The 49377-nt window shown below is 61.6% G+C and carries 47 protein-coding genes; 17 read left to right on the top strand and 30 right to left on the bottom strand.

The window, feature by feature from the left end:
* The 5 genes from R3217_03560 to prmB form a co-directional block, all read right to left on the bottom strand.
* Positions 1 to 1349 (bottom strand): FimV/HubP family polar landmark protein (locus tag R3217_03560; GenBank protein MDX1454511.1); only part of this gene is annotated, 1349 nt, incomplete at its 3' end.
* A 104-nt stretch (positions 1350 to 1453) separates the two neighbouring features.
* Positions 1454 to 2473: an aspartate-semialdehyde dehydrogenase gene (locus R3217_03555; GenBank protein ID MDX1454510.1), complete on the bottom strand. Its 1020-nt coding sequence runs from the start codon at positions 2471 to 2473 to the stop codon at positions 1454 to 1456.
* Positions 2474 to 2493: 20 nt separating this feature from the next.
* A complete protein-coding gene (locus R3217_03550) occupies positions 2494 to 3687 on the bottom strand; it encodes an MFS transporter (GenBank protein MDX1454509.1) in 1194 nt (397 codons plus the stop codon).
* 22 nt (positions 3688 to 3709) lie between these two features.
* A complete protein-coding gene (gene aroC, locus R3217_03545) occupies positions 3710 to 4774 on the bottom strand; it encodes a chorismate synthase (protein ID MDX1454508.1) in 1065 nt (354 codons plus the stop codon).
* A gap of 3 nt (positions 4775 to 4777) precedes the next feature.
* Positions 4778 to 5716, bottom strand: a complete 939-nt coding sequence (gene prmB, locus R3217_03540) for a 50S ribosomal protein L3 N(5)-glutamine methyltransferase (protein MDX1454507.1) — start codon at positions 5714 to 5716, stop codon at positions 4778 to 4780.
* A gap of 91 nt (positions 5717 to 5807) precedes the next feature.
* On the opposite strand from prmB, the gene R3217_03535 reads away from it, so the two are divergent.
* The 3 genes from R3217_03535 to asd are packed head-to-tail and all read left to right on the top strand — an operon-like array spanning position 5808 to position 7744.
* Positions 5808 to 6419 carry an SCO family protein gene (locus R3217_03535; GenBank protein MDX1454506.1) on the top strand — a complete coding sequence of 204 codons (612 nt, stop codon included), beginning with the start codon at positions 5808 to 5810 and terminating at the stop codon, positions 6417 to 6419.
* Positions 6416 to 6856: a copper chaperone PCu(A)C gene (locus R3217_03530; protein MDX1454505.1), complete on the top strand. Its 441-nt coding sequence runs from the start codon at positions 6416 to 6418 to the stop codon at positions 6854 to 6856. The genes R3217_03535 and R3217_03530 overlap by 4 nt, the downstream gene beginning before the upstream one ends.
* Before the next feature lie 15 nt (positions 6857 to 6871).
* Positions 6872 to 7744 carry an archaetidylserine decarboxylase gene (asd, locus tag R3217_03525; protein MDX1454504.1) on the top strand — a complete coding sequence of 291 codons (873 nt, stop codon included), beginning with the start codon at positions 6872 to 6874 and terminating at the stop codon, positions 7742 to 7744.
* 3 nt (positions 7745 to 7747) lie between these two features.
* On the opposite strand, the gene R3217_03520 is transcribed toward asd, so the two are convergent.
* Genes R3217_03520 through efp form a run of 3 tightly spaced genes read right to left on the bottom strand, consistent with a single transcriptional unit; the run spans position 7748 to position 9818 of the window.
* Positions 7748 to 8254, bottom strand: a complete 507-nt coding sequence (locus R3217_03520; protein ID MDX1454503.1) for a GAF domain-containing protein — start codon at positions 8252 to 8254, stop codon at positions 7748 to 7750.
* A 21-nt stretch (positions 8255 to 8275) separates the two neighbouring features.
* The gene (gene epmA, locus R3217_03515) at positions 8276 to 9229 is read right to left on the bottom strand and encodes an EF-P lysine aminoacylase EpmA (GenBank protein MDX1454502.1); all 954 of its coding nucleotides are present in this window, start codon (positions 9227 to 9229) and stop codon (positions 8276 to 8278) included.
* Positions 9230 to 9248: 19 nt separating this feature from the next.
* Positions 9249 to 9818: an elongation factor P gene (gene efp, locus R3217_03510; protein MDX1454501.1), complete on the bottom strand. Its 570-nt coding sequence runs from the start codon at positions 9816 to 9818 to the stop codon at positions 9249 to 9251.
* A 63-nt stretch (positions 9819 to 9881) separates the two neighbouring features.
* On the opposite strand from efp, the gene epmB reads away from it, so the two are divergent.
* On the top strand, positions 9882 to 10913 hold the full coding sequence (gene epmB, locus R3217_03505; protein ID MDX1454500.1) for an EF-P beta-lysylation protein EpmB: 1032 nt from the start codon (positions 9882 to 9884) through the stop codon (positions 10911 to 10913).
* A 98-nt stretch (positions 10914 to 11011) separates the two neighbouring features.
* Entirely contained in the window at positions 11012 to 13093 is a 2082-nt protein-coding gene (locus R3217_03500; GenBank protein MDX1454499.1) for an EAL domain-containing protein, read from the top strand.
* Between the two features lie 69 nt (positions 13094 to 13162).
* On the opposite strand, the gene parC is transcribed toward R3217_03500, so the two are convergent.
* The 4 genes from parC to R3217_03480 all read right to left on the bottom strand — a co-directional run bounded on the left by parC (position 13163) and on the right by R3217_03480 (position 18386).
* Positions 13163 to 15439, bottom strand: coding sequence for a DNA topoisomerase IV subunit A (gene parC, locus R3217_03495; protein MDX1454498.1), 2277 nt, complete (start codon positions 15437 to 15439; stop codon positions 13163 to 13165).
* Between the two features lie 27 nt (positions 15440 to 15466).
* The gene (gene parE / locus R3217_03490; GenBank protein MDX1454497.1) at positions 15467 to 17368 is read right to left on the bottom strand and encodes a DNA topoisomerase IV subunit B; all 1902 of its coding nucleotides are present in this window, start codon (positions 17366 to 17368) and stop codon (positions 15467 to 15469) included.
* Between the two features lie 245 nt (positions 17369 to 17613).
* Entirely contained in the window at positions 17614 to 17919 is a 306-nt protein-coding gene (locus R3217_03485; GenBank protein MDX1454496.1) for a ferritin-like domain-containing protein, read from the bottom strand.
* 50 nt (positions 17920 to 17969) lie between these two features.
* Positions 17970 to 18386, bottom strand: a complete 417-nt coding sequence (locus tag R3217_03480) for a rubrerythrin (GenBank protein MDX1454495.1) — start codon at positions 18384 to 18386, stop codon at positions 17970 to 17972.
* Positions 18387 to 18534: 148 nt separating this feature from the next.
* Between R3217_03480 and R3217_03475 the strand changes: the two genes are divergently transcribed.
* Both R3217_03475 and folE2 read left to right on the top strand, forming a co-directional pair.
* The gene (locus R3217_03475; GenBank protein MDX1454494.1) at positions 18535 to 18798 is read left to right on the top strand and encodes an exodeoxyribonuclease VII small subunit; all 264 of its coding nucleotides are present in this window, start codon (positions 18535 to 18537) and stop codon (positions 18796 to 18798) included.
* Positions 18799 to 18946: 148 nt separating this feature from the next.
* A complete protein-coding gene (gene folE2, locus R3217_03470; GenBank protein MDX1454493.1) occupies positions 18947 to 19759 on the top strand; it encodes a GTP cyclohydrolase FolE2 in 813 nt (270 codons plus the stop codon).
* Between the two features lie 69 nt (positions 19760 to 19828).
* On the opposite strand, the gene R3217_03465 is transcribed toward folE2, so the two are convergent.
* From R3217_03465 to R3217_03410, 12 genes are all read right to left on the bottom strand, one after another.
* Complete coding sequence (locus R3217_03465; GenBank protein ID MDX1454492.1) at positions 19829 to 21229, bottom strand: serine/threonine-protein kinase; 1401 nt, start codon at positions 21227 to 21229, stop codon at positions 19829 to 19831.
* Positions 21229 to 22557, bottom strand: coding sequence for a serine/threonine-protein kinase (locus tag R3217_03460; protein MDX1454491.1), 1329 nt, complete (start codon positions 22555 to 22557; stop codon positions 21229 to 21231). Before R3217_03460 ends, R3217_03465 begins: the two co-directional genes overlap by 1 nt.
* Positions 22554 to 23063 (bottom strand): phosphatidylglycerophosphatase A, encoded by a 510-nt coding sequence (locus R3217_03455; GenBank protein MDX1454490.1) that lies wholly within the window; start codon positions 23061 to 23063, stop codon positions 22554 to 22556. The genes R3217_03460 and R3217_03455 overlap by 4 nt, the downstream gene beginning before the upstream one ends.
* A gap of 10 nt (positions 23064 to 23073) precedes the next feature.
* Entirely contained in the window at positions 23074 to 24015 is a 942-nt protein-coding gene (gene thiL, locus R3217_03450) for a thiamine-phosphate kinase (GenBank protein MDX1454489.1), read from the bottom strand.
* Positions 24016 to 24032: 17 nt separating this feature from the next.
* Entirely contained in the window at positions 24033 to 24518 is a 486-nt protein-coding gene (gene nusB, locus R3217_03445) for a transcription antitermination factor NusB (protein MDX1454488.1), read from the bottom strand.
* 2 nt (positions 24519 to 24520) lie between these two features.
* The gene (ribE, locus tag R3217_03440; protein ID MDX1454487.1) at positions 24521 to 24994 is read right to left on the bottom strand and encodes a 6,7-dimethyl-8-ribityllumazine synthase; all 474 of its coding nucleotides are present in this window, start codon (positions 24992 to 24994) and stop codon (positions 24521 to 24523) included.
* Between the two features lie 103 nt (positions 24995 to 25097).
* On the bottom strand, positions 25098 to 26201 hold the full coding sequence (gene ribBA / locus R3217_03435) for a bifunctional 3,4-dihydroxy-2-butanone-4-phosphate synthase/GTP cyclohydrolase II (protein ID MDX1454486.1): 1104 nt from the start codon (positions 26199 to 26201) through the stop codon (positions 25098 to 25100).
* Positions 26202 to 26259: 58 nt separating this feature from the next.
* Complete coding sequence (locus R3217_03430; protein ID MDX1454485.1) at positions 26260 to 26913, bottom strand: riboflavin synthase; 654 nt, start codon at positions 26911 to 26913, stop codon at positions 26260 to 26262.
* 3 nt (positions 26914 to 26916) lie between these two features.
* The gene (gene ribD / locus R3217_03425) at positions 26917 to 28041 is read right to left on the bottom strand and encodes a bifunctional diaminohydroxyphosphoribosylaminopyrimidine deaminase/5-amino-6-(5-phosphoribosylamino)uracil reductase RibD (protein MDX1454484.1); all 1125 of its coding nucleotides are present in this window, start codon (positions 28039 to 28041) and stop codon (positions 26917 to 26919) included.
* A 30-nt stretch (positions 28042 to 28071) separates the two neighbouring features.
* Complete coding sequence (gene nrdR / locus R3217_03420; protein MDX1454483.1) at positions 28072 to 28578, bottom strand: transcriptional regulator NrdR; 507 nt, start codon at positions 28576 to 28578, stop codon at positions 28072 to 28074.
* Positions 28579 to 28592: 14 nt separating this feature from the next.
* On the bottom strand, positions 28593 to 29867 hold the full coding sequence (gene glyA, locus R3217_03415; GenBank protein ID MDX1454482.1) for a serine hydroxymethyltransferase: 1275 nt from the start codon (positions 29865 to 29867) through the stop codon (positions 28593 to 28595).
* Between the two features lie 205 nt (positions 29868 to 30072).
* Positions 30073 to 31041: an acetoin utilization protein AcuC gene (locus R3217_03410; protein MDX1454481.1), complete on the bottom strand. Its 969-nt coding sequence runs from the start codon at positions 31039 to 31041 to the stop codon at positions 30073 to 30075.
* A gap of 116 nt (positions 31042 to 31157) precedes the next feature.
* Between R3217_03410 and R3217_03405 the strand changes: the two genes are divergently transcribed.
* The 5 genes from R3217_03405 to R3217_03385 all read left to right on the top strand — a co-directional run bounded on the left by R3217_03405 (position 31158) and on the right by R3217_03385 (position 36680).
* On the top strand, positions 31158 to 31649 hold the full coding sequence (locus R3217_03405) for an ATP-dependent zinc protease (GenBank protein ID MDX1454480.1): 492 nt from the start codon (positions 31158 to 31160) through the stop codon (positions 31647 to 31649).
* A 37-nt stretch (positions 31650 to 31686) separates the two neighbouring features.
* Entirely contained in the window at positions 31687 to 32595 is a 909-nt protein-coding gene (gene rimK / locus R3217_03400) for a 30S ribosomal protein S6--L-glutamate ligase (protein MDX1454479.1), read from the top strand.
* Positions 32595 to 33653 carry a succinylglutamate desuccinylase/aspartoacylase family protein gene (locus R3217_03395; protein ID MDX1454478.1) on the top strand — a complete coding sequence of 353 codons (1059 nt, stop codon included), beginning with the start codon at positions 32595 to 32597 and terminating at the stop codon, positions 33651 to 33653. Before rimK ends, R3217_03395 begins: the two co-directional genes overlap by 1 nt.
* Positions 33654 to 33752: 99 nt before the next feature.
* Positions 33753 to 35423 carry an energy-dependent translational throttle protein EttA gene (gene ettA / locus R3217_03390; protein MDX1454477.1) on the top strand — a complete coding sequence of 557 codons (1671 nt, stop codon included), beginning with the start codon at positions 33753 to 33755 and terminating at the stop codon, positions 35421 to 35423.
* A gap of 159 nt (positions 35424 to 35582) precedes the next feature.
* Positions 35583 to 36680 carry a M23 family metallopeptidase gene (locus R3217_03385; GenBank protein MDX1454476.1) on the top strand — a complete coding sequence of 366 codons (1098 nt, stop codon included), beginning with the start codon at positions 35583 to 35585 and terminating at the stop codon, positions 36678 to 36680.
* A gap of 6 nt (positions 36681 to 36686) precedes the next feature.
* Here the strand turns inward: R3217_03385 and R3217_03380 are convergent, their stop codons facing one another.
* Positions 36687 to 37424 carry an FAD-binding oxidoreductase gene (locus R3217_03380; protein ID MDX1454475.1) on the bottom strand — a complete coding sequence of 246 codons (738 nt, stop codon included), beginning with the start codon at positions 37422 to 37424 and terminating at the stop codon, positions 36687 to 36689.
* 162 nt (positions 37425 to 37586) lie between these two features.
* Here R3217_03380 and R3217_03375 point away from each other — a divergent pair, with 162 nt between their 5' ends.
* Entirely contained in the window at positions 37587 to 38243 is a 657-nt protein-coding gene (locus R3217_03375; GenBank protein MDX1454474.1) for a hypothetical protein, read from the top strand.
* Positions 38244 to 38303: 60 nt separating this feature from the next.
* Here the strand turns inward: R3217_03375 and R3217_03370 are convergent, their stop codons facing one another.
* Positions 38304 to 39107, bottom strand: a complete 804-nt coding sequence (locus R3217_03370) for an N-formylglutamate amidohydrolase (protein ID MDX1454473.1) — start codon at positions 39105 to 39107, stop codon at positions 38304 to 38306.
* A gap of 24 nt (positions 39108 to 39131) precedes the next feature.
* Positions 39132 to 40499, bottom strand: coding sequence for a formimidoylglutamate deiminase (hutF, locus tag R3217_03365; protein MDX1454472.1), 1368 nt, complete (start codon positions 40497 to 40499; stop codon positions 39132 to 39134).
* Positions 40500 to 40565: 66 nt separating this feature from the next.
* Here hutF and hutI point away from each other — a divergent pair, with 66 nt between their 5' ends.
* The 4 genes from hutI to R3217_03345 all read left to right on the top strand — a co-directional run bounded on the left by hutI (position 40566) and on the right by R3217_03345 (position 45210).
* Entirely contained in the window at positions 40566 to 41750 is a 1185-nt protein-coding gene (hutI, locus tag R3217_03360; protein ID MDX1454471.1) for an imidazolonepropionase, read from the top strand.
* Positions 41747 to 43243 carry a histidine ammonia-lyase gene (gene hutH, locus R3217_03355; GenBank protein MDX1454470.1) on the top strand — a complete coding sequence of 499 codons (1497 nt, stop codon included), beginning with the start codon at positions 41747 to 41749 and terminating at the stop codon, positions 43241 to 43243. The genes hutI and hutH overlap by 4 nt, the downstream gene beginning before the upstream one ends.
* On the top strand, positions 43243 to 44193 hold the full coding sequence (locus tag R3217_03350; protein MDX1454469.1) for a rhodanese-related sulfurtransferase: 951 nt from the start codon (positions 43243 to 43245) through the stop codon (positions 44191 to 44193). The genes hutH and R3217_03350 overlap by 1 nt, the downstream gene beginning before the upstream one ends.
* A gap of 138 nt (positions 44194 to 44331) precedes the next feature.
* The gene (locus R3217_03345) at positions 44332 to 45210 is read left to right on the top strand and encodes a DUF4382 domain-containing protein (GenBank protein ID MDX1454468.1); all 879 of its coding nucleotides are present in this window, start codon (positions 44332 to 44334) and stop codon (positions 45208 to 45210) included.
* A gap of 69 nt (positions 45211 to 45279) precedes the next feature.
* Here R3217_03345 and R3217_03340 read toward each other — a convergent pair whose 3' ends face one another.
* The 3 genes from R3217_03340 to purL form a co-directional block, all read right to left on the bottom strand.
* A complete protein-coding gene (locus R3217_03340) occupies positions 45280 to 45546 on the bottom strand; it encodes a DksA/TraR family C4-type zinc finger protein (GenBank protein MDX1454467.1) in 267 nt (88 codons plus the stop codon).
* A 3-nt stretch (positions 45547 to 45549) separates the two neighbouring features.
* Entirely contained in the window at positions 45550 to 47226 is a 1677-nt protein-coding gene (gene hutU, locus R3217_03335; GenBank protein ID MDX1454466.1) for a urocanate hydratase, read from the bottom strand.
* Positions 47227 to 47244: 18 nt separating this feature from the next.
* On the bottom strand, positions 47245 to 49377 hold a 2133-nt coding region (gene purL, locus R3217_03330), incomplete at its 5' end, for a phosphoribosylformylglycinamidine synthase (protein MDX1454465.1).

The raw sequence follows: 49377 nt of genomic DNA, 5'->3' as shown, positions 1-49377 counted from the left end.
TCGATCGCGGCACCCTGGGCATCGCTGTCCTGCATGGCCTGGAACGTCTCTGACTCGACCGTCGCCAGGCGTTCTTCGCCGGACTCTTCGACACCGAGGTCAACGGCACCACTGTCGGCATCATCGCCGGCAGCCAGCGCAGCACTGCTGTCGTCAGCCATGCCAGATGAGGTATCGGCGTAGCTGTCCTGGTATTCATCTTCGTAGGCCGAATCCTCGTCACCAAAACCGGCATCCTCGGAGGACTCATCCGGGGCGACCAGGCTCAGCGACGGCTCTTCTTCAGCCGCGTAGTCATCGCCGCTGTCTTCCGCGGCATACATGGAATCACCGCCGGTCGCACCGAACTGCCATTCCTCGTTCTGCTGCTTGGCTTCCAGGAAGGCCTCGCGCGCGCTCCAGGAAGTGATTTCGTCATATTCGGGAATGCGCAGCACGTAGCCGGCTTTCAGGCGATTGATATTGCCTTCGAAAGCTTCCGGATTGGCCCGGAAGATCGCCAGCATCATCTGGTTCATGGTGATGCTTGAATCCGGCCGCAGGCGCTGGGCAATGCCCCAAAGGGTTTCGTTACGCTGGATCGGCCCGTACTCGCCTCCCAGGTCACCACCACGCTCGGAAGCCACGTAACTGGCAACTTCGGCCGCGGAAGCCTCCTCGGCAGCCTGGTCGGCCAGCGACGCCTGATCGTCTTCCAGCGGCGGGATACTGACGGCATCGCCGCCCTGTTCCATGGATGTATCGTCAGCCGTCTCAGGCAGTGCGTCGTCAACAGCCTCGTCTTCCGAACCGGCTGCCACGACAGCTGCAGCCCCACTGGCCGTTTCGGCAGCCAGCTCGCCACCGGCATCGCCCTGCAGGATGTCGGCCGGCGTGGCTTCCGCCGGAGCCTCCTCGGTAACCGGCGCAGCAGCAGCTTCGGCAGCGGCCTGGGCCGCGGCACGATCAGCCTGGAAAGTCGGGGGGTCCAGCAGCAGCGTGTATTCGCGCAACAGGCGGCCACGCGACCAGTCAGCCTCGATCAGCAGCGTCAGGAAAGGCTCCTTGACGGGCTTGCTGGAGGTGATGTGAACGTAAGCGGTGCCGTTCGGGCGACGCACCACGCGGAACTTGAGATCACTGAGTTCCGGCAGCCTTGGAATGCCCTGCCGCTCGAATGTCTCCCAGTCGGCCAGCCCGACTTCGAGCGTGTTCAGCTCATCAGCGGTGGCGGAAATGAGTTCGATCTCTGCATCCAGGCGCTGGTTCAGATAGGAGTTAAGACGAATTTCTCCCAATCCCAGGGCCAGAACACTGGCAGAGGCAAATGCCAGCACGAGTGCCAGCAGCGTGGCCAGATTGCGTCTCATTGTGACTCCCTTACTTTGAGGGGCCCCGGCCAAGGGGCCCTACTTTGCCGCTAGATGCAACGAACTGTTGATAATTGTCTTTACAAGGTTGGCCTAACTATAGCTTACAAATAGCTTTTCACCAATATTTCAGCAATCTGGACAGAGTTCAAGGCCGCCCCTTTTCGGACGTTATCCGCGACCACCCAAAGGTTCAGGCCATGGTCGTGGGAAATATCTTCCCGAATACGGCCTACCCAGACCGGATCCTCACCTGCCGCCTGGTCCACCGGAGTCGGGTAACCGCCATCAGCTCGCTCGTCCATGACCTTGACGCCAGGGGCTTTTTCCAGCAATTCGCGGGCCTTTTCGGCGGTCAACTTGTCGCGGGTCTCGATGTGGATGGCCTCGGCATGGCCGAAAAACACCGGAATGCGCACTGCCGTCGGATTCACCTTGATCGATTCGTCACCGAAAATCTTGCGGGTTTCCCACACCATCTTCATTTCTTCCCGGGTATAGCCATTGTCCTGGAAGGTATCGATATGCGGGATCGCGTTGAAGGCGATCTGGCGGGTCATCTGCTTGACCTCCGGCTCCTTGCCGTTCAGCAGCGCCGCACTCTGGCCAGCCAGCTCTTCCATGGCGCTCTTGCCGGCGCCGGACACCGCCTGGTACGTCGCGACGTTGATGCGCTCGATGTGGGCGGCATCGTGTAGCGGCTTCAAGGCCACCAGCATCTGGATGGTCGAGCAGTTCGGATTCGCAATGATGCCGCGGCTCTTGTAGTCAGCCACCGCTTCCGGATTCACCTCCGGCACGACCAGCGGAATGTCTTCCTCGCGGCGGAAATGCGAGGTGTTATCCACCACGATACAGCCCGCTTCAGCGGCCTTGGGTGCATATTCCGCGGAAATGCTGCCACCGGCGGAGAACAGGCCGATATGCGCCTTGGAGAAGTCGAACTTGGCGAGGTCCTGGACCACCACGTCCTTGCCGGCATAGCGAATGCGCTTGCCCGCCGAGCGTTCACTGGCCAGCGGGTAGATGTTCTCGACGGGGAAGTTACGCTCCTCGAGAATCTCCAGCATGGTCTCGCCAACCGCACCGGTGGCACCAACAACTGCGACATTAACTTTCTTCATGGTCATTAATTATCCTGTATTCAAGTGAATTCATTGGCCGACGATTCGGCAGGCGCCGAAGCACGCGGCTCGACAACGCCCAGCATGGCCAGCAAGGCAGCAAGCCCGGTCGCGGCAGCGGCAGCGAGGAAGACCGCAGCCGGGGACACGCTGGACCAGATATATCCAGCCATGACGCTGCCGACCGCTCCACCCGCGCCAAAACCCAGGCTGCTGTAGAGCGCTTGCCCTCTGCCCTGCAAGGAACCGGTAAACAGGCGATGAATGAACACCACCGCAACACCGTGGTAAATGCCAAAACTGGCGAGATGCAGGGATTGGGCGAGCAATAAAGCCCACATTTTATCAGCTATGAGACCAATCATCAGCCAGCGCCCGGTTGTGACCAGCAAAGCGCAGAGCAGCAGGCCTTTCAGGGAGAATCGCCGCAACAACCAGGGCATCAGCAGGAATACCCCGATTTCCGCAAACACCCCCAGTGCCCAGAACTGACCCACCTGGCTGCGACTGTAGCCGAGGTCCTCCAGGTAAATGGAAAACAGGCTGTAGTAAGGCCCGTGGCTGGCTTGCATGAGAAAGAACACGACAAACAGCGCCAGGACCCGTGGCTGCTTCAGCACCGGCCAAAGGCGGGCCTTCTCCCCGGGGCCTGGTCGGGTGCTGCCCGCCGGCTCGGGGGTCAGCAAGGTACTGAGCAGCAGACCGACCAGCAGGATCATGACCAGGGTCGGCAGCTGTTCGATGGCGTGGCTGTCGAACCACCAGCCACCGCCGAGCACGGCGGCAATGAACCCGGCGGACCCCCAGACCCTGATCAAGGTATAGCGTGAATGATCACGACCCAGGTGATTCAGCGTGGTGGCTTCGAACTGCGGCAGGATGGCATTCCAGAAGAACCCGAAGCCGGCCATCACCAGCAGGATCATGGCAAAGGTCGGTTGGTTACCCAGGAAGGCAAAGACGAGCAAGGCACCGAGCGCCCCGCCACGGATCAGGGGCAGGCGCCTGCCGAAATGGTCGCCCAGCCAGCCCCAGACATTGGGCGCAATGATCTTGGCACCCAGCAAGGTCGCATACACCAAGCCGATGCCTTTTTCGTCGATACCCAGTTCACGGAGGTACGGCCCCCAGAACGGCATCAACAAACCGAGCGTGGCGAAGTGGAAAAAGTAATAGCCTGACAGGCGGATGAACGGTACCGGCAGTCGCTTCATGCCGCCCGGACCTGCCGACGGTTCAGGATGCGCCACATTGCCCGCGATAGCGCAGCCAGTGATCCATCAGCACCAGAGCCAGCATGGCCTCGGCCACCGGCACACCGCGAATCCCTACGCAGGGATCGTGCCGACCGGTGGTGACCACCTCGACCGGCTGGCCATCCTCGTCGATGCTTTTGCCCGGAATGCGAATGCTCGAGGTCGGTTTGAATGCCAGCTCCACCACCAGGTCCTGGCCCGTGGAAATTCCGCCCAGCGTGCCCCCGGCATGGTTGCTGAGGAACCCGTCCGGCGTGATCTCGTCGCGATGTTCGCTGCCGCGCTGCCCGGCAACCGCAAAGCCATCGCCGATACCCACGGCCTTGACCGCGTTGATGCCCATCATTGCCGAACCGATATCGGCGTCGAGCTTGTCGAACACAGGCTCGCCAAGCCCGACCGGCACGCCCTGTGCCTCGATTCGCACCGCAGCCCCGGCCGAGTCGCCATCGCGACGCAGCTTGTCCATGTATTCCTCGAGCTGCGGCAGGGTTTTCTCGTCGGCAGCAAAGAAGGGGTTGCCTGCCACGGCATTCCAGTCATTGACCGGGATTTCGATGTCGCCAATGCGTGTGACGCAACCACGGATCTGCAGGTTGAACTGCTCTTTCAAGTACTTGCGGGCAATCGCCGCAGCGGCGACGCGCATTACCGTCTCCCGGGCCGAGGAACGACCACCACCGCGGTAATCCCGCCGGCCGTACTTGTGGTGCCAGGTGTAATCGGCATGGCCGGGGCGAAACTGTTTTGCGATCTTGTCGTAATCCCTGCTGCGTGCGTCGACATTGTCGATCAGCAAGGCAATCGATGCACCCGTGGTCTTTCCTTCGAAAACACCAGAGAGGATTTTCACCTGGTCCGGTTCGCGGCGTTGCGAAGTATGGCGCGACGTCCCGCTGCGACGCTTTTCTATGTAGGGCTGGATATCGGCTTCGCTCAATTCGAGTCCCGGGGGGCAGCCATCGACTATCGCGAGCTGCGCCGGGCCGTGACTCTCGCCCGCCGAAGTGACCGTGAACAGTTTTCCGAAGGTATTGCCTGACATCCGTTATTTCTCCGCGATAGCGTGCAGTTGGTCCGAGGTCAGCAGGAATATGCCATCGCCGCCACGTTCGAAATCGAGCCAGGTGAATTCCACCTGTGGATAAGTCGCCTCCAGGGCCGGCGCACTGTTGCCCACTTCCACAATCAAGATGCCCTCGTCGGCGAGGTAACGCGGCGCCTCCGCGAGGATGCGGTGCACGATGTCGAGACCATCGTCACCCGCTGCAAGACCCAGCTCGGGTTCGCGCCGGAACTCTGCCGGCAAGGCGGCCATGTCCTCGGCATCCACATAGGGCGGGTTCGACACGATGATGTCGTAACGCTTGCGCCGCAATGGCGCAAACAGGTCGCCCTCGAACAGGGTGACACGTTGACCCACCTCGTGCAGCGCTACATTCTCCGCCGCCAGTGCCAGCGCCTCGGCCGACAGGTCGACGGCATCGACCTCGGCCTGGGGCAGGGCCAGTGCCGTGGCGATGGCAATCGAGCCACCACCGGTACACAGGTCCAGCACCGCTGTCACCGACTCGGCATCCACCCAGGGTTCATAGCCCTGCTCGACCAGCTCCGCGATCGGCGAGCGTGGCACCAGGGCGCGGGCATCGGCCTTGAACCTGAGTCCGGCAAACCATGCCTCGCCCAGCAGATAGGCCAGCGGCTCGCGATGCTCGATGCGACGACTTGCCAATTCATGAATACGTGCCTTTTCGGCGCTGCTGATGCGCTTATCAAGCAGTTCGTCCGGACAGCCGAACGGCAGCTCCAGCACGTGCATGACCAGCGCCACCGCTTCGTCCAGCGGATTGTCGGTGCCATGACCATAAAAGATGTCACTGCTTTCGAAACAACGGGCTGCCCAATAGATGAATTCCCGTCCGCTGGACAGGTCGGCATCGATTTCCTGCAGGGATTCGATCCCTGATTCAGTGGGCTGCTTGGCCAAGGCGCTCTCCAGCGGATGTCATTAACGAAAAAGCAGGCCACATCATAACCGAGCTGTCGCTGTCAGATAATCGCTGTGGGATAATAAGCGGATGACTCGACGAAATATCATCCTGCTGGTCGCTGTTGCGGCGATGGCTGCCGGCGCCGGCATTGCCATTGCCACGCGCAGCCAGCAATCGACCGAACCCCTGCAGACCGAATCCGCCACCGTACTGTCCAGCCCGCGGGCATTGCCCGAGTTCACGCTGGAGCGAGGTGCGGAGGCAGACTTCACGCGTGCCGATTTCGAAGGCCAGTGGAGCCTGGTGTTCTTTGGCTTTACCAATTGCCCGGACGTCTGCCCCAATACCCTGTTCATGCTGGACCAGGTGACCGACCGGCTCGGCGAATCCGCACCACAAGTGGTATTCGTATCGGTGGACGTGCAGCGTGATGACGCCGAGAAGACCGCTGTGTATGCAAAGTATTTCAACCCGGATTTCATCGGCCTGCGTGGCGATGGCAATGCACTCGCCCCAATCACCGAGGCCATGAGTGTCGCGTGGGAATACCAGCCGGAAGGCGACAGCTACACCGTGATCCACAGCTCGGCGATCCTGGTCGTGAATCCGGCCGGCGACTTGCACGCCCTGTTCACCGCACCGCATTCCGCTGACGCAATTGCCACCGACATGCAAACCATGGTCGACAACTACCGATGACAAGGCTTCTCGTACTCCTGCTGCTGACTGCAAGCGCCCATGCCGGCAACAGCACGCTGCGGCTGGACGAGGCCTGGTTGCGCGAAGCGCCACCCGGCGTTGCCGTCAACGGCGGTTACTTTCTGCTGTGCAACGATGGCAAGCGCGTCGAAACCCTTACCGACGTCAGCAGCGAACGCTTCAGCCGCATCGAAATGCATGAAACCTTCGACGCCGATGGCACGGCGAGCATGCGCAAGACGCCCAGCGTGACGCTCGATCCTGGCAAATGCGTTCGCTTCGAACCGAACGGCCGACATCTCATGCTCTTTGATGCCGAGCCACGGCTCGCCGAGGGCGAATCGGTAGAACTGCGCTTTGCGTTTGCATCCGGCAAGGAGATTGTTGCCATTGCCAAGGTGCACCGCGGAACGCCAGATCGACATCATCATCACTGAACCCGGGAACGCCCAATGAGCGCCAACAACAAGGCCAGCTGGAAATCTCTCATTCAATACCCCCTGCCCCACCATGCGCTGTCGCGGGTGGTGCACTGGCTGACCCGACTGCGTCTTGGTCCACTGACCACGGCAGCCATCAAGCAGTTCGTCAAAGGCTTCAAGGTGGATCTGTCGCTGGCGGTTCGCGAAGAAGCCAGGGACTACGACAGCTTCAACGACTTTTTCACGCGGGCACTGAAAGTGTCAGCCCGGCCGGTCGATGGCAGTGAAAAATCCGTGGTCTCGCCGGTCGACGGCGCGGTCAGCCAGGCCATGGCCATCGAGGACGGCCGCATCTTCCAGGCCAAGGGCCACAGTTACACGGCCGCCGAACTGCTTGGCAGCGAAGAAGATGCCGAGATGTTCAGCAATGGCAGCTTCGCCACCATTTACCTGTCGCCGCGCGATTACCATCGCATCCACATGCCGCTCGATGGCGAATTGTCGATGGTGCGCCACGTTCCGGGAAGACTGTTCAGCGTCAACACGCGGACCACTGCAGAAGTGCCGGGACTGTTTGCGCGCAACGAACGCGTGGTAACCATTTTCGACACGCCGGCCGGCAAGCTGGCGGTTGTGATGGTCGGTGCCATCTTTGTCGGCAGCATCGAAACGGTCTGGGCCGGAGAAATCACGCCACCACGCGGTCGCGATCTGAAGACCTGGCACTACGGCACGGCATCGGGACGCGACGGCATTCGAATTGCCAAGGGCAAGGAACTGGGGCGTTTCAACATGGGCTCGACGGTGATCCTGCTGGCCGAGCAGGGCCGCCTGTCCTGGGATGACATCATGCAGCCGGGGGCTGCCCTGAAGATGGGCCAGCGCATCGGCAAGCTGACCTGAACCTCACAGCAGGGCCAGGCTTTCCTCGGCAATTCGGGCGATACGCTCCAGGCCAGCCTGGTCATCGGCGTCGAAGCGATCAGGCATCGGGCTGTCGATGTCCAGCACTCCGATCACCTCGTCACCCCGCAGCAGCGGCACGACGACTTCCGAGCGAGACGCCGCATCACAGGGGATGTGACCCGGAAAGGCGTCGACATCCGCAACACGCTGCGTTTGCCGGGTCTCGGCAGCAGTACCGCACACACCCTTGCCCAGTGCGATGCGCACGCAGGCCGGCTTGCCGTTGAACGGGCCGACCACCAGCTCCCTGCCACCGTTTTCCAGCGGGCGCATGAAATAGAATCCCGCCCAGTTCACGTCCGGCAACATGTGATAGAGCAGTGCCGCCAGGTTGGCTGCGTTGGCTATGGCATCGGTCTCGCCGTGAACCAGGCCGCGCGCGAAGTCTGCGAGCTGGGCATAGAAATCGGCCTTGTTGTCGGCCTCGATGGCGTCAGTGGAAAACATTCGATCTACTCCGTCAGGCGCTCAGACGCGCTCGAAAGAAAAACTCATGGTTGCGGCAATGTCGGCCTTGCCCAGCGCCAGCATCACCACCCGGTCGAATCCAACCGCCACACCCGCACAATCCGGCAAGCCTGACTCCAGCGCCGCAAGAAAATGCTCGTCGATCGGCATTGCCGCCAGGCCTTGCTGACGCCGTGCCCTGTTCTCCGCCTCGCAGCGCCGGCGTTGCTCGGGCGCGTCGCACAGCTCGTAAAAACCGTTGGCCAGTTCGACACCTTCCACGAAGGCCTCGAAGCGGCGCGCGGTCCGGCCATCTTCGTTCAAGCGCGCCAAGGCCGCCTGGTCGGCCGGGAAGCCGGTGACAAAACAGACGCGCTCCTTGCCGAGGGCGGGATAGATCAAGGTGCTGGCAGCCAGGTCGAGCAACTCGTTGCGTGCCAGCCCGCCCGGCAGGTCCACGCGGCCCTCGAGCGCGGCAGCAATGTCGGAATCGCTGCTCGCCAGCGCATCGACACCCAGGTGCTGGCGAAACAGCTCGGCGTAGCTTGTGAACTCGGGAGGCTGCTGCAAGCGACCGCCAAGCAGCACCGCCAGCAGCTCGGCCACTTCGTCCATCAGCCGGCGGTCATCGAATCCCTGCCGGTACCACTCCAGCAAGGTGAACTCGGGATTGTGCATGCGGCCCTGCTCGGCGCCGCGAAACACCTTGCCCAGCTGCCAGATGTCGCCGGAGCCTGCTGCCAGCAAGCGCTTCATGAAGAATTCCGGCGAGGTGTGCAGGTAAAAAGGTGTCGACTCGCCAGGCAACTCCACCCGGTTGCTGGCCAGCTGCGGATCGGTGGTTGCCGCCCGGCTGAGCATCGGCGTCTCCACCTCGAGCACGCCGCGCTCCGCAAAGAACAGCCGCAGCTTGTCGACCAGCGCCTGGCGCCGTAGCAGGGCGTCGCGGCTCGCGGAAGGCTGCCAGTCGCTCACTGCAGCTCCGGATCCCGCTTTACTTGCTGGCGCGGGAGACGTATTCGCCCGTGCGGGTATCGACCTTGATCACCTCGCCCTCGTTGAGGAACAAGGGCACGCGCACGACGGCACCGGTTTCCAGGGTGGCGGGCTTGTTGCCGCCTCCCGAGGTGTCGCCACGCAGCCCCGGGTCGGTCTCGGTGATCGCCAGCTCGACGTGGTTCGGCGGCGTGATGTCCAGCGGCGTGCCGTTCCAGAGGGTCACCAGGCAGGTATCCTGCTCCTTCAGCCACTTGGCGTTTTCGCCCACCGCGTTCGCGTCAGCGGCATGCTGGACAAACGTGTCCGGCTCCATGAAATGCCACATCTCGCCGTCGTTGTAGAGATACTGCATGTCGGTTTCATGCACATCGGCCGCCTCGACCGACTCGCCGGACTTGAAGGTCTTCTCCACTACCCGGCCGGTCCTGAGGTTGCGGACACGGGTGCGATTGAAGGCCTGGCCCTTGCCTGGCTTGACGAACTCGTTCTCGACAATGGTGTGCGGATCGCCGTCGAGAATGATCTTGAGACCGCCGCGGAATTCGTTGGTGGAATAGCTGGCCATTTTCTTCCTGTGCTCCCGGATGCAAAATGCCGGTTCTTGCCGGCAACCAATTTCAGGGTCCGTATGGTAGCGCCTATCCCCGGTCGAAGTCAGCCCGCGAACAACTCCGAAGGCAGCAACTGGAAAGCCGAACAGGCTGCCGCCATCCGTGATCCGGAGGAACTCTTCCGCCTGCTGTCACTGGACCTGGCCGACCTGCCCGCCGCCCGAACGGCCGCGACGCAATTCCCCTTGCGCCTGCCGCGAGCCCTGCTCGACTGCATCGAGCCGGGCAATCCAGCTGACCCGGTGCTGCGCCAGTTCCTGCCGCTTGGCAAGGAACTGGACACTGTCGCCGGCTACAGCCGGGATCCGCTGGCTGAAACCGCAGCCCAGGCTGGCCCGCAGGCCACGCCGGGCCTGCTGCAGAAGTACTCGGGGCGCGCCCTGCTGACCTTGACCGGTGCTTGCGGCGTTCATTGCCGGTACTGCTTCCGGCGGCATTTCGACTACACCGATGCCAACCCCCTGGCCGACTGGCCAGCCATCCGCCAGGCCATTGCGGCCGACAAGGGCATCGAAGAGGTGATCCTGAGCGGCGGTGACCCGCTGCTGCTCGGGACCGACAAGCTGAGGCGGGTCAGCACGGAGCTGGCCGCCCTGCCGCATCTGCGTCGCCTGCGGATTCACAGCCGGCAGCCGGTCGTGCTGCCCTCCCGGGTGGACGATGAACTGCTGGACTGGTTGACGGGCTTGCCGCTGGATACGGTACTGGTACTGCATGTGAACCACCCTGCCGAACTGGGCACACGGGCCCGCGAAGCCTTGCGAAGGCTGCGCCAGACCGGCATCACCTTGCTCAACCAGTCGGTCTTGCTGGGCGGAGTCAATGACTCGGCCGACACGCTCTGCGAGTTGTCGGAAGCCCTGTTTGCCAACGGTGTGCTGCCGTATTACCTGCACGTCCTCGACAAGGTAGAAGGGGCAGCTCACTTCGACCTCCCGGAGTCGAGAGCCCGCTTGCTGTGGAACCAGGTGCATGCCCGACTGTCGGGATACCTCGTACCCCGCTTGGTCAGAGAAATCCCGGAGGCCTCTGGGAAAATACTGTTGTAAGACCCTGATTTTGGGTGCAAACAACTGGAAACAACGGATGTTATCCTTTACAACGTACGTTCTGTACGGAAGCTGACTATCTATTCAGAGGAACGGTCTTGGTCGAACGCAATTTCCTGCCCATTCTGGTGATCTCGCAATCGCAGAACAATGCCGAGAAACTCAATGGCATTTTGCGAGGCGCAGGCCATGCCGTGCGCTCCAGCTGGGCCTCGTCGCTGGAAGATGCCGAGGAGATCATCCAGGACCAGAAACCCGACCTGATCTTTGCCTTCCTGAGAGTCGAGAAAGCACCGATTCACGAGGTAATCAGCTCCCAGCAGAAGCTCTCGCCAGACTCTGCCGTGCTGGCCGTGGCCAGCAAGCTCGACGAAGACGCGATGGCCGTGGTGATCGAGCGTGGCGCCCATGCGCTGCTGACCCTGGACAACGAGCGCCTCCTGCTGGCGGTTATCAAGCGCGAGCTCGCGGCGGTTCAGTCGCGCCGCGACCTGCGAGAGGCCCAGGCCCTGGTGGGCGAATACCAGTCACGCTTCCAGGAATTCCTGGCCGAATCGGGGGACTCGATCGCCTATGCGCAGGACGGCATCCTGATCCAGGCAAACCCGTCATTTGCCGAGATGTTCGGCTTCACCGACCCGGACGATGTCGAGGGCTACACGATCATGGACCTGTTCGCCAAGGGCGATCAGGACGCCCTTCGCGAAGCGCTGGTTGCCACCAACAAGGGCAAGGAAGTGGGCACGCTGTCTGTGCAGGGCATGAAGAACGGCGAGACCTTCGACACCAAGCTGGAATTCGACCAGACGGAACTTGATGGCGAGCCGTGTATCGAGATTGCCATCCGTGGCGAGGGCGACACCAGCGAGCTCAGGGCCGAGATGCAGGCCGAGATGGACGAAATCGGCAAGCGTGACCCGCTGACGGGACTCTTCCATCGCCACCATTTTGTCGAACTGGTCAACCAGACCATCAAGAACAAGCCTGCCGGTGCCAGCGCCCTGATGTTCCTGAAGCCGGACCATTTCTCGCAGATCGAGGAAAAGGTCGGCCCGCTGGCATCCGACAACGTCCTGAAACTGCTGGCAGCCCACCTGCGGGAGAGCGTCGAAGAGCAGGATCTGCTGGCACGTTTTGGCGGCAACATCTTCACTGCCGTGATCACCCGCAAGAACGATGCGGAACTCGATGCCTTTGCCGAGAAGCTGCAGGCAGACGTGGCCGGCAGGGTATTCGAAGCCGGTGGCCAGTCGACCAGCATGACGGTCAGCATCGGCTACGCCGACTACAAGAACGAATTCAAGAACGCCGGCCAGCTGATCTCGCTGGCGCAGCTTGCCAACAAGGAAGCTCGCGACAAAGGTGGCAACAAGGCCGTGCGTTACGCCCCTGCAGAGGTCGACAAGGAAGGCAAGGTGCTCGACGCCGGCTGGGTCAAGCGCATCACCGGTGCACTCAAGGACAATCGTTTCCAGCTCGTATTCCAGCCCATTGCCAGCCTGGAAGGCGATGTCAGCGAAATGTTCGATATCCTCGTGCGCATGAAGACCGAGGACGGTGAGGAAGTGATGCCGGGTGATTTCATTCCGGCCGCCGAGCGCAACAACCTCATGACCGGTATCGATCGCTGGATCCTGCAGAACTCGATGTCTCGGCTGGTCGAGCGCCACACGGAAGGCAAGAAGGCCCAGTTCTTCATCCGCATTTCGGAGCAAAGCCTGGCAGACAGCAAATTCGTGTCATGGCTGGACGGCGTGCTCGGCAAGTACAAACCGCAAAAGGGGTCGGTGGTGTTCCAGATTGCCGAGTCGACCGCGGAGAAGCGCCTGAACGAATCGAAGGCTGTCGCTGAAACCGCCAAGAAATTCGGTCAGCTCGTCGCCCTGGAACACTTCGGCATCGGTCACAACTCGATGCAGATGTTCCAGCACATCCCCATGGCGTTCGTGAAGATCGACGGCTCTTTCATGCAGGTCATCGGCAGTGACGACGAGAAGCGGGAGAAGGTCCAGGCCATCCTCGAAAAGTCGCGCGAGATGAGCATCGAATCCGTGGCGGAGCGCGTCGAAAACGCCAACACGATGGCCGTGCTGTGGCAGTTGGGCGTCAACTACATCCAGGGCAACTACGTGCAGGAGCCGGAGGTCGTGATGGCCGAAGATGCCAAGCTGCCCGCCTGACCTGAATTCGCTGCAAGGAAAACGAAAAGGCCGCGCATGACGCGGCCTTTTTCATCAAGGACGATCAGGTCACTTCTTTTCCAGGAAGGACTGCGGCAGGATCCTCGCCACCTTGCGATAGCCCTGTGGCAGCTTGCGGCCGCGCTGGCCGCGCTCGCCCTCGTAGTCATCCAGGTCGCGGTACCCCAGGTTCATGTGACGCTGGCCGCTGTAAATGACGATGCCATCCTCGTCAGGCATGGAAGTGATCGCGACCATCTCCTCTTCGCCCTTCTTGAACTTCGGTCCCGGGATATTGATGATCTTGTTGCCCTTGCCCTTGGAAAGCTGCGGCAACTGCTCGATCGGGAAGCACAACAAGTGCCCTTCGCTGCTCGAGGCGACGATCCAGTCCTTGTCCGCTGAAGCCACTGGCGCCAGCGCCAGGGCCCTGCCCCCTTTCGGCACCGACAACGATGCCTTGCCCTTCTTGTTGCGGGTATGCAACTCCTTCAACTGGGTAAAGAACCCGTAGCCGGCATTTGAAGCAAGCAACACGTAGTCCTCCGGATCACCCAGCGCGACACCAACGAAAGTTGCCCCATCCGGCGGATTCAACTTGCCGGAAAGGGGATCCCCCTGGCCACGTGCGCTCGGCAATGAATGAGCCTGGATGCAGTAAGTGCGCCCTGTCGAATCCAGGAATACGGCCAGCTGGTTCGACTTGCCACGTGCCGCAGCTAGGAATTCGTCGCCCTGGCGATACTGCAGCGATGACGGATCGATGTCATGCCCCTTCGCCGCTCGCGCCCAGCCACGCTTCGAAAGCACTACCGTGACCGGTTCGCTCGGTATCAGCGCGGTTTCGTCCATCGCCTGCGCCGCGTCGCGCTTCACGATCGGCGAACGCCTGTCGTCGCCGTACTTCTTCACGTCCTCGGCGATTTCCTTCTTGATCATCGCTTTCAGCAACTTGTCGTTGCCAAGGATCTTCTTGATTCCCGACCGTTCCCGTTCGAGCTGGTCCTGCTCGCCCTGGATCTTCATCTCCTCGAGCTTGGCAAGGTGGCGCAGTTTGAGGTCGAGAATCGCATCAGCCTGGATGTCGCTCAGCTTGAAGCGCTTCATCAGGACCTTCTTGGGCTCGTCCTCGTTGCGAATGATCTCGATGACCTCGTCGATATTGAGGTAGGCGACCATCAGGCCTTCCAGCACGTGCAGTCGCTTCTCGACCTTCTCGAGGCGATGTTCGAGGCGACGCGTCACGGTCTGCTGGCGGAATTCGATCCACTCGGTGAGTATCTGCTTGAGGTTCTTGACCTGCGGCCGGCCATCCAGGCCGATGACATTCAGGTTGACGCGATAGGTCCGCTCGAGATCCGTGGTGGCGAACAGGTGATTCATCAGTTGCTCGAGATCGACGCGATTGGAACGCGGCTCCAGCACCAGGCGCGTCGGATTCTCGTGATCCGACTCGTCACGCAGGTCTTCCACCATCGGCAGCTTCTTGTTGCGCATCTGCTGGGCAATCTGATCAAGCACCTTGGCACCCGACACCTGGTAAGGGAGCGCAGTGACGATCACGTTGCCGCTGCCTTTCTCCTTTTCCCATTTCGCACGCATCCGGATCGAACCGTTGCCGGTTTCATAGACCTGGCGAATTTCCGAAGGCGTGGAAATGATCTCCGCATCGGTCGGGTAATCCGGACCCTGCACGCGCTCCATGAGCTCATCAAGACCGACCCGCGAATTCTCCAGGAGACGCATGCAGGCGTTGCCGACTTCTTTCAGGTTATGTGGCGGAATGTCGGTCGACATGCCGACCGCGATACCCGTCGTGCCGTTCAGCAGCACGTTCGGCAGGCGCGCAGGAAGGACCTTCGGCTCCTCCAGCGTGCCATCGAAATTCGGTTGCCAGTCGACCGTACCCATGCCGACTTCCGACAGCAGGACTTCCGCATAGGGTGCGAGCTTCGACTCGGTGTACCGCATGGCTGCAAAGGATTTCGGATCGTCCGGCGAGCCCCAGTTGCCCTGCCCGTCGACAATCGGGTAGCGGTAGGAGAACGGCTGCGCCATCAGCACCATGGCTTCGTAACAGGCCGAATCACCGTGCGGATGGAACTTGCCGATCACGTCACCGACCGTGCGCGCGGATTTCTTGTACTTCGACTCGGCCTTCAGGCCAAGCTCCGACATCGCGTAGATTATCCGACGCTGTACCGGCTTCAGGCCATCGCCGATGTTCGGCAAGGCGCGATCGAGAATGACGTACATCGAATAATCGAGGTAGGCCTTCTCGGTGAATTCCTTCATCGGCAACGATTCGAAATCGTCGAACATGTTGCGGGTATTCAGATCACTCATTTATGCAATTCCGGTTGTTGAACTGATTCAAAGCGGGATGTCCGCAAGATTGCCCTTTTCTTCCAGCCACTTCTTGCGGTCACCGGCGCGTTTCTTTGCCAGCAACATGTCCATGACTTTCTCCACCGGATCCTTGGGATCGATGGTGAGCTGCACCAGGCGACGGGTATCGGGAGCCATGGTGGTCTCGCGAAGCTGCAGCGGAGACATTTCACCCAGCCCCTTGAAGCGTGTGACCGACACCTTGCCCTTGATCTTTTCGGCTTCGATCCGGTCCAGGATGCCCTTGCGCTCGGCATCATCCAGCGCATAGAACACCTGCTTGCCGACGTCGACCCGGTACAGGGGAGGCATGGCCATGAACACATGACCGCTTTCCACCAGCGGTCGGAAATGGCGCAGGAACAAGGCACACAACAGGGTCGCAATATGCAGGCCGTCGGAATCAGCGTCTGCAAGAATGCAGATCTTCTGGTAACGCAGGCCTTTCAGGTTCGCCGAGCCGGGATCGACACCGATGGCAATGGCGATGTCATGGACTTCCTGCGAACCCAGCACCTCCTCCGGCGAAACCTCCCAGGAATTCAGGATCTTGCCGCGGAGCGGCATGATGGCCTGGAACTCGCGATCACGAGCCTGCTTGGCCGAACCGCCAGCCGAATCACCTTCCACCAGGAACAGCTCGCTGCGATCAGGATCCTGCGAGGAGCAGTCAGCCAGCTTGCCGGGCAACTGCGGACCGGCAACGACCCGCTTGCGTACGACCTTCTTGCCGGCGCGCTGGCGTGCTTGCGCGCTCTGGATGGCCAGTTGCGCAATCGCCTCGCCGGCCTCCGGGTGCTGGTTGAGCCACAGTGCAAAAGCGTCCTTCACGACGCCCGACACGAAGGGCGCACTCTCGCGCGATGACAGGCGCTCCTTGGTCTGGCCAGAGAACTGCGGATCTTCGAGCTTTACCGACAGCACATAGCTGACCCGGTCCCAGACATCCTCCGGAGCAATCTTCACGCCGCGCGGCAACAAGCTGCGGAAATCGCAGAACTCGCGGATGGCTTCGGTCAGGCCGGTGCGCAACCCATTGACGTGCGTACCGCCCTGCATGGTCGGAATGAGGTTGACGTAGGATTCCTGCACCAGCTCGCCACCTTCGGGCAACCACACGACCGCCCAGTCGACGGCCTCGGCATTGCCGGCCATGGAACCGGTGAACGGGGCTTCCGGCAGGGTTTCCTGCCCATCAAGCTCGTGGTTGAGGTAATCGACCAGGCCGTCTTCGTACTGCCACTCGAAGAACTCGTTCTTGCCCTTCTTCTTTTCGATGGTGAGGGTGATGTGCAGGCCCGGGCAGAGCACTGCCTTGGCACGCATCACATGCTGCAGCCTGGGAAGGGAGAAATTCACGGAATCGAAATATTGCCCGTCAGGCCAGAAGCGGATGGTCGTCCCGGTGTTGCGCTGCCCGACCTTGCCGACTTCCTTCAGCTTGGACTTGCGCTTACCCGCCTTGAAGCCGATATGGTATTCCTTGCCACCGCGACGCACATGGACATCGAGTTTTTCGGACAGTGCATTCACGACCGAGACGCCGACGCCGTGCAGGCCGCCGGAGAACTGGTAGTTCTTGTTGGAGAATTTGCCGCCCGCATGCAGCTTGGTGAGGATGACTTCGACGCCCGGAAGTTTTTCCTTCGGATGCTCGTCGATCGGCATGCCGCGACCGTCGTCCTTCACCTCCAGCGAACCATCACTGAATACCGTGACATCGATACGCCTGGCATGGCCCGCGATGGCTTCGTCAACGGAGTTGTCGATGACTTCCTGGGCGAGATGGTTCGGGCGCGTGGTATCGGTGTACATGCCCGGGCGTTTCTTGACCGGATCGAGGCCCGAAAGGACCTCGATGGAAGCGGCATCGTATTTGTTGCTCATAGTGGTTGCTCTTGCACCCTCGTCTTGCTGTCCGGGCAACGAATGGCCCGGCAGGAAATACTGCATCTGGTCGAAGGAGCGACAGACCGACACGATATATTGTGTCCGGCCCGCGCTTCGCACTCCCCGGCATTCTAGCGCCCAAGCCGCACTGGCCGCGAGAGCAGAATGCGGGGATTTTCGGCAAGTGCAAAAAAAAACGCGCCGCAAGGCGGCGCGCGCAGCTGGTCAAAAAACGACCAGTCTCAGTCGTGGTGATGTTTCTCGAGGTCGACGATGGGCTTATCGGTAAACAGGTAATCCTTCAATTCCTTGTCGAACCGTCCGTTTCGACGACGGATCCACTCCAGCACCATGGCAGCATGCTCGATTTCCTCGTCCCGGTTATGGGCCAGGATGGCTGCGAGTTCCTTGTCCTTGCAGGCATCGATGCGCTGCTGGTACCAGTCGACCGCCTCCAGTTCTTCCATCAGCGACTCGATCGCACGGTGGAAGTCCCTGGTTTCATCGCTGAGCTCCTCGACAGGCTCGTGATAACCCTCGTGTGACATGCGGTTGTCTCCTGCTTGATGAATGTCGCGCGGCTCGCTGGCCCGCTGCTTCAGTCCGTTTCCTGGCTTGCCTTGGCCAGTCTTTTTACCTGGTTGTCCGCTGCCTTGGCCAATGCCTCGAACCAATCGGCAATTTCGCCGAACCCTTCTTCGCGGGCAATGATCGCCGCCTCGGGATAGAAACTCTCGGCCGCCTGGCCTTGCGCAGCCGAGGCTGCCCTGAGGTTCTGCGCGGTCGAGCCCATTGGCAAGCCCGACACCGGGTCGGATACCGACTCGAGGTATTCAAGATGGCCGGCAGCCTGGCTGGTGCCCCGTTCGGCAGCGGCTCGAAATGCCGCGCCGGCTTCGTTATTGCCCTCGACATCGGCCTTGGCCGCAAAATACAACAACACGCGATTCAGTTCCGCTTCCAGCCGAAATGCCTGGCGGAGCATGTCAGCGGTTTTCGTTCCCTTGAGCGACATCTTGCTTCCTCGTTCGGCGCCTGCAACGGGACCTTGAAAAAAGCCGCTATCCACCCGATATCCGCGGTTGGCAACGGTCCGACAGTGTGATGTCATACTGACACCGGCCGGGCCATACCGGCAAGACCACCACGCAACAGGAAAGCAGATGCCGACCAAGCGCAGTACCAAAGCATCCAAGCAGTCGGAAGTCGATTTCGAAGCGTCCCTGGAGGCGCTGGAAAAGCTTGTGGAGCGCATGGAATCCGGAGACCAGCCCCTGGAAACGGCCCTGCAGGACTTCGAGAAAGGCATCAAGCTGGTCCGTAGCTGCCAGGCTGCGCTGGAAAGCGCGGAACTGCGCGTCAAGCAGCTGGTGGAGAAGAACGGTGGCAGCTCGCTTGAGGTACTGGACGGCGAAGGCGACGACTGAACCGCGTTTTTGCCTGTCAATCCGGGTTTTTCGCATCTTATCGGCGAATTTCGCCCCCTTAACTCGACGAGCAACTCAGGTATAATACCCATCCCCCACGACTTCGGACCGACCCGAAGTCACCCAGTCCCGATTGGAGACCAGCTAAATGAGTGCAAGCAAGCAGGCAAGCGCTGCGACCATTGCCGATGTCCAAGGCAGCGAAGACACGCGCCGCATCCCCATCAACCAGGTTGGCATCAAGGACATTCGCCATCCGGTTCGGGTCAAGGACCGCAGCGGCGGCGAACAGCACACCATCGCCACTTTCAACATGTACGTGGACCTGCCGCACAATTTCAAAGGCACCCACATGTCCCGCTTCGTGGAGATCCTCGAGAACCACGAACGCGAGATCACGGTGGATTCCTTCAAGGAAATGCTGGCCGAAATGACCGAGCGCCTCGAGGCCGAAAAAGGCCACATCGAGATGCGCTTTCCGTATTTCGTCAGCAAGGCAGCACCCAAGTCGGGCGTCACTTCGTTGATGGATTACGACGTCGCCCTGATCGGCGAGCGCTGCGGCGACAGGACGGAGCTGGAAATCAAGGTCATCGTGCCAGTCACCAGCCTGTGCCCCTGCTCCAAGAAGATTTCGGACTACGGCGCCCACAACCAGCGCTCGCATGTCACCGTGCGTGCCCGGGTTCGCGGCTTTGTCTGGATCGAGGAACTGATCGACCTGGTCGAAGAAGAGGCAAGCTGCGAGCTCTACGGCCTGCTGAAACGTCCGGACGAGAAATATGTGACGGAGCGCGCTTACGACAATCCCAAGTTCGTCGAAGACATGGTGCGTGACGTGGCTGTGCGACTGAACAACGATGACCGCATCGCTTCCTATGTGGTGGAGTCGGAAAACTTCGAATCAATCCACAATCACTCGGCCTACGCCCTCGTGGAAAAGAACAAGGACGCATCGTAATCCCCCGGGCCAGCGGCCTGAAAATGAAAAAGCCCGGCAACTGCCGGGCTTTTTTACATGCGGCGAGAGTCAGCCGCGCTGCGAGAGCTTTTCGTTGGTGCGTGCCAGCCTGTCGATCAGCGTATTGACGAACACCTTGTTGAACTTCAGCTGCGCATCTGGCGAAGCCCGTTCGATCGCCTGCTGGTTCAGGCAGAGCACTGACACGCTACCGCGAGCCCGCACGGTTGCGGTGCGCTCGACGCGACCATTGAAGCCCATCTCGCCGAACACGTCACCTTCGGTCAGCACGCCCAGCTCGGTGTCGTTCTTCCAGACCGATACATCACCGGACACGATGACAAAGAAGCTGTCATCCTCCTCGCCTTCGGTGATGATGTTCTGGCCACTGGCGTACTGTTTCCATTCGCCAGCCCGCAATACATCCTGCAGCTCTTCATCCTCGAACAGCGAGAAGAACTTGAGATCCCTGGTCAGGCGAAAACGTTCCTCTTCCGGCAATTCCTGCGTGGCCTCGCTGATCTCGTCGAAAATGTAGGCCAGGTCACCGGCGATATCGAGACCGGTCTGGTATCGCTTGCGCGGATCCTTGCGCATGCAGCGCATGACGACACGAGACAGGATTTCAGGCAGGTCCGGCCGATACTCGCTGACCGGCACCGGATTGTCCTTGAGGATCTTGTGGGTAAGCTCGTTCAACGTGGATGCGTAATATGGCGACATGCCGGTCAGGAGCTCGTACACACTGACACCCAGTGAATAAAGGTCTGTCTGGTTGCCGACGCTCTCGCCCCGAATCTGTTCGGGCGACATGTAACGCGGCGTCCCGATGGTGCCCAGCAGCTCGACATCCTTGATGCCGGACGACTTGGCTATGCCGAAATCGACAATCAGGGTGTGACCACGGGAGTTCATCAGGATATTGGCCGGCTTGATGTCCCTGTGAACCACGCCATTCGAATGGGCATAATCCAGCGCCTTGGCGGCCGAGAAAAATATCTCCACCACCTTCTCCAGCGGCAGCAGGTTGCTGTTCTTCGCAAAATTCGAAAGGGGCTGGGTGTCCGGGAGGTATTCCATGACCACGTAGCGCTGCCCTTCTTCCTCGCCAGCATCGTGTATCGGCAGGATGTTCGGATGCTTCAGCTGCCCCGCCAGGTGGGCCTCATTGAAGAACAGCTTGGATTGCAGGTTGGCCTGCTGCGGCGAGAGCTCGTCGTCGCCGTAATAGATCTTGATCGCGACCTCGCGGTCCTCGAAGGGGTCCTTGCCCAGGTAGACCATGCCGGAGCTGCCACGCCCGAGCTCCTTCTTGAGGCGGTACTTGCCCAGCTTCTTCGGCATCCTGGTCGGAGCTTTCTTGCCGGCGGCAGCCTGCGGCGCCTGGCCCTCGGGCATGGGCTGGGTTCCGGCCTGCATCGGGCTGGTTTTCTGCGAGGGCTCCATTGGCCGGGTTTTCCTGTCCGCCATTACTTGTCTTCCTTCACCACTCGCTCGCTGGTCCGGGTCAACCGCTCGATCAGGGTCTTGAGAAAGACCTTGTGGAAACGAAGCTGGCATTCCATGGATGCCTGGTCGATCAGGGTCGAGTTGATCCTCATCACCGCCACGCCATTGTCGGATACCACGGTCGCCGTGCGTTCCGTCTTAGAAAGATAGCCCATCTCGCCGAAACAATCGCCTTCCTTCAGGCGACCGAGCATCTTGCCGTCCTTGGTGACGTTGACCTCACCGGACACGATAATGAAGAAGGAGTCGTCGATCTCGCCCTCGACGATGATTGATTCGCCCTTGTCATGGGTTTCCCACTTCGAGGCATTCAGCACCTCCCAGACTTCCGGGTAGGTGAACTCCCTGAAGAATTCGAGCTTGCGAACCATGCTGAAGCGTTCCTGCTCGGTCACTTCCTTGGCCTGCTTGCCCAGGTCGTTGAATGCGCGCGTCAACGCTACCGACATTTCCATTGCCGTCTTGTAGCGCTTGGACCGGTCCTTCGCCATCGCCTTCTCGACTATCGCCTCCAGCGAGGGCGGCGTCTCGGATCGCAAGCGATGCACAGGCAGTGGCGTTGCATACAGCACCTGGTGAACCAGGCGCGACAGGTTCTCTCCATAGTAGGGTCGCTTGCCGGTCAACAATTCGTACATCAGCACGCCGAGCGAATAGACATCGGCCTGGTTGCTGACTTTCTCTTCGCGCAACTGCTCCGGCGCCATGTAGCTGGGCGAGCCGACCAGACCGGACATCGGTGTCAGCTCGATGTTGTCGTTCTGGGCGATGCCGAAATCGACGATCCTGACATCACCTTCGCCCGTCATCATGATATTGCTGGGCTTGATGTCGCGGTGGATCACGCCCTTGCGATGGGCATAATCCAGCGCCTTGGCACACTTGAAGGAGACCTCGACGATCTTCCGTATCGGCAGGAGATTCTGTGGCTCGCAGAATGTCGACAGTGGCTTGGCACCACGCACGTATTCCATGACCACGTAGCACTGACCATCTTCCTCGCCGGCATCGTAGATCGGCAGGATGTTCGGATGGTTCAACAGGCCCGACATGTGCGCTTCGTTGAAGAAGACCTTGCGCCGGCTGCGCGCCTGGTCCTCGGACAGGCCCTCGCCGATGTTGTACAGCTTCAAGGCGACATCGCGCTGATTGTAGGGATCGTGGCAGAGGTAGACCGTACCCGAACCGCCCTTGCCGAGCTCGCGGGTAATGATGTACTTGCCGAGTTTCTCGATCTTCATTGTCGTCCTGATACCCGGCCTGGAACTGGCCGGCTTGCCATGATTCATTGAAAAATCGTCAGTACGTACTGCACGATCCGCAGCAAAGCCGCTGCGTAAACAGCTGCAAGGATATCATCCAGCATGATTCCCAGCCCGCCAGCAACGTCACGATCCAGGCGCTTGATGGGCCAGGGCTTGGCGATATCGAACAGGCGGAAAGCAAGGAATCCGCCAAGCAGCCACGGCCAGTCGCCGCCGAGGCCGGCCGTCGGTGCCAGCAACATCGTCAGCCACAGGCCGACGAATTCGTCCCAGACGATACCACCGTGATCGTGAACACCCAGCATCCCGGCACTGCGACCGCACAGCCAGATACCGACCACCATCGCTGCAACGACCACTCCGACCTGCCACCACGCGGGCAGCATGGCGATGCCGAGCCAGGCAGGCACGGCCGCCAGCGTGCCGACCGTACCGGGCGCTACCGGTGCGAGGCCGCTGCCGAAACCGAAGGCCAGGAAATGCACTGGCGAACGGAAAACCGTGCCTGCGGGAATGCGTTGGCCCTTCATGAAACCACCCTCAAGATCCATCCTGGAAATGATCCCAGCCACCCAGCTCGGCGGCCGCTCGCTGCTCGCCATCCAGCTGCACGCTGACTGCCTCGCCGGCAGCAACAACTTCACCGAACACGGTGTACTCCTGCCCTGCGCCTGTCAGCGCAGCCTCTATCCTGTCGGCATCAGCGGGCGCGAAGGTGAAACACAGCTCGTAATCGTCACCACGGAACAAGGCATCGGTGTCGATGCCATCGCGCGGCAGTGCATCGGCATCCAGCCGCGCCCCGACGTCGCTGGCGGCGGCAATGTGCGCAAAGTCGGCAACCAGCCCATCGGAGACGTCGATGCAGGCTGTCGCCAGCCCGCGCAGCGCGATGCCCGCCTCGACCCGAGGCGTCGGCCACAGCCATGCCTTGTTCAATTCTTCCGGAATGGCCTTGCCCTCACGCCACAGCACCAGGGCGGTTGCCGCACGTCCTGGCCTTCCTGTTACGGCAACCAGGTCGCCGACGCATGCACCGCTGCGCGTCAGGGCGCTGCCCTCGGGCACCTCGCCCAGCAATGTCACGGCAATGTTCAATGGACCTCGCGTGGTATCCCCGCCAGCGAGCGCCACGTGGTGTTCGCGTGCCAGCTCGAAAAAACCGCGCGAGAATTCACCCAGCCAGGCTTCGTCACTTTCCGGCAGGGTCAGGTTCAGGAAAGCATATTTCGGCCGGGCGCCCATCGCCGCCATGTCCGACAGGTTCACCGCCAATGCGCGATGACCGATCGCAGCCGGACCGGCATCGTCGGGAAAATGACGACCGGCCACCAGGGTGTCGGTGACCACGATCTGGGAACAGCCAGGTGTCGGCGCGAAGACCGCACCATCATCACCGATGCCGAGCTGCAAGGACGCATCGGCCGTCGACGCTGCCGGATCGGCAAACCACTTGCGGATGAGTTCGAATTCACCGGGCATGGGAAGAGCCCGCGGCCTCAGCGGCCGGCGGCTTTGACTTCCAGCTTGCGCAGCGAAGCGGCCGCCTTGTCGAGAATGGCGTTGATGAACTTGTGGCTCTCGGCAGCACCGAACTTGCGGGCCAGGTCGACCGATTCATTCAGCACGACCCGGTAAGGCACCTCGATGCGGTGCTTGAGTTCGAACACACCGACCAGCAGCACCGCGCGTTCCACGGGGTCGAGCTGCGCCAGCGGACGATCGAAGAATTCCTCGATGACGGCGAGCAGCTCCTTCTCCTCGGCAATCACCTGTTCCAGCAGTTCACGGAAATATTCGCCATCGACACGGGCGTAATCCTGGTTCTCCTCGAACTGATGGAGAATGACTTCCCAGTCATCGGCACTGATCTGCCACTGGTAGATCGCCTGCATGGCAAGTCGCCGTGCCAGCGAACGGGCGCGGGTTTCCTTGCTCTTTGCAATCTCGGCCTTGCGAGCCGGGTTGTTGGTGTCGCTGCTCACGATCAGGACAGCGCCTGCATCAGGCCGGCCATTTCGATGGCGGTGACCGCAGCTTCAGCGCCCTTGTTGCCGGCCTTGGTGCCGGCGCGCTCGATGGCCTGCTCGATGGTATCGGTGGTCAGGACGCCGAAGGCAACCGGCACACCGGTGTCATTCGCAGCCTGCGAGCAGGACTTGGCGCACTCGCCGGCAACGAAATCGAAATGCGGCGTGGCACCGCGGATGACCGCACCGAGCGCGATGACGGCAACGTAGTCATTCGAGGCACAAAGGCGACGTACCACCGGGCCCATTTCGAACGCACCCGGGACCTGTACCAGGGTGATGTCGGCATCTGCCACACCATGGCGCTGCAGGGTGTCGATTGCGCCGTTGACCAGGCTGTCGACGATGAAGCTGTTGAAGCGACCTGCCACGATGGCGAAACGGCCCTTCACGCCGGTCAGCTTGCCTTCGATTTTCTTGATGCCAGACATCATTCTCTTCCTAAGTGTCTAATCTTTCTGGAATTTCGGACCGCCTATTGTAGGGGCTAGGCCGTCCGAAAACCATCAAATCGTTGAACAGCAGCACCCTGGATCACTCGGAATCCACGTATTCGACCACTTCCAGTCCGAAACCGGAGATACCCTGCATGCGCTTGGGCGCCGACAGCACCCGCATCTTGCGCACGCCCAGGTCGTGCAGGATCTGGGCGCCGACGCCGTAGGTGCGCAACACCTCGTCACCCGAACTGCCGGCGGCGGCATCGTCGCCACTGGACTCGCCGCCGTTGGCGAACAGCTCGGCCAGCTGGCCGGGGTTTTCATCCGGCCGGAGAATGACCAGCACGCCGCCCTCGTCGGCAATGCGCTTCATGGCATCGCGCAACGGCCAGCCCAGCGATTTCCAGTTCAGGCCGAGCACGTCGCCAAGCGTGTCCTGCAGGTGCACGCGCACCAGCGTCGGCTCGTCGGCCTTGATGTCGCCGCGGGTCATCGCGAAATGCACCGTGCGATTGATGTGATCCTCGAAGCAGGCAACCTTGAATTCGCCGAACTCGGTGTTGACCGTCTTCTCCTGGATGCGCTCGACCGTGGTTTCCTTTTCCATGCGGTAGCGAATCAGGTCAGCGATGGTGCCGATCTTGAGATCGTGCTCCTTGGCGAACTTCCGGAGATCCGGCAGGCGCGCCATGGTGCCGTCATCGTTCAGGATCTCGACAATCACGGCAGCAGGCTCGCAATCGGCCAGCCGTGCCAGGTCGCAACCGGCTTCGGTGTGACCGGCGCGGCTGAGCACGCCACCCGGCTGTGCCATCAGCGGGAAAATGTGCCCGGGCTGAACCAGGTCTTCGGCGCGCGCGCCATCGGCAACGGCCGTCAGCACGGTATGCGCACGATCGTGCGCCGAAATGCCGGTGGTCACGCCCTCCGCTGCTTCGATGGATACCGTGAAGTTCGTGCTCTGCTGCTCGTTGGTCGCCGAAACCATCAGTGGCAGGCGCAACTGGCGGCAACGTTCCTGCGTCAGGGTCAGGCAGATCAGGCCGCGACCGTTGCGCGCCATGAAGTTGATGTCTTCCGGACGCACCCTGTCGGCTGCCATGATGAGGTCGCCTTCGTTTTCGCGATCCTCGTCATCCATCATGATGACCATCTTGCCATTGCGGATATCCTCGAGAATGTCCTCAATGCGATCCATAACGTCTTCCTCGTTTCAGTATTTGCTCAAGAGTCGATGACTTGATATCGACAATGGCTCATTCGTCGGCAAAGCCGTGCCGACGCAAAGTATCCAGTGTGATGCCTGCCGGTGCTTCATCACCTGCCTGCAGCAGGCGCTCCAGGTAGCGCGCGATCACGTCGACTTCCAGGTTGACGCGGTCACCCGGCTGCTTCGCATGCAGGTTGGTATGCTCCCAGGTGTGCGGCACGATGTTCACGTCGAAGCGATTGCCATCGACGCCGTTCACCGTGAGGCTGATGCCGTCGATGGTGATGGAGCCCTTCTTCGCGATGTAATGCGCAATGTCATCCGGTGCTTCGAAGACCAGCCGCCAGGAACGGGCTTCCTCGGCCAGCTCCACGAGCCTGCCCATGCCATCGACATGACCGCTGACCATGTGGCCACCGAAGCGATCGCCGACCTGCATGGCCGGCTCGAGGTTGACCCGATCACCGACCTTCAGGTCACCGATGGTGGTCAGGCGCAGGCTTTCCTTCGAGACATCAGCGACAAGTTTCTGCCGCGGATCTTCGATAGCAGTCAGGCAACAACCATTCACGGCAATCGAATCGCCGATCCCGTGCTTATCATTGGCAAGCTCGCCGAGGTCCACCGTCACACGCACGTCTCCGCCGCGCTGTTCGATCGCCTCGACCTTGCCCAGGGCCTGGATGATCCCGGTGAACATGCCCTACTCCTTTTCCTGCATGACGCGTGAAGCCGGACGCATCATCATGCGCAGGTCGCCACCGACCTGGCTGACATCATCCACCGCAAAGCGCAGGCGGTCGGCAAGCGCATCGAGCCCGGGCAGCACCGCCAGCGGCTTCGCCGCATCACCCAGGAACACCGGGGCCTGGTACAACACCACTTCGTCGACGAGGTCGGCCGTCAACAAGGCGCCACCCAGCGTCGCACCCGCTTCGACCCACAGCTCGTTGTGTTCCAGTTCCGCCAGCCGGCTCATCAGCGTCGGCAGGTCGACGCGGCCATTGGCATCCGCCTTGAGGATTTCCACTTCCGCACCGGCCGCTTCCAGCGCACTGCGTTTCTGCGCGTCGTCTTCGACGGCGAAAATGCGCACCTTGGTATCGAGTGCGAGCACTTCCGCATCGACTGGCGTACGCAGGGTCGAATCCAGGATCAGGCGCTCTGGCTGGCGCGGCACGTCGTCGAGGCGCACATTCAGGCGCGGATTGTCGGCCAGAACGGTTTCGACACCCGTCAGGATGCCGCTGGCTGCGGAGCGCCAGTGCTGCACGTCGGCGCGTGCCACCTCGCCGGTGATCCATTTCGATTCACCCGAGGCCATGGCCGTGCGGCCATCGAGACTCGCCGCGATCTTCAACCGCGTCAGCGGACGGCCTTCGGTCATGCGCTTGATGAAGCCCGGGTTCAGCTTGCGTGCCTCGGCTTCCATCAGGCCGACCTCGACTTCCACGCCGGCACCGCGCAGTGCGTCGATGCCCTTGCCGGCCACCTTCGGGTTCGGGTCCTGCATGGCAATGACCACACGCGCCACACCCGCATCCAGCAGGGCCTTGGTACACGGCCCGGTCCTGCCCTGGTGGGCGCAGGGCTCGAGTGTCACGTAAGCAGTCGCACCCCGAGCTGCATCGCGCGCTTCTTCCAGCGCGACGATTTCCGCATGCGGGCCACCGGCCTTTTCATGCCAGCCCTCGGCGACCTGCGCACCATCCTTCGCCAGCACGCAGCCGACGCGAGGATTGGGATGGGTGCTCATGACACCGCGCACGGCCAGGCGAATGGCCTGCACCATGCATTCGTTATCGAATGTGTCGAAACGGTCCGACATGTTGCTCCCGGATTATCTTGAGAATGTGACTCAGCTGTCGTCGCCGAGCAGCGAGATCTGTTTCTTGCGGATGGCTTCCCGCAGCGGCTCGTTCTCCAGTCGCTCGATTTCCTCGCGGAAGGCGTTCACGTCCTGGAAGCTGCGATAGACCGAGGCAAAACGCACGTAGGCCACCTGGTCGAGTTCGCGAAGTTCGTCCATCACCCACTCGCCCACCTGCCGGGATTTCACTTCCCGCTCGCCGGTGGAACGCAGCTTGTGGGTGATGCGTGCCAGCGCCGCTTCCACCGCCTCGGTGCTGACGGGACGTTTTTCCAGCGCCCGCATCAGGCCGGTCTGCAGTTTCTGTTCGTCGTAAGGCTGGCGCGTGCCATCACCCTTGATGATGCGCGGCATGACGAGTTCCGCGGATTCGAAGGTCGTGAAGCGTTCGCCGCAGTCCGTGCATTCACGCCGGCGGCGCACCTGCATGCCCTCGCTGGCCAGCCGCGAGTCGATGACCTTGGTCTCCTCGTGGCTGCAGAAAGGGCAATACATGGATCAGGTTCCGTTCAGACCGAGAACTGCATGTGTTCCGGGTAGACCGGGAACTTCTTGCACAGCGCCTTGACCGCTTCGCGGGTCTCGGCGATGACTTTCTCGTCGCCCTTGCTGTCGATGACATCGGCAATCCAGCTCGAGATCTGCTCGAACTCGGCCTTGCCGAAGCCGCGGGTCGTGCCCGCCGGCGTGCCAATGCGCAGACCGGAGGTGACGAACGGCGATTGCGGGTCGTTCGGCACGGTGTTCTTGTTGACCGTGATGTAGGCATCACCCAACCACGCATCCGCATCCTTGCCGGTGATGCCCTTGTCGACCAGGTCGATCAGGAACAGGTGATTGTCCGTACCGCCACAGACGATCTTGTATCCGCGATCCTGCAAGGTCGCGACCATGGCGCGCGCATTGGCAACCACCTGTTGCTGGTATTCCTTGAAGCCCGGCTCCAGCGCTTCCTTGAACGCCACGGCCTTGGCCGCGATGACGTGCATGAGCGGACCGCCCTGCGTGCCCGGGAATACCAGCGAATTCAGTTTCTTTTCGATCTCGGCGTTCTCGCGCGCCAGGATGATGCCACCGCGCGGACCGCGCAGGGTCTTGTGGGTGGTCGAGGTCACGACATCGGCATGCGGCACCGGGTTCGGGTATTCGCCCGCCGCAATCAGGCCCGACACGTGCGCCATGTCGACAACCAGGTAGGCACCGACTTCCTTGGCAATCGCGGCGAACTTCTCCCAGTCCATGACGCGGGAATAAGCGGAGAAACCGGCCACGATGACTTTCGGCTTGTGCTCGCGAGCGAGCGCGGCAATTTCCTCGTAATCCAGCTCGCCGGTTTCCGGGTTGATGCCGTACTGCACGGCATTGAAAATCTTGCCGGAGAAATTCGGCTTGGCGCCATGGGTCAGGTGACCACCATGGTCCAGGCTCATGCCCATCAGGGTGTCGCCCGGCGACATCAGCGCCAGGAACACCGCGGCATTCGCCTGCGAGCCGGAGTGCGGCTGGACGTTGGCGTAGTGCGCGCCGTAAAGCTGCTTGACGCGCTCGCGCGCCAGTTCTTCGGCAACGTCGACGAATTCACAGCCACCGTAGTAGCGCTTGCCCGGGTAACCCTCGGCGTACTTGTTGGTCATGACCCCGCCCTGGGCTTCCAGCACGCGCGGCGAAGCGTAGTTCTCGGAAGCAATCAGCTCGATGTGCTCTTCCTGGCGCTGGCGCTCGTTCTGCATCGCGCCGAAAAGCTCGTCATCGAATCCCTGGATGGTCATGTCCTGGCTGTACATGCTGGCTGGCTCCCTTGTTGAAGGCCTTGTTGAGAATATGGCGCTGTGGCGCGGCCCGCTGCACCGCACAGGGCTGGCGAGCGAGGCCGAAATTGTAACGTAAGCACGGGGTAAGGCCCACACCAAAGCGGGTCAATTTGCAGCGGAAAGGCGCATGTTTGCTGGCTTTTGCCGCTTTTCGTCGGAGCTGATGCCTGGCCTGCCCTCAGCCGGCGGCAGCGGCCTTTCGGCTGGCGGCCAGCATCGCAGCGACCACCTCGTTCCAGGCCGCGGCGAGATTGGCCCGGTTGTAGCCGCCTCCGCCCAGCCCGAGGATCCGGCCGGGGCAATGTTTCGCCGCCAGTGCCATCAGCTCGCGGGCGGCAAAGCCATGGTCCGCGGGCTCGAAGGCCAGCTGGGTGATCGGATCGCCGGCCACGGAATCCGCCCCGCACTGGAAAATGATGAAATCGGGCGCCGCCTTTTCCATGAATGGCGCGGCTTCGGCCCAGGCCGCCCGAAAGGCTGCCGAGTCGGCCCCGGCCGGTAATGGCAGGTTCAGCTTGGTGCCCTCGGCCTCGCCCGTGCCGCGCTCGTGGGCATGTCCGGTGCCGGGATAGAGCGTGGCCGCTTCCTGGTGGGTATCGACGATCCAGACATCGGGATCGTCTTCATAGGCATAGAAAACACCGTCGCCATGGTGGGCGTCGATGTCGACGTACAGGATGCGCTTCAGGCCGTAGTGGCTACGCAGTTTCTCGATCACCACGCCGATGTCGCTCAGGGCGCAGAAGCCGGCGGCATGGTCACGACCGGCATGGTGCAAGCCACCGATGGGGAGGAAGGCCGCCGCCAGCGAACCTTCGACCAGCATCTCGGCGGCCCGCAAGGCGGCACCGACGACGGCATGGGCCGCAGCCGGGATATGGGAAAGGGCCGGCGTATCGCCCATGTCGAGGTAGCCCCCGTCACGGGCACAACGGTCTCGCAGGAAATCCAGGTAGTCACCACCGTGGAACAGTTCCACGTCCAGCCGATTGGCCGGGTGCGCGGGCAACATCAGGACGTCTCGATCCAGTCCCCGCGCCTTGAACTCGGCCAGGAAGGCATCCTGGCGATCAGGCCCGAAGGGATGATCGTCACCGAAACCATAGGCGGCGGTGTCCTTGCTGCAGAAAATGGCGACATGTTCCATGCCCGTATCCTAATAAGATGTGTTGAAGACAGCCAGCGGGCAGCCCTGTGACAGCACGGTACGGATGGTATGCTGCTTGTTCATGCTTTTCAGAGCGCACCATCTCAGGAGGTCGGGTGAGCAGGAACAAACGGATTGCCGTGGGCTGGCGCGAGTGGCTGGCCCTGCCCGAGCTGGGCATCGACCGCATCAAGGCAAAAATCGACACCGGCGCGAGAACCTCCGCATTGCACGCCTTCGACCTCGAGTTCCTTCCGCCGCGCGACGGCAAGGACTGGGTGCGTTTCGGCATGCACCCCGTGCAAGGCGACACCGACACGGTACTCTACTGCGAAGCCGAGGTGATCGATCGCCGGCAGGTCACCGACTCCGGCGGTCACCAGGAAGAGCGTCCCGTCATCAAGACCTTGCTCAAACTGGGTGATGACGAATGGCCCATCGAGCTGACCCTGACCGGCCGCGACAACATGCGCTTTCGCATGCTGCTGGGCCGTACCGCGATGCGCGGCCGCCTGAATGTGCGGCCTGACAAGTCATTCATGACGCGGCCCTCGCTGAGCGAAGACGATGCCGCCAATGAAGCCGACAACATGCTGGAAGAAGATTAAAACCAAGAACTGAAAGGTATTCACCATGGCCAACGAACTGAAAATCGCGATCCTGTCGCGCAACAAGAAACTCTACTCGACGCGCCGCCTGATCGAAGCCATCGAGTCACGTGGCCACTACGCGCGCGTGATCGATCCGCTGCGCTGCTACATGAACATTGCCGCGCACAAGCCCGAGATCCACTATCGCGGCGAGAAGCTCGAATCCTTCGACGCGGTGATCCCTCGCATTGGCGCGTCCATCACCTTCTACGGTACTGCCGTGCTGCGCCAGTTCGAGATGATGGGCGTGTTCCCGCTGAACGAATCGGTGGCGATTTCCCGCTCGCGCGACAAGCTGCGCTCCATGCAGTTGATGTCGCGCAAGGGCATCGGCCTGCCGGTCTCCGGGTTTGCCCACAGCCCGGACGATACCAAGGACCTGCTGAACCTGGTCGGTGGCAACCCGGTGGTGCTGAAGCTGCTGGAAGGCACCCAGGGCATGGGTGTGGTGCTGGCGGAAACCCGCAAGGCCGCAGAATCCGTCATCGATGCCTTCCGCGCCCTGAAGAGCCACTTCCTGGTGCAGGAATTCATCAAGGAAGCCGGCGGCAGCGACCTGCGCTGCCTCGTCGTCGGTGACAAGGTTGTCGCGGCCATGCAGCGCACCGCCGCTTCTGGCGAGTTTCGTTCCAACCTGCATCGTGGCGGCAGCGCCCAGCTGGTCAAGATCACGCCCGAAGAACGCGCCGTCGCCAAGCGCGCCGCCAAGACCATGGGACTGAATGTCTGTGGTGTCGACCTGATGCGTTCCGCCCACGGTCCGGTGGTGCTGGAAGTGAATTCCTCGCCCGGTCTCGAAGGCATCGAAGGTGCAACCGGCAAGGATGTCGCCGGCCTGATCACCAAGTTCATCGAAGAACACGGCAAGAAAGGCAAGACTCGCACCAAGGGAAGCCGCGGCTAATGGTCAAGCGCCATCGCAACACGACGTTCCAGATCGAAGGCAACAGCATCGCACCGGGCGAGCGCGCCAGTTTCAACCTGCCGCTGTCCACGCACTACACCAACGCACCGGTCGAAGTGCCATTCCGGGTCATCAATGGTCGCCAGGCCGGTCCGACCCTGTTCATCTCGGCAGCCGTGCACGGCGACGAACTGAATGGCATCGAGATCATCCGTCGACTGATGGCGACCCCTGCCCTGCGCCGCATGAAAGGCGCGCTGCTGGCAGCGCCGATGCTCAACGTGCTGGGCGTGATGCACAAATCGCGCTACCTGCCGGACCGTCGCGACCTGAACCGGGCCTTTCCCGGCTCGCCAGAGGGCAGCATGGCATCGCGACTGGCCAATCTCTTTACCGAGCATGTCCTGAGCCGGGCGCAATACGGTATCGACCTGCATACCGCGGCGATTCACCGCGATAACTTTCCGCAGATCCGTGCCGACCTCGATGACGAGGAGACGTTCGAACTCGCCAAGGCCTTTGGCGCACCCGTGATGCTGAACGCCGGCACGCCGCTGGGCTCCTTGCGTGGCGCCGCGGTCGAACGAGGCGTCAAGGTCATGGTGTACGAGGCGGGTGAGGCATTGCGCTACGACGACACGGCGATACGTGCCGGCGTGAACGGCATTCTCGGCGTGATGCGCGCACTGGGCATGCTGCCGCCTTCGCGCTCCAAGAAGAAAAAACACGAACCGATGGTGGCGCGCTCCTCAAGCTGGGTGCGCGCCAATGCTTCCGGCATGCTCCGACCGCTGGCGGCGCTCGGTTCGGCGGTCAAGCGCGGCCAGTTGCTGGGTCGCATCACCACCCCGTTCCGCGATGACGAAATCGACGTCAAGGCGCCATTTGGCGGCATTATCATCGGCCGCACGAACATTCCGCTGATCCACGAGGGCGAGGCCATGTTCCACATCGCCCGCTTCGAAAAGCCGGGCGAGCTCGACGAGCGCCTGGAAAACCTCAAGTCCACCTTCGCCGACGACGACCCGCTGACGACGTCCGAGCCGCCCATCGTCTGACGGCAGTCCAGCCAAGTTGGCTGATCCGCCTTGGAATCCCGGCCCTCAGGCCTGATAATCCGCGGCTTGAACCTCATTTGAAGCCAGACGGAGCATTCCATGGCGCAATACGTCTACACCATGAACCGCGTGGGCAAGGTCGTGCCTCCCAAGAAGCACATCCTGCGCGACATTTCCCTGTCCTTTTTCCCCGGTGCCAAGATCGGCGTGCTGGGCCTGAACGGCGCGGGCAAGTCCACCCTGCTGCGCATCATGGCGGGCATCGACACGGACATCGAAGGCGAAGCCCGTCCGCAGCCCGGCATCAACATCGGTTACCTGCCACAGGAGCCGCAGCTGGACGAAACCAAGGACGTGCGCGGCAATGTCGAAGAAGCCATGTCGGAAATGCTGGACGCGCAAAAGGAACTCGAAGCGGTCTACGCCGCCTATGCCGAACCCGATGCGGATTTCGACGAACTGGCCAAGAAGCAGGCCCAGCTCGAGAACAAGTTGCAGGCCGAGGGCGGCCACAACATCGAGCACCAGCTGGAAGTCGCGGCCGAAGCGCTGCGCCTGCCGCCCTGGGATGCCGATGTGACCAAGCTCTCCGGCGGTGAGCGCCGCCGCGTGGCGCTGTGCAAACTCCTGCTCTCGCGTCCCGACATGTTGCTGCTGGACGAGCCGACCAACCACCTCGACGCCGAGTCCGTCGCCTGGCTGGAACGCTTCCTCGAGGAATACCCGGGCACCGTCGTGGCGGTGACCCATGATCGCTACTTCCTCGACAACGTCGCCGGCTGGATTCTCGAGCTCGACCGCGGCCACGGCATTCCTTACGAAGGCAACTATTCCTCCTGGCTGGAACAGAAGGAAAAGCGCCTGGAACAGGAAGAGAAAGCCGAGACCGCGCATCGCAAGGCCATGAAGGAAGAGCTGGAGTGGGTGCGCCAGAACCCCAAGGGCCGCCAGGCCAAGTCCAAGGCGCGTGTCCAGCGCTACGAGGAACTGGCGTCCAAGGACTTCCAGAAGCGCAACGAAACCCAGGAACTCTACATCCCGCCAGGCCCGCGCCTCGGCGACCTGGTGGTCGAAGCCAAGGGCGTGAAGAAATCCTTTGGCGACCGGCTCCTTTATGAAGACCTGAATTTCTTCCTGCCGCCGGGCGGCATTGTCGGCGTCATCGGCCCCAACGGTGCCGGTAAGACGACCCTGTTCCGCATGATCACTGGCGAGGAAAAGCCGGATGAAGGCGAGCTGCGTATCGGCGAGACCGTCGAGCTGGCCTACGTCGACCAGTCGCGCGACGCGCTGGATGGCAAGAAGACGGTCTGGGAAGAAATCTCCGAAGGCCAGGACATCATCCAGGTCGGCAGTTACGAAACCCCGTCGCGTGCTTACGTGGGTCGCTTCAACTTCAAGGGCCAGGACCAGCAGAAGCGCATCGGCGACCTCTCGGGTGGCGAGCGCAATCGCGTGCATCTCGCCAAGCTGCTGCGTTCCGGCGGCAACCTGTTGCTGCTTGACGAGCCGACCAACGACCTCGACGTGGAAACCCTGCGTGCACTGGAGGAAGCCTTGCTGACCTTCGCCGGGTGTGCCGTGGTCATCTCCCATGACCGCTGGTTCCTGGATCGCACCGCGACCCACATCCTCGCCTTCGAGGGCGATTCGCAGGTGGTCTGGTACGAGGGCAACTACCAGGACTACGAGGAAGACCGCAAGCGTCGCCTCGGCGCCGAGGCCGACCAGCCGCATCGCATCAAGTACCGCAAGTTGAGCACTGGCTGATCAGCGGCTGCGACTCGCGTCAACGAAACCCCTGCTCTTGCAGGGGTTTTTTCTTGCCGCAATCCTTCCCTGCCTTTCGTTCTCAGTGGTTCTCCCGATTCTGCAGGGACCCATTACGTCGAAAATCGGCGCATTACTTCTGCTTACGGAGAACTGCGCATGCGTTTCCTGATTGCCTCGCTGGCCCTGTCACTGCTCGCCTCGATCACAGCCTGCAACTCCGGTGATTCCCGCGCCGACCCTGGCAGCGATCCTGAGAATCCTGGCGGCAGCGCTGTCGATTTCGGCAACACCCTGGTGGCCCCCGGCACCTGGCCGATCAGCGCATCGAGCACCCCGGACTGCATCCAGGATGGCTTCGGTCATCGGGAACTGGGCGGGAAGGACGATTTCCATCCGGGCGTGGACACCTGTGACGACAATCCGACCGACGTCGACGCCATCGCTGGCAATGACAACGATGATGAATCCGGATTTCCCATCCATGCGATCGCCGATGGGGTGATCAGCAAGGTCAGGACCTGGGACCCTCGCTGGGACGTCGACCCGAGCGCGTGCCCGAGCTTCTGCCGCCAGGGCAACTACCTGCTGGTCGAGCACCCGGTGCTGTCGGATGCATTCGGCGGGACCGTACAGACGCTCTACATGCACCTGTCCCAGGGGAGCATGGGATTTTCGGAAGCCGATGTCGGCAGCGCCATCACACGGGGTACCGTGCTGGGTCATGTCGGTCGCAGCGGCCAGGGTATCAACACGACCCACCTGCATTTCGGCCTGCTGGTCGGCAGCCACGCCGGGCAACAGAACAGGGAGAACTTTGCCAACCCCCTGCACCTGCTGCCCTATCCGAAATCCTCGGCAGCGGCCGTCGTGCTGTCCCGCGAAACCGATGCCAGCGTGTTCGATACCGGCGAGTGTCCGGCAAGCGAATCGGCAAACGACTTCCCGGTGCTGCGTGTCGCGCTGTCCATGGAATCGCCCGCGCTGGATCTAGGTCGACTGGAAGTCACGCCGAGCGGCTCCGACGAGACGATCGTCGTCGATCTCGTGGAACGCATCGGGGTGGGATCGGGGAATGTCGATGACTTTCAGCAGGGCTGCGTGGCAGTCGAAGTCGAGCCGTTCAACGAATCCATCCAGACCTACAACATCGCCTTCTTGCTGGGCGGCAACTGGGACAGGCAGACAGCCTTCGATGTCACCGTGATCGACATCCGTGGCAACGCCGTCAGGCAGGCACTGTCAAGCGGAAACTGACCACGATCAATTGGACGAGACGTACTTCTCCCGCCTCACATTGGCAATCGGAAAATCGAGTTCGCCACAAAATTCCGCAGCGGCATCGATCATGCCGGGATTGCCGCAGAGATAGACGACATCATGCCCCGGATCCAGCTGGATCTCTTCCAGGTGTTCCTGCACGTAACCCTTCCGATCGTTCGCGCCGGGCGCCTCCGGCATCGCCCGGCTGTAACAGGGGAAAAAGCGGAAGTTGTCGAATTCGGACTGCATGGCCGCGAAGTCTTCGCCATACAGCAGCTCCGCCGGGTTGCGCACACCCAGGTACAGGTCGACGGAAACCTTCGGGTCCGTGAGACGACGTCGCAGTTCCGGCAGGAAAGCGCGGTACGGCGTGACACCGGTACCGGTCGCCAGCAATACATAACGGCAATGCCCATCATCCTTCAACACGAACCGACCCGCCGGCCCGATCGCTTCCACGGCATCGCCGGGTTCCATCGCGAACAATCGCGTCGTTGCACGCCCGCCTTCGACGTGGGAAATGGCCAGCCTTGTCGTGTCATCGCCGCTCTCGGGGACCGTCGCTATGCTGTACGAACGTCGCAACAGCTTCTCGTCGGTCGGCAGCATGAGGGAGACAAACTGGCCAGGCTCGAACGGCAGGGGCTCGCCATCACGGCGCACGAAGGCCAGCTCTTTTACGCGAGGAGTGATCATCCTGGCGCTTTGCAGGACAAGTTCGAACTTCTTAACGGCCATGTTTCATCCCGGAATGTGGATTGCCAGCGGGGTCGCCAATTCTGCCACAGTCCGATGAGCTGTTCGATCGAGCGGTGCGAACGGCAGGAGAATTGCCTGCATGCGGGGCGCCTGAGGCCGTATACTGCGAAGTGACGAATCCACATCCAGACGGGGGTTAGCATGAAGTTCAGCAATCTCATCATGATAACGGGCCTGGCCGCATTGGCGCTGCCTGCCCAGGCAGCAGACATCGGCGTCGGCGCACGGGTCAGCACGCTGGGCATGACCTATGAAGCCAAGTTCGCCCTGACCGACCATTTCGCCTTGCGTGGTGGCATCAACCAGTACGATACGGATTACGAGGAAACCCAGGACGACATCACCTACGATTTCGATGCCGAATTCGACAGCACCCACCTGTTCCTTGATTACCACCCGTTTGCCGGGATGTTCCGCATCACGGGTGGCATCGTCGACAACGACTCGACGTTTATCGGCACGGGCACGTCGTCCGGCACCTACACCCTGAACGGCGTGTCCTACACCGGCGCGGAAGTCGGTACGCTGTCGGCTGGCTTCGGGCTGCAGGAGCAAGGCACCTACCTGGGCGTCGGCTGGGCAAGCGCGCCAAAGAGCTCGGGGCTCGGCTTCTCGGTGGATGTCGGCGTGGTGCTGCAGGACGGACCGCAGGCGCAGATCGTGTCCACCGGTGGCCTGCTGTCCAGCGATCCGACATTCCAGTCCAACGTGGACGCAGAAATCGCAGAGTTGAACCAGGACCTCGAGGAATTCGACACCTATCCGGTGGTGTCGATCGGTATCAGCTACACCTTCTGAACCGGCCGCTCGGCCGGGCCACGAAAAAAGACCGCCTCCGGGCGGTCTTTTTGCTGCTGTTCACCGGATCTTCCGGCTCGCCTCTGTCGCGAGACTGCCAAGAATGCCTTCCAGCATGTGCCTGGCCTTGCCGAAACGCTCGTCGTCCAGCGCAGCCCCGGGCTCGTTCTCGTCCATGTAGACTCGCTGGCACATCTCGATCTGCAGGGCATCGACGTCATCGCGTCGGCCGTAGGTATCGGTGATGTAACCACCCTTGTAGGGATTGTTGCGGACCACCTTCAGGCCCGCCGCTTCCATCAATTCATGCGTGCAGTCGATCAGCCAGTCAGCGCAGCTGTCTCCATCTCGATTGCCGAGATAGATCTCGTACTCGAGCTCGGGATGCACCTCGCTGGCCTTCGAGGCCACGCTGTGAAGATCCAGCAGGACACAGTGCCCGAACCTGGCCGCCGTCTCGTCCAGCAGTGCGTTCAACGCCTCGTGATAGGGAACATGGACCTGCGCCTTCCATTGATCGATTTCCTGCCGGGCCGGGTAGCTGTCCCAGATCACGTCTCCCCAGAACGTGCGTTCCGCGACGATGCCGGTCTCGAAACGCCCCGGATAAAGCGCTCGCGGCTCGGGCGGTCGATTCAGGTCGCAGAGAAAACGCGACCAGGTGGCGTGAATGCTGGTAACTCCCAGGCTCGGCAGAAAATCGTACAGGTGATGCAGGTGCCAGTCCGTCATCGGCAGGCTGCGGATATGATCACTTGTCCAGCGCTCCGGAATGCCATCAGGCACGTAGGTCCCGGTATGCGGAATGCTGCAAACCACCGGAATCGCATCAACCACCGGTTGGCGAATTTCAAACGCTCGCATCGTGTACCTCGTCTAGCGTCAAGTTCAAAGTGTGCCGAGCAACTGCTGCACGGTCGCCGCAAATTCGTCTGGCACCAAGGTCGGCATGATTTTCCGACCACCCACCCAGACGCCAACCACGTCGCGGCTGCTGCCGTTTACCAGCAACGCATCGACCATGGTCCTCGCAACATGTCCGGTAACGCCATGGGAACGCTCGTCAATGGCGATGATGTCGGCGAGGCGCCCTGCCTCCAGGCGGCCGGATTTCAAGCCGCTCGCTCGTGCACCTGCTTCCGCACAGTGTCGGTAGAGGCTGGTAAAGCCGTGTTCGTCAGCCAGCTGTGCACGCGCCTGGTTCTTCAAGCGCTGGCCGTATTCGAGCAGGCGCAATTCTTCGAAAACATCGATGCGGGCATTGGAATCGGAGCCAATCGCCAGCTCACCGCCCTGGCGGCCGAACCCCGTGGCATCGAACAGGCCATCGCCCAGGTAGGCTTCCGTCAGCGGACAGATGACCACTCGTGCACCGGCATCGAGCATCCGCTGTCGCTCGCCTGCATCGGCGTGCGTCGCGTGAACCAGGTTCCAGTGCTCGTCCAGCGTGATGGTGTCCGCCAGCAGGTTGATGGGGGTCTTGCCATGCGTGTCCCGGCAGTCAGTCACCTCGCGCTGCTGCTCCGCGATGTGAATGTGAATGGCCGCGTCGTCACCCAGGATCTGCCGCGAGCCGGCAACCAGCTCCTCCAGCAAAGACGGTGGCACTGCACGCAGGGAATGCGGGGCGATGCCGGCAGAGCGGATCGACACGGCTTCGACCATGGCGAGATAATCATCAACGCTCTCGAAAACGAATCGACGCTGCTCCGCGAGCGGTGCCTGCCCCCCACCTGGACCCGCACCCGCAGCCGCAAAGCCGGCGGTGAAATAGGCGACTGGCAGCAGACACAGGCGAATACCGGCATCCTCTGCAGCCTGGATAATCGCGTCTGCCATGGCCATGCTGTGCGTGCCATCGGGCAGATGGTGCAGGTAATGGAACTCTGCAACCGAAGTGAAACCGGCGGCCAGCATCTCGCCGTACGCCTGGCGCGCAATGACATGGAGCTGCTCTGGCGTGACATGCAGTGCCAGGCGGTACATGGCCTCTCGCCAGGACCAGAAGGAATCCTCGCCCCGTCGCGCCTCGCCGAAGCCGGCCAGCGCCCGCTGGAAGACATGACTATGGGCATTGGGCATGCCTGGCAGGGCCAGGTAGCCATCCCATTTCACGGCGCTCCGCTCGGCCGCCGGGATGGGGCGGATTTCCTGGATTACCCCCTGGCCATCCACATGCAGCTGCCGGTCAGGTAAGATGCCGTCCGGCGCCAGAATGTGCTGGAAATTCAGTATGCTGGCGGTCTGCTCGTTCATGGGCCGAAGTTTGGCAGAAAGCCGGGGCGGCGGCCATGTGCGGCGAATAATTAATCCGGGGCAAGCATGTACGACCTGATCATTCACAACGCTCGTGTTCACGGCATGACGGAGGGATCCGGCATTGCACAGACAGCAACGTCGCTCGCCATAAAGGACGGGCGCATTGCCGCGCTGGATGTCGCCGCGAGCAGCGATTCGGCCGAGCACGTCGACGCCCGTGATGCGGTCATCCTGCCGGGCTTCATCGACTGCCACACGCATGCCGTTTTTGCCGGCAACCGCATGCACGAACACAGCTTGAAGCTCGGCGGTGCGAGCTACGAGGAGATAGCCCGAGCTGGCGGCGGTATCGCCTCGACCGTGGCTGCCGTGCAGGCGGCCGATGCAAAGACACTGGCTGCAGAGTCCCTGCCCCGGCTCGATGCCCTGCTTCGCGAGGGCGTGACCACGATCGAGATCAAGTCGGGATACGGCCTGGCGACAGAGCATGAGCTCAAGATGCTGGAAGCCGTCGAATTGCTGCGCGGCAAGACGCCGCAGCTGCTGGTCAGCACCTTCCTGGGCGCGCATGCCATACCGAAGGACAGGAACAAGCAGGATTACCTGGACGAAGTCATCAACGACATGCTCCCGCTTGTCGCCGAACGCCAGCTGGCCGAAGCGGTCGACATCTTTGTCGAGAACATCGCCTTCGACCGCGCGGACCTCGAGCGCCTGTTCGATGCTGCACAGAAGCTCGGATTCAAGCTCAAAGCCCATACCGACCAGCTTTCGAACATGGGTGGCACCGCGGCAGCAGCCAGTTACAAGGCGCTGTCCTGCGAACACCTCGAATACACGGACCTGGCAGACATCAAGGCCATGGCGGCGGCGGGCAGTGTCGCCGTGCTGCTGCCGGGTGCTTTCTATTTCCTGAAGGAAACCCGCAAGCCGCCGATCGAGGGATTTCGCGAGGCGGGTGTGCCTTTCGCCGTCGCCACCGACCTGAATCCCGGCTCCTCGCCGGTTGCCAGCCTGCTGACGGCCATGCACATGAGCGCGATACTGTTCGGGTTGACGGTCGAGGAAGCACTGCTGGGTGTGACCCGGAACGCTGCCCGGGCACTGGGACGCGACGACATAGGCAGCCTGGACATCGGCATGCGCGCGGACCTGACCCTGTGGAATATCGGGCAACCTGAATTTCTTCTCTACCAGCTTGGCGGCCTGACGCCGACGCGGATCTACATCGAAGGACAAGAGCAATGAGCAACACCCTCACGATCGACGGCCAGTCACTGACCATGGATGCCCTGCGGGAATGGGAGAAGAATCCGTGCCCTGTTGCATTGAGTGACACGGCTCGAGCCAGGATGGCCGCCAACCAGGCCGAGGTCGAGAAGGTCATCAATGCCGACCAGGCCAGCTATGGCATCAATACCGGCTTTGGCGCGTTTGCCAAGCAACGCATTTCCGCCGACAAGGTAATCGAGCTGCAGTACAACCTGGTGCGTTCGCATGCCTGCGGCGTCGGCGATGCCCTGCCGGCCGAAGTGACCCGGCGTCTCATGTTGCTGAAAGCCAATTCCCTGGCTGTCGGTCATTCCGGCATACGGCCGGAAGTGGTCGATGTGCTGCTGGCTCTCCTGAATGCCGACGTATTGCCCATCATCCCGGAACGCGGTTCCGTCGGCGCCTCCGGCGACCTCGCGCCGCTGGCACACCTGGCGCTGGCCCTGATTGGCGAAGGCGAAGCGATCACTTCGGAACACAACTTCCTCGAGGGTGAAGCCGTGCTCGAGGCAGCAGGCTGTCACTCGGTGGAACTTGCTGCCAAGGAGGGGCTTGCCCTGCTGAACGGCACACAGCTGTCCGCTGCGCTTGCCATCGAGGGACTGTTCAAAGGCAGGCTCCTGCTGGAAACCGCCATCAGGGCAGGCGCGATGTCCGTGGAAGGACTGGCGGGATCCTATGCCCCCTTCGATTCGCGCGTCCAGGACGTGCGCCGCATGCCCGGCCAGATAAAAGTCGGCGAGAGATTTCGCTCGCTGCTGACCGGCAGCGACATCCATGATTCGCATGCCGGCTGCGACCGCGTGCAGGATCCCTATGCCCTGCGCTGCATGCCGCAGGTGTTCGGCGGCGTGCAGGACACGCTTGATCACTGCGAGCGCATTCTCGAATGCGAGCTGAACAGCGTCTCCGACAATCCGCTGGTGTTCGACGGCGAAGTGATCTCGGCCGGCAACTTCCACGCAGAGCCGCTGGCCTTCCTGTCGGACTTCATGGCGATCGCGCTGGCCGAGCTTGGCAGCATGTCGGAACGTCGCACGGACCTGCTGGTTCGCAAGGTCAACCCGCGTCTCGAAATGTTCCTGACCGCAACGCCGGGCCTGGAGTCCGGTTACATGATCGCCCACGTCACTGCTGCAGCGCTGGCATCGGAGAACAAGACACTGGCCCACCCGGCCTCCGTCGATTCCATTCCGACCTCGGCCGGCCAGGAGGATCACGTCTCCATGGCGCCATGGGCGGGCCACAAGCTCGAGCGGTTGTGCGCCAACATCGCCAACATCCTTGCCATCGAACTGATGGCGGCCAGCGTGGCTGTCGACCAGATGGCGCCGCTGAAGACAACCGGGCCGTTGCAGAAGGTGCACGCCGCCGTGCGCGAGATTGTCGAGCCACATGCCGGCGATCGCCGGATGGACCAGGACATCCATGCCCTGGCCGCCGGCCTGGACAGCATCGCCGCAGCCTGATGAATGCGGGCCAGGACATCGTCGTCGCAGCGCTCTACAAGTTCGCGGCGCTGCCGGATTGCCGGGAATGGCAGCAACGCCTGCAGGAATTGTGCGAGCAACATGGCATCAAGGGCACGCTGCTGCTGGCCGAAGAAGGCATCAACGGCACGATTGCCGGAACCCGGGAAGCCATCGATGCAGTGAAGGCCTTGCTCGAAAGCGACAAGCGCTTCGACGGTACCGAGTACAAGGAATCCTTTGCCGACGAGCAGCCCTTCCACCGCCTCAAGGTTCGAATCAAGAAGGAAATTGTCACACTCGGTGTCGAGGGCATCGATCCGACCTGCACGGTCGGGACCTACGTCCCTCCTCGCGAGTGGAATGACTTGATAAGCGATCCGGACGTCCTGCTGATCGACACCCGTAACGATTACGAGGTCGCGATCGGCAGGTTCAAGGGCGCCATCGACCCGCATACGGAATCCTTCCGCGACCTGCCCCGCTGGGTCGCAGAGCAGCAACTTGTGGAGAAGAAGCCCAGGGTCGCGATGTACTGCACCGGGGGCATTCGCTGTGAAAAGTCCACGGCCTACCTGAAGTCACTGGGACTGGAAGAGGTGTTTCACCTGCAAGGCGGAATCCTGAAATACCTGGAAGAAATTCCGGCCGAGGAGTCGCTTTGGGAAGGTGCCTGTTTCGTGTTCGACGAACGAGTTGCCGTCACGCATGGTCTTGAAATTACCGACCACGAACTCTGTCGCGCCTGCCGTCGACCACTGTCGGCAAGCGAAAGGGCGTCGAACCACTTTGAGCCCGGTGTCAGCTGCCCCCATTGCATCGACGAGTTCGATGACAGGCAGCGCGCGGGATTTCGGGAACGCTGGCGCCAGGAACAGCTGGCAAAAGCGCGTGGCGAAAAGCATGTCGGCAACACCCAGCCCGCCTCCTTCAATCGACAGGAAAAGTGAATTTCGCGCCTGACGCAGGCGTGAAACACGCCTGACTTGACGATAATTGCCCTATCTCTCCGAACTGTGATTGATATCAACGCAATGCCACGTGGAAAGGACTATTGTCAGTCCTGAATTCACACGGAGGTATCAGCAATGAAACCATCCAGACTCGCACGACTTTCCCTGGCCATCATGACCACGGCCGCCCTGGCTGCATGCAACGGCGGTGGAAGCAAGAGCGGTCAGATTTCCATGGCGGTAACTGACGCACCGGTCGATGATGCCAAGTCGGTGGTCGTTGAATTCACAGGTGTCGAATTGATGGGTCCTGGCGGACGCACCACCTTCGAATTCGACGAAGCCAAGACCATCGACCTGATGGACCTGCAGGGCAGCCTGTCGGAACCATTGATCGAGGACGAGACCGTTCCTGCCGGCGAGTACCAGTGGGCACGCCTGATGGTCAATGCACAGCCAGCCACCATCGATTCCTACATTGTCCTCAAGGACGAGTCGCAGCATTCGCTGTACATTCCTTCGGGTGACGAGACAGGCCTCAAGATGAATACCGGCTTCACGGTCGGTGCTGGATCGACCGCCAATTTCACCGTCGATTTCGACCTTCGCAAGTCTGTCACGCTGCCGATGAACGGCAACATGGACTATGTGCTCCGCCCGACACTGCGCCTGGTCGACAATCTTGAAGTCGGCACGATTGCAGGCACGGTCGATGCAGGCCGGGTTACCGAAAGCTGCGCGCCCGCCGTGTATCTCTTCGCCGGTGCCGATGTGACGCCGGATGACGAAGATGCCAACGAGCCGAACCCGTTGACCTCGGCAATGCCGGCATTGAACACCGAATCGGGTGGATACGACTATGAAATCGGCTTCGTCCCGGCCGGCGAGCACACGATCACGTTTACCTGTGAAGCCGATGCCGACCAGGCCGACAGTGACGACAGCATCACCTTCAGCGATACCCAGAACGTGACTGTAGTCGCCGAAGAGACCACGACGGTCGACTTCAACTGATCGTCCGTTCGAGTCGATGAAAAAAGCCCGCCTGTCGGCGGGCTTTTTCCTGCCTGAACGCTTCACGGCTCAACGAAGCTGGCTGTCCTTGCTGCCACGACGATTGTAGAGACTCGACGCCTTGTCCTGCTCGTCGTGTTCGGACTGGCAATTGATACAGAGCCGGACACCAGGCACGGCCTTGCGGCGTGCCTCTGGTATCTCCTTGTCGCATTCCTCGCAATGCTTCAGGCTCTCGCCCTGCGGCAACTTGCTGCGAACGCGATCCAGCGCGTCATTGACGGTCGCATCGATCTGCTCCGTCACGGCGTCGTCTTTTGCCCAGCCACCGGCCATGACTCAGCCCTTCTTTCCTGTAACCAGGGGCATGTCGAGACCACGTTCCTTGGCGATATCGATGGCATGCTGGTAACCGGCGTCCGCATGGCGCATCACCCCGGTACCCGGATCGTTCACCAGCACGCGCGACAGCTGCTGCTCGGCACGCTCGCTGCCATCGGCCACGATTACCACGCCGGAATGCAAGGAGTAACCCATGCCGACACCGCCGCCATGGTGGAAGCTGACCCAGCTGGCTCCACCTGCCGTGTTCAGCATGGCATTCAGGATCGGCCAGTCGGCCACGGCATCGGAACCATCCTTCATGCCCTCGGTCTCGCGGTTCGGCGAGGCGACGGAGCCCGAATCGAGGTGATCGCGCCCGATCACGATCGGCGCCTTCAGCTCGCCATTCTTCACCATCTCGTTGAACGCCAGGCCCAGCAGGTGGCGTTCCTTGTAGCCCAGCCAGCATATGCGTGACGGCAGGCCCTGGAACTGGATACGCTCGCGCGCCTTGTCCAGCCAGGTGTGCAGCTTCTCGTTATCCGGGAAGAGCTCACGAGCCTTGGCGTCGGTCTTGTAGATGTCCTCCGGGTCGCCGGAAAGCGCGCACCAGCGGAACGGCCCCACACCCTTGCAGAACAGCGGTCGGATGTAGAGCGGTACGAAACCCTTGAAATCGAAGGCATTGTCGACGCCGGCGTCCTGCGCCATGGCGCGAATGTTGTTGCCATAATCGAAGGTCGGCTTGCCAGCCGCCTGCAGGGCCAGCATGGCGCGAACCTGCTGCGCCATCGAATCCTTCGACAGCTTTACGTATTTTTTCGGATCGGCCTCACGCAGCTTGGCCGCGTCTTCCAGCGAGTAGCCCACCGGGATGTAACCGTTCAGCGGGTCGTGCGCCGAGGTCTGGTCGGTGACCATGTCCGGCAGCCGATCGCTCTTGCTGATCTGCTCGAAAATTTCCGCCGCATTGCCCAGCAGGCCGATGGAGATCGCTTCGCCATTTTCCATCGCCTCGTCGAGCATGGCGTAGGCTTCTTCAAGCGAGGTCGCCTTGCGGTCGACGTAACCCGTTTCCAGGCGCTTGTCGATGCGTGTCTCGTCCACTTCTACAGCTATGCAGCACAGGCCGGCGAATACCGCTGCCAGCGGCTGCGCACCACCCATGCCGCCGAGGCCGCCGGTGAGCAACCACTTGCCGGAGGCGTCACCGTTGTAATGCTGGCGCACCGCTTCGGCAAAGGTTTCGTAAGTGCCCTGCACGATGCCCTGGGACCCGATGTATATCCAGGACCCGGCCGTCATCTGGCCGTACATCATCAGGCCCTTCTTATCGAGCTCGAAGAAGTGATCCCAGTTCGCCCACTCGCCGACCAGGTTGGAATTCGCGATCAACACGCGCGGCGCGGTCTCGAAGGTCTTGAACACGCCGACCGGCTTGCCCGACTGGACCAGCATGGTCTCGTCGTTTTCCAGGCGCTTCAGCGTTTCGACAATGGCATCGAAGGATTCCCAGTCACGTGCCGCGCGGCCGATACCACCGTACACCACCAGTTCCTTCGGCTTCTCTGCCACAGCCGGATCGAGGTTGTTGTGCAGCATCCTGAGTGCCGCCTCCTGCACCCAGCCCTTGCAGCTCAGCTCCGGCCCCGTCGGTGCATGCAGCTCCACGTCTCTGAATCGTGTCGACATCTTGGTCCCCTGAATCTCTTATCCAACCCATTTGCGGGCGTTATAGAAAATCCTCATCCAGGGCGAATCTTCGCCCCATTCCGCCGGACGCCAGCTCATGTTTACCGAACGGTGCACGCGTTCCGGATGCGGCATGGTAATGGTGATGCGACCGTCGGCGTTGGTCATGCCGGTCATGCCGAGCGGCGAACCGTTCGGGTTCTCCGGGTAATGCTCGGTTGCAGCATGATGATTATCCACGAATCGCATGGCCAGCTGGCCGTTGCCGGCAACGGCATCACGATCCGCATCGGAAGCAAACACCGCGCGGCCTTCGCCATGGGCGACAGCAACAGGCAGGACCGACCCTTCCATGCCCTGCAGGAAGATCGATTTCGATTTCACGATTTCCACCAGGCTGCTTCGACCTTCGTACTGCTCGGACCGGTTGCGAAGGTAGCGCGGCCAGTGCTCGGTGCCGGGAATGAGTTCCTTCAGGGTCGACAGCATCTGGCAGCCATTGCATATGCCGAGCGCAAACCGGTCCTGCTCGGCAAAGAAGGCCTCGAACGCGTCGCGCGCCCTGCTGTTGAAAAGAATCGACTTTGCCCAGCCCTCGCCCGCGCCCAGCACGTCACCATAGGAGAAGCCACCGCAGGCGACGAAGCCCTTGAAGTCACCCAGTGCAACGCGGCCTTCGAGAAGGTCGCTCATGTGCACGTCGTGCGACTCGAAGCCGGCACGATGGAAGGCATGCGCCATTTCGACATGCGAATTCACACCCTGCTCGCGCAGGATGGCAACCGCTGGCTTTGTTCCGACAATTGCCGGCGCGCCCAGGTTGTCGCTGCTGTCGAAGCTGAGTTTCGCACTCATGCCGGGATTCTTTGCATCCAGCTTGGATTCGTATTCCTGCTCGGCGCATTCCGGGTTGTCGCGCAGCTTCTGCATGTCGCGCGAGACTTCCGACCAGGCGCCGAGGAATTCTTCCAGCGCGCCTTCGACCCTCAGGTCGCCGGCCGCGATGTTCAGCTTGCGGTCCGCATTGACAGTACCGATGTCATGCAGGCAATCACCCAGGCCGGCTTCGGAAAACGCTTGCCGTACCGCCTCGACATCCTTTGCTGCAACCTGCATGACGCCACCCAGCTCTTCACTGAACAGCGCAGCAAGTCCCCCGCCACTGGCGCCGGCCGGCAACACCGCGTCGATACCAACGCGCGCGGCGAAGGCCATCTCGGCCAATGTGACGAATGCGCCGCCATCGGAGCGGTCATGCCAGGCCAGCACGCGGTCTTCACGCTTGATGCGCGTCATCACCTCGAAGAACGCCTTCAGTTCCGATGCAGCGATATCCGCGGTCTCCGTGCCTGTCGCGTTGAAGACCTGCGCCAGGCAGGAACCGCCGAGGCGATCCTGGCCCTTGCCGAGATCCACCAGCAACAGGCGGGTGTCGGTATCGTTCTCGAGTTCCGGCGTCAGGGTGCGACGCACATCGGCTACCGGGGCGAAGCCGGAAATGATCAGTGACAGTGGTGCAACCACGGCCTTGTCTTCGCCGCCCTCCTGCCAGGCCGTCTTCATCGACAGCGAATCCTTGCCGACAGGAATGGTGATACCCAGTTCCGAGCAAAGCTCCTGGCCGACGGCTTTCACCGTGTCGAACAGGTTGGCGTCTTCACCCTCATGGCCAGCCGCAGCCATCCAGTTTGCGGACAAGCGAACCTTGCGAATGTCATCGATGTCGGCCGCGATGATATTGGTCAGCGCCTCGCCTACGGCAAGACGACCCGAGGCCGGCGCATTCAGCACCGCCACCGGCGTGCGTTCGCCCATTGCCATCGCCTCACCGGCATTGGTGTCGAAACCGGCCGTGGTCACCGCGACATCGGCCACCGGCACCTGCCAGGGACCGACGTACTGGTCGCGCGAAATCATGCCACCCACGGAACGGTCACCAATCGAAATCAGGAAGCCCTTGTCGGCGATGGTCGGCAGGCGCAGCAGACGCAGTGCGGCTTCCTTGGCATCGATATCGGCTGGCAGCTCGATCGGCGCCGGTTCGCGATGCGTGACATCACGCAACATTTTCGGTGGTTTGCCGAGCAGCACATCCATTGGCATGTCGACAGCATGGTTCTTGAACACCGGGTCTTCGACCTTCAGATCGCG

Source organism: Gammaproteobacteria bacterium (genome assembly GCA_033720895.1).
Lineage (GTDB): Bacteria > Pseudomonadota > Gammaproteobacteria > Natronospirales > JAJUFS01 > JAWWBS01.
This window is presented reverse-complemented; position numbering and strand designations above follow the sequence as displayed.

Bases quoted from the DNA above. Each gene is read 5' to 3' on its own strand.
- R3217_03550 (MDX1454509.1), bottom strand. From the start codon at position 3,687: ATGAAGCGACTGCCGGTACCGTTCATCCGCCTGTCAGGCTATTACTTT.
- ribE (MDX1454487.1), bottom strand. From the start codon at position 24,994: ATGTCTGGCATCAAGAAAATCGAAGGCAAGCTGACCGGCGTGAAGGGC.
- ettA (MDX1454477.1), top strand. From the start codon at position 33,753: ATGGCGCAATACGTCTACACCATGAACCGCGTGGGCAAGGTCGTGCCT.
- hutU (MDX1454466.1), bottom strand. From the start codon at position 47,226: ATGTCGACACGATTCAGAGACGTGGAGCTGCATGCACCGACGGGGCCG.
- R3217_03530 (MDX1454505.1), top strand. From the start codon at position 6,416: ATGACAAGGCTTCTCGTACTCCTGCTGCTGACTGCAAGCGCCCATGCC.
- R3217_03485 (MDX1454496.1), bottom strand. From the start codon at position 17,919: ATGTCACACGAGGGTTATCACGAGCCTGTCGAGGAGCTCAGCGATGAA.
- R3217_03380 (MDX1454475.1), bottom strand. From the start codon at position 37,424: ATGGCCGTTAAGAAGTTCGAACTTGTCCTGCAAAGCGCCAGGATGATC.
- R3217_03385 (MDX1454476.1), top strand. From the start codon at position 35,583: ATGCGTTTCCTGATTGCCTCGCTGGCCCTGTCACTGCTCGCCTCGATC.
- R3217_03350 (MDX1454469.1), top strand. From the start codon at position 43,243: ATGAATGCGGGCCAGGACATCGTCGTCGCAGCGCTCTACAAGTTCGCG.
- hutF (MDX1454472.1), bottom strand. From the start codon at position 40,499: ATGAACGAGCAGACCGCCAGCATACTGAATTTCCAGCACATTCTGGCG.
- ribBA (MDX1454486.1), bottom strand. From the start codon at position 26,201: ATGGATCGCATTGAGGACATTCTCGAGGATATCCGCAATGGCAAGATG.
- R3217_03340 (MDX1454467.1), bottom strand. From the start codon at position 45,546: ATGGCCGGTGGCTGGGCAAAAGACGACGCCGTGACGGAGCAGATCGAT.
- R3217_03535 (MDX1454506.1), top strand. From the start codon at position 5,808: ATGACTCGACGAAATATCATCCTGCTGGTCGCTGTTGCGGCGATGGCT.
- hutI (MDX1454471.1), top strand. From the start codon at position 40,566: ATGTACGACCTGATCATTCACAACGCTCGTGTTCACGGCATGACGGAG.
- R3217_03460 (MDX1454491.1), bottom strand. From the start codon at position 22,557: ATGAATCATGGCAAGCCGGCCAGTTCCAGGCCGGGTATCAGGACGACA.
- R3217_03410 (MDX1454481.1), bottom strand. From the start codon at position 31,041: ATGGAACATGTCGCCATTTTCTGCAGCAAGGACACCGCCGCCTATGGT.
- R3217_03480 (MDX1454495.1), bottom strand. From the start codon at position 18,386: ATGTCGCTCAAGGGAACGAAAACCGCTGACATGCTCCGCCAGGCATTT.
- R3217_03465 (MDX1454492.1), bottom strand. From the start codon at position 21,229: ATGGCGGACAGGAAAACCCGGCCAATGGAGCCCTCGCAGAAAACCAGC.
- R3217_03520 (MDX1454503.1), bottom strand. From the start codon at position 8,254: ATGTTTTCCACTGACGCCATCGAGGCCGACAACAAGGCCGATTTCTAT.
- glyA (MDX1454482.1), bottom strand. From the start codon at position 29,867: ATGTACAGCCAGGACATGACCATCCAGGGATTCGATGACGAGCTTTTC.
- R3217_03345 (MDX1454468.1), top strand. From the start codon at position 44,332: ATGAAACCATCCAGACTCGCACGACTTTCCCTGGCCATCATGACCACG.
- hutH (MDX1454470.1), top strand. From the start codon at position 41,747: ATGAGCAACACCCTCACGATCGACGGCCAGTCACTGACCATGGATGCC.
- R3217_03370 (MDX1454473.1), bottom strand. From the start codon at position 39,107: ATGCGAGCGTTTGAAATTCGCCAACCGGTGGTTGATGCGATTCCGGTG.
- folE2 (MDX1454493.1), top strand. From the start codon at position 18,947: ATGAGTGCAAGCAAGCAGGCAAGCGCTGCGACCATTGCCGATGTCCAA.
- R3217_03430 (MDX1454485.1), bottom strand. From the start codon at position 26,913: ATGTTCACCGGGATCATCCAGGCCCTGGGCAAGGTCGAGGCGATCGAA.
- R3217_03555 (MDX1454510.1), bottom strand. From the start codon at position 2,473: ATGAAGAAAGTTAATGTCGCAGTTGTTGGTGCCACCGGTGCGGTTGGC.
- R3217_03375 (MDX1454474.1), top strand. From the start codon at position 37,587: ATGAAGTTCAGCAATCTCATCATGATAACGGGCCTGGCCGCATTGGCG.
- ribD (MDX1454484.1), bottom strand. From the start codon at position 28,041: ATGTCGGACCGTTTCGACACATTCGATAACGAATGCATGGTGCAGGCC.
- parE (MDX1454497.1), bottom strand. From the start codon at position 17,368: ATGAGCAACAAATACGATGCCGCTTCCATCGAGGTCCTTTCGGGCCTC.
- aroC (MDX1454508.1), bottom strand. From the start codon at position 4,774: ATGTCAGGCAATACCTTCGGAAAACTGTTCACGGTCACTTCGGCGGGC.
- R3217_03395 (MDX1454478.1), top strand. From the start codon at position 32,595: ATGGTCAAGCGCCATCGCAACACGACGTTCCAGATCGAAGGCAACAGC.
- parC (MDX1454498.1), bottom strand. From the start codon at position 15,439: ATGAGTGATCTGAATACCCGCAACATGTTCGACGATTTCGAATCGTTG.
- epmB (MDX1454500.1), top strand. From the start codon at position 9,882: ATGGTAGCGCCTATCCCCGGTCGAAGTCAGCCCGCGAACAACTCCGAA.
- R3217_03475 (MDX1454494.1), top strand. From the start codon at position 18,535: ATGCCGACCAAGCGCAGTACCAAAGCATCCAAGCAGTCGGAAGTCGAT.
- thiL (MDX1454489.1), bottom strand. From the start codon at position 24,015: ATGCCCGGTGAATTCGAACTCATCCGCAAGTGGTTTGCCGATCCGGCA.
- efp (MDX1454501.1), bottom strand. From the start codon at position 9,818: ATGGCCAGCTATTCCACCAACGAATTCCGCGGCGGTCTCAAGATCATT.
- asd (MDX1454504.1), top strand. From the start codon at position 6,872: ATGAGCGCCAACAACAAGGCCAGCTGGAAATCTCTCATTCAATACCCC.
- nrdR (MDX1454483.1), bottom strand. From the start codon at position 28,578: ATGTATTGCCCTTTCTGCAGCCACGAGGAGACCAAGGTCATCGACTCG.
- R3217_03455 (MDX1454490.1), bottom strand. From the start codon at position 23,063: ATGAAGGGCCAACGCATTCCCGCAGGCACGGTTTTCCGTTCGCCAGTG.